General features: G+C 71.3%; 17 protein-coding genes (2 of these 17 cut by a window edge). 10 read left to right on the forward strand and 7 right to left on the reverse strand.

What is annotated here, in order from left to right:
• From ABH941_RS03875 to ABH941_RS03890, 4 genes are all read left to right on the forward strand, one after another.
• Positions 1 to 8,364, forward strand: the 3' portion of a protein-coding gene (locus ABH941_RS03875; RefSeq protein WP_370127121.1) for a type I polyketide synthase. It extends 2,304 nt beyond the left edge of the window; only the last 8,364 of its 10,668 coding nucleotides appear in the window; its start codon lies beyond the left edge, outside the window; its stop codon occupies positions 8,362 to 8,364.
• A gap of 81 nt (positions 8,365 to 8,445) precedes the next feature.
• Positions 8,446 to 9,489: a ketoacyl-ACP synthase III family protein gene (locus tag ABH941_RS03880; RefSeq protein ID WP_370127122.1), complete on the forward strand. Its 1,044-nt coding sequence runs from the start codon at positions 8,446 to 8,448 to the stop codon at positions 9,487 to 9,489.
• A 158-nt stretch (positions 9,490 to 9,647) separates the two neighbouring features.
• Positions 9,648 to 10,607 carry an ABC transporter ATP-binding protein gene (locus ABH941_RS03885; RefSeq protein ID WP_370127123.1) on the forward strand — a complete coding sequence of 320 codons (960 nt, stop codon included), beginning with the start codon at positions 9,648 to 9,650 and terminating at the stop codon, positions 10,605 to 10,607.
• 2 nt (positions 10,608 to 10,609) lie between these two features.
• A complete protein-coding gene (locus ABH941_RS03890) occupies positions 10,610 to 11,377 on the forward strand; it encodes an ABC transporter permease subunit (RefSeq protein ID WP_370127124.1) in 768 nt (255 codons plus the stop codon).
• A gap of 131 nt (positions 11,378 to 11,508) precedes the next feature.
• On the opposite strand, the gene ABH941_RS03895 is transcribed toward ABH941_RS03890, so the two are convergent.
• From ABH941_RS03895 to ABH941_RS03905, 3 genes are all read right to left on the reverse strand, one after another.
• Entirely contained in the window at positions 11,509 to 12,090 is a 582-nt protein-coding gene (locus tag ABH941_RS03895) for a LuxR C-terminal-related transcriptional regulator (RefSeq protein ID WP_370127126.1), read from the reverse strand.
• Positions 12,091 to 12,664: 574 nt separating this feature from the next.
• On the reverse strand, positions 12,665 to 13,630 hold the full coding sequence (locus ABH941_RS03900; RefSeq protein ID WP_370127127.1) for a replication-relaxation family protein: 966 nt from the start codon (positions 13,628 to 13,630) through the stop codon (positions 12,665 to 12,667).
• Positions 13,631 to 13,718: 88 nt separating this feature from the next.
• Positions 13,719 to 16,802 (reverse strand): non-ribosomal peptide synthetase, encoded by a 3,084-nt coding sequence (locus ABH941_RS03905; RefSeq protein WP_370127128.1) that lies wholly within the window; start codon positions 16,800 to 16,802, stop codon positions 13,719 to 13,721.
• A gap of 240 nt (positions 16,803 to 17,042) precedes the next feature.
• Here ABH941_RS03905 and ABH941_RS03910 point away from each other — a divergent pair, with 240 nt between their 5' ends.
• The 5 genes from ABH941_RS03910 to ABH941_RS03930 all read left to right on the forward strand — a co-directional run bounded on the left by ABH941_RS03910 (position 17,043) and on the right by ABH941_RS03930 (position 47,711).
• A complete protein-coding gene (locus ABH941_RS03910) occupies positions 17,043 to 17,474 on the forward strand; it encodes a cold-shock protein (protein WP_370127129.1) in 432 nt (143 codons plus the stop codon).
• A 174-nt stretch (positions 17,475 to 17,648) separates the two neighbouring features.
• Positions 17,649 to 18,941, forward strand: a complete 1,293-nt coding sequence (locus ABH941_RS03915; protein ID WP_370127130.1) for a sulfotransferase — start codon at positions 17,649 to 17,651, stop codon at positions 18,939 to 18,941.
• A 170-nt stretch (positions 18,942 to 19,111) separates the two neighbouring features.
• Entirely contained in the window at positions 19,112 to 31,687 is a 12,576-nt protein-coding gene (locus ABH941_RS03920; protein ID WP_370127131.1) for a type I polyketide synthase, read from the forward strand.
• Positions 31,688 to 31,747: 60 nt separating this feature from the next.
• Complete coding sequence (locus tag ABH941_RS03925) at positions 31,748 to 46,690, forward strand: type I polyketide synthase (RefSeq protein ID WP_370127132.1); 14,943 nt, start codon at positions 31,748 to 31,750, stop codon at positions 46,688 to 46,690.
• 37 nt (positions 46,691 to 46,727) lie between these two features.
• Positions 46,728 to 47,711: a Gfo/Idh/MocA family protein gene (locus ABH941_RS03930; RefSeq protein WP_370127133.1), complete on the forward strand. Its 984-nt coding sequence runs from the start codon at positions 46,728 to 46,730 to the stop codon at positions 47,709 to 47,711.
• Positions 47,712 to 47,774: 63 nt separating this feature from the next.
• Here ABH941_RS03930 and ABH941_RS03935 read toward each other — a convergent pair whose 3' ends face one another.
• The 4 genes from ABH941_RS03935 to ABH941_RS03950 form a co-directional block, all read right to left on the reverse strand.
• Positions 47,775 to 48,914: an ABC transporter permease gene (locus ABH941_RS03935; RefSeq protein WP_370127134.1), complete on the reverse strand. Its 1,140-nt coding sequence runs from the start codon at positions 48,912 to 48,914 to the stop codon at positions 47,775 to 47,777.
• Positions 48,911 to 49,828 (reverse strand): ATP-binding cassette domain-containing protein, encoded by a 918-nt coding sequence (locus ABH941_RS03940; protein WP_370127135.1) that lies wholly within the window; start codon positions 49,826 to 49,828, stop codon positions 48,911 to 48,913. The genes ABH941_RS03935 and ABH941_RS03940 overlap by 4 nt, the downstream gene beginning before the upstream one ends.
• A gap of 127 nt (positions 49,829 to 49,955) precedes the next feature.
• Entirely contained in the window at positions 49,956 to 51,173 is a 1,218-nt protein-coding gene (locus ABH941_RS03945) for a cytochrome P450 (protein ID WP_370127136.1), read from the reverse strand.
• 41 nt (positions 51,174 to 51,214) lie between these two features.
• Entirely contained in the window at positions 51,215 to 52,414 is a 1,200-nt protein-coding gene (locus tag ABH941_RS03950) for a cytochrome P450 (RefSeq protein WP_370127137.1), read from the reverse strand.
• Positions 52,415 to 52,734: 320 nt separating this feature from the next.
• Between ABH941_RS03950 and ABH941_RS03955 the strand changes: the two genes are divergently transcribed.
• Positions 52,735 to 57,671: the 5' end (the start) of an SDR family NAD(P)-dependent oxidoreductase gene (locus tag ABH941_RS03955; protein WP_370127138.1), read on the forward strand. 6,877 nt of this gene lie beyond the right edge of the window; 4,937 of the gene's 11,814 nt are visible here — the first part of the coding sequence; the start codon lies at positions 52,735 to 52,737; its stop codon lies off the right edge, out of view.

Below are 57,671 nucleotides of genomic sequence, written 5' to 3' on the forward strand. Positions count from 1 at the left end.
CCGATGCTGCTCGCGTTCGGCCGGGTGGCGGAGAGTGTGCAGTACCAGGAGCCGAGCCTGCCCGTCGTCTCCACCGTCACCGGCCGGCTGGCCGAGCCCGGCGAGCTGACGTCCCCCCGGTACTGGGTGCAGCACGTCCGCAACGCCGTGCGGTTCGCTGACGGCGTCCGTGGGTTGGCGGAGAACGGTGCCACCCGCTTCCTCGAACTCGGACCCGACGGCACGCTGACCGCGATGGCCCAACTCTGCCTGGACGGCGCCGACGGTGTCGTCGACGTCGTCAACCACGAGGCCGCTGAGGGCGGGGACGGCGCCGAGGTCGTCGAGCACCTGCTGGTTCCGGCACTGCGCAAGGACCGTGCCGACGCCTGGAGTCTGACGTCGGCGGTGGCCGCCCTGCACACCCGCGGTGCGGCGGTGCGGTGGCCGGCGTTCTTCGAGGGGTCCGGCGCCCGCAGGGTCGAGCTGCCCACGTACGCGTTCCAGCGCCGCCGCCACTGGCTGCCCGCTTCGGTCATGTCCGCCGCCGGGGTCACCGCGGCCGGACTGGGCGCGGCCGGGCACCCGTTGCTGGGCGCAGTGGTCGAACTCGCCGATGAGCGGGGGATGCTGCTCACCGGGCGACTCTCGGTACAGGCGCAGCCCTGGCTGACCGACCGCAGGGTGGGCGGCTCACTGCTGCTGCCCGACTCCGCCTTCGTGGAGCTGGTGGTCCGGGCCGGGGACGAGGTGGGGTGCGACCTGCTGGAGACCCTGGCGGTGGAGACCCCGCTGGTCCTGGCCGAGGTGGGCGCCGCACAGCTGCAGATCCTGGTCGAGGCCCCGGACGAGGCGGGGCGGCGCCCGGTCTCGGTCTACTCCAGGCCGGACGGCGAAGAGTGGGAGCACAGCTGGACCCGTCACGCCTCCGGAGTGCTGGCCCACGGCAGCAGGCCCCCCGCCTTCGACCTCGGCGTCTGGCCGCCCGAAGGCGCCGAACCGGTCCCGCTGGACGGTCTCCACGAGCTGCTGGCCGGGGTCGGCTACGACTTCGGCCCCGCGTTCCAGGGGCTGCGGGCTATGTGGCGGCTCGGCACGGAGGTCTTCGCCGAGGTGTCGCTGGACGGGCGGGAGCGGGGGGAGGCGGACTCCTTCGGTCTGCACCCGGCGCTCCTGGACGCGGTTCTGCACACGCTGATGACAGGCGTCATGGACGGCGTCCTCGACGAGGTCCGGCTGCCGTCCGCGTGGAGCGGCGTGTCGCTGTTCGCCTCCGGCTCGGCCGCCGCCCGGGTGCGGCTGTCCGGGGTCGGCACGGACACCGTGTCCCTCGCGGTCGCGGACGCCACGGGCCGTCCGGTGGCTGCGGTGGAGTCGCTGTCGTTGCGTCCGGTACCGGCCGAGGGACCGTCCGGCGCTGGGGCCGCGCACCAGAACACGCTGTTCGTACTGGACTGGCAGCCCGTGGCGGCGGTCGAGGACGCCGCGGTGCGGGAGTCCGGGGCCGGCGGCTGGGCCCTGCTGGGGCCCGGCGGCCCGGAACTGGCCGCAGGGCTGGCCGAGTCCGGGGTTTCGGCCTGGACGTACACCGATCTGGAGGCTCTGCGCGCGGCGGTCGACGCGGGCGACCCGGTGCCGGGTCTGATCCTGCTGCTGTGCGATCCGGCGACCGGGGTTCAGGGCGATGCCGAGTCCGGGGTTCAGGGCTTCGACATCGCCGGGGCCGCGGAGGGCGCGACGGCCTGGGCGCTGACGGTGCTTCAGTCCTGGCTGGCCGACGACCGGTTGGCGTCGACCCGGCTGGCGCTGGTGACCTGCGGAGCGGTGGCCGCCGGGCCGGACGAGGACGTGCCGGATCTGCCGCACGCGCCGTTGTGGGGCCTGGTGCGTTCGGCGCAGTCGGAGCACCCGGGCCGGATCGTGCTGGTCGACCGGGAGTCGCCCGCGCAGCTGCCGCCTGCCGCGCTGGTGTGCGGGGAGACCCAGGTGGCGGTGCGCGGCGGAGTGCTGCTGACGCCTCGGCTGGCCCGCCGGCCCGTGGACGCCCCGCCCGTGGACGCCCCGGACGTGGACATTCCGCCCCTGGACGGCGAACCGGTGGCGTCGGCGTTCGGCTCCGATGTCGCCGCGGGCACCGTGCTGATCACCGGTGGCACCGGCGGGCTGGGCAGCCTGCTGGCCCGTCACCTGGTGGTCACCCGAGGCGTGCGGCGGCTGCTGCTGGTCAGCCGCCGAGGTCCGCAGGCTCCGGGCGCGACGCGGCTGCGGGAGGAACTGACCGAGCTGGGGGCGGAGGTCGCCGTCGAGTCCGTCGACGTGGCCGACCGGGAGGCGCTCGCCGAGCTGCTGGCCGCGATACCGGCCGAGTACCCGCTGACGGCCGTGATCCACACCGCCGGCGTGATCAACGACGGACTGGTCACCTCGCTGAGCCCGGAGGCACTGGAGGACGTGCTCCGGGCGAAGGTGACCGGCACGGTGAACCTGCACGAGCTGACCCGTGAGGCCGGTGAGCGGCTGGCCACGTTCGTGGTCTTCTCCTCGGTCGCCGGTCTCTGGGGCACCCTGGGCCAGGGCAACTACGCGGCGGCGAACTCGTTCATGGACGCGCTCGCGCATCACCGGCGGGTGAACGGACTGCCGATGACCTCGCTCTCCTGGGGCCTCTGGGAGAAGTCCAGCGGGATGACCGAGCAACTGGGCCGGGACGGATTCGCCCGGATGAGCCGGGAGGGCGCCGCCGCGATCCCCTCGGCCCAAGGGCTGGCGCTGTTCGACGTCGCCACAGCCCTGGACGGCCCGCACTTCCTGCCCATGCGCCTGGACGCCGCCTCGCTGCGGGCCAGGGCCGCGTCCGGTGAGGTTCCGGGACTGCTGCGCGGGTTGATCCGGACCTCCGGCCGTCGCAGTGCGCAGTCCGGGTCCGACCAGGCCGGTCCGGAGCTGGCCCGGCGGCTGGCCGAGCTGCCGCAGGCGCAGCGGCACCGCGCGGTCTCGGAGCTGGTGCGTACCCAGGTGGCCACCGTGCTCGGCTACGACTCGATCGAGCTGGTGGAGTCGGAGCGTCCGTTCAAGGATCTGGGCTTCGACTCGCTCACCGCGCTCGACCTGCGCAACCGGCTCAACTCCGAGACCGGTCTTCGGCTGCCGCCCACCCTGGTCTTCGACTACCCCTCGGCCTCGGCACTCGTGCTCCACCTGATGTCCGAACTCGCCGCGCTCGCCTCGGGCGGGGACCGGACCCCCGGCACCGCGGCGTCGGGGACAGCAGCGTCGGGGGCAGGGCTGACGCCGGCCCTGGCGAAGGGGGACGACGACACCATCGTGATCGTCTCCATGGGCTGTCACTTCCCCGGCGGAGTGGACTCCCCCGAGGAGCTGTGGCAGTTGGTCGACTCGGGCCGGGACGCGCTCGGGCCCTTTCCGACCGACCGCGGCTGGGACGTCGAGGCCCTCTACGACCCGGACCCGGACCGCGAGGGCACGACCTATGTGCGCGAGGCGGGTTTCCTCTACGAGGCCGGTCGCTTCGACGCCCAGTTCTTCGGGATCTCGCCGCGCGAAGCGCTGATGATGGACCCTCAGCAGCGGCTGCTGCTGGAGACCAGCTGGGAGGTCTTCGAGCGGGCCGGGCTCACCCAGGCGTCCCTGAAGGGGAGCCGGACCGGCGTGTTCGCGGGTGTGACCTTCCTCGACTACGCGTCGGGCATGCAGATGGGGACCTCCGGAAACGTCACGGCGGGCCGGATCTCCTACGCCTTCGGCCTGGAGGGGCCGTCGGTCGCGGTCGACACCGCCTGCTCCTCGGCGCTGGTGGCGCTGCACCTGGGCGCGCAGGCACTGCGCGCGGGTGAGTGCGACCTCGCCCTGGCCGGTGGGGTCACCGTCATGTCGAAGCCCGACTCGTGGGTGACGTTCAGCCGGGAGCGGTCGCTGGCGGTGGACGGGCGGTGCAAGTCCTTCGGCGACGCCGCCGACGGGACCAACTGGGGCGAGGGCGTCGGTGTGCTGCTGCTGGAGCGGCTCTCGGACGCCCGGCGCAACGGCCATACCGTGCTGGCCGTGGTCGCCGGCAGCGGGATCAACCAGGACGGCGCCTCCAACGGCCTGACCGCGCCCAGCGGACCGGCGCAGCAGCGGCTCATCCGGCAGGTGCTCTCCTCGGCGGGTCTGTCGTCCGCCGACGTCGACGCGGTGGAGGCGCACGGCACCGGTACACCGATGGGTGACCCGATCGAGGCGCAGGCGCTGCTGGCGACGTACGGTCAGGGGCGGGAGCCGGGGCGGCCGTTGTGGCTGGGCTCGCTGAAGTCGAACATCGGACACACCCAGTCGGCCTCCGGCGCCGCGGGCGTGATCAAGATGATCATGGCGATGCGCAACGAGGTACTGCCGCGCACCCTGTATGCGGAGACGCCGTCCAGCTACGTGGACTGGACGCAGGGCAGTGTGGAGCTGCTCAGCGAGCCGGTCGCCTGGCCCCGTGACGGACGGCCGCGCCGAGCGGGCGTGTCGTCCTTCGGCATCAGCGGCACCAATGCGCATGTGATCATCGAACAGCCCGCCGACGAGGACGCGGCCCTCGACGCCGACGTCGAGGAGCTCCCCTCCGCGGACCTTCCGGGCCTTCCGGGCCTTGCCGAACTGCCCGTGACGCCGCTGTTCGTCTCGGCGACCAGTGCCGACGCGCTGCGGGCGCAGGCGGAGCAGCTGGGCACGTTCCTGGCGGCCGATCCGCGGCTGCGCCTGGCGGACCTCGGCCTGTCGCTGGCCACGACGCGCTCGGCGCTCGAGTACCGAGCCGTCGTCGTCGCCCCCGGCCGGGACGACGCCCTGCGGTCGCTGCGGGCACTCGCGCTGGGTGACCCGGACGCGGGAGTGGTCCGGGGTACCGCGAAGCCCGGTGAGCCGGGCCGACCCGTGGTCTTCGTCTTCCCGGGTGATGCCGGCGGTGACGGTGAGCGCTCCGCATGGTGGGAGACCGCGGCCCGTCTGTTGGCGTCCTCGCCGGCCTTCGCCGACTCGATGGCCGCCTGCGACCGGGCCCTGTCGGGCTTCGTTCCCTGGTCGCTGCTGGAGCTGCTGACCGACCGGGCCGAGCGGGGCCGGTTCGAGCGGGACGACGTGGTGCGGGACGACGTGGTGCGGTGCGCGCGGTGGGCGCTGGGGGTGTCGATCGCCGCGGTCTGGCGCTCCCTCGGGATCGAGCCGGCCGTGGTGCTCGGCTGCTCGCAGGGTGAGATCGCCGCGGCGTGCGTGGCCGGGGGACTGTCGCTGGAGGACGGCGCGCTCGTGGTCGCCACCGGAGGGACGCCCGAGGACGAGCGTGTGCCGGCACTGGCGGGCATCCGGCCGGTCTCCGGTGACGTGCCGTTCTGCTCGACCGTCACGGGCGGCTGGTCGGACACCGCCGCTCTGGGCGCCCGGTACTGGGCATCCGCCCCCGACGGGTCCGACCGGGGCGACCAGGCCGGGTTCGAGGCCGCGATGGAGACTCTGCTGGCCGGCGGGCATGGACTCTTCGTCGAGATGGACGCCGAACCGGTCGTCGCGGAACAGCTCCTCAAGGTCGCGCGCGAAGCCGGAAAGGACGTCGTCGCGGTTGTCGCGGCCGGACCGGACCAGGACGGTGCGGACCGGCTGGTCGCTTCGCTCGCCGAGCTCTACGTCCATGGCATCGACACGGACTGGCCTGCGGTGTTCGCGGGATCCGGGGCCCGCCGCGTCGACCTGCCCACCTACGCCTTCCAGCGGCAGCACTACTGGCTTCCGCAACCCGAACCGCGCTCCGACAGCGCGGAGTCGGCCGGTCCGGGCTCGCTCCGGCACCCGATGCTCGGGGCGGCGGTGGAACTGCCGGACTCCGAAGCGCTTCTGTTGACCGGTCAGCTGTCCTTGCGGACGCATCCCTGGCTCGCCGACCACGTCGTCGAGGGCATGGTGCCGCTACCCGCCGCGGTCTTCGTGGAACTCGCGGTCCAGGCCGGCGACCAGGTCGGCTGCGAGCTGCTGACGGAGCTGACCCTGGAGGCCCCGCTGCTGCTGCCCGAACGGAACGGCGTGCGACTCCGGCTGACCGTGGGGGAGCCGCAGGAGTCCGGCCGACGCTCGCTCGCGGTGTTCTCCAAGCCGGACAGCGCGCTCCGCGAGGACCCCTGGATCCGCCACGCCACCGGGGAACTCGCCCCCGGCGGCCCGCCGCCGTCGTTCGATCTGGAGCTGTGGCCGCCCGCCGACGCCGAGGCGGTGGACCTGACCGAGTTCTACGCACACCGGTCGGCCGCCGGGCACAGCCTCGGGCCCGCGTTCCGGGGACTGCGCTCGGCCTGGCGACGCGGTGACGAGCTGTTCGCCGATGTCGAACCGGCCGAGCAGGAGTTGGCCGATGCGGCCCGTTACGGCCTGCACCCCGTGCTCCTGGACGCGGCGCTGCAACCCCTCCTGCTCGGTGCGGAGATCGCGGGCCCGGCCCCGCTGCCCTTCTCCTGGCAGGGCGTGGCGTTGCACGCGTCGGCCGCCGCCGTACTGCGGGTGCGACTGACCCGCACCGGGCCGGACACCGTCGCCGTCGCGCTCGCCGACGACACCGGCGCGCCGGTCGCCTCCGTCGACACCCTGTCGCTGCGGCCGGTGGTCCCCGGACAGCTCCGCACCGCCCGGGCCGGCCAGCGCACCGGACTGTTCCAGGTCGAGTGGCCGGACCTGGCGGCCGAGACGCCGCAGTCCGCGGTCCGCTGGGCCGTGGTCGGCCCGGACGCTCTCGGCGCCAGGCCGTCGCTGATGAAGTCCGGCCAGTACACCGAGGGCTATCCCGACCTCACGGCGCTGGGTGCGGCCGTGGACGCCGGAACGCCGGTGCCGGACGCCGTGCTCGTCTCGCTCACCGCGACACCGTCGGCGTCGGCGTCGGTGCCCGATGGCGCCACCGTCACCCGGCAGGCGCTGACGCTCGCTCAGGAGTGGCTCGCCGACGACCGTTTCGCCGCCTCCCGACTGGTCTTCCTGACCCGCGGCGCGGTGGCCGTCGGAGCAGTGGCCGTCGGAGCGGGCCCGGGTGGGCCGGACCTCGCCGTCGCTCCGGTGTGGGGACTCATCCGATCCGCCCAGGTGGAGAGCCCGGACCGCTTCGTCCTGGTCGACCTGGACAGCCAGCGCGGGTCCTGGCGGAAGCTGACCACCGCGGTGGCCACCGGGGAACCGGCCTTGGCCCTGCGCAAGGGTGTACTCAAGGTGCCCCGGCTGGCCCGCGCGAGCTCCACGGCAGGGTCGGACGACCGTGGTGGACCGGACGGATTGACCGTCTTCTCGCCGGACGGCCAGGGCACCGTCCTGGTCGTCGGCAGCGCCGGCGCGCTCGGCGACGCCGTCGTCCGGCACCTGGTCGAGCGGCACGGTGTCCGACGCCTGCTGCTGGCCGACGCGCCGGATCAGCGGAACGACGGAGCGGCTGTGCTCGCAGCGGAGCTGACGGCTCTCGGCGCGCAGGTCACGGTCGCCGACTGCGACCCCGCCGACCGCACCGCGCTGGCCGGGCTGCTGGCCGGGATCTCCCCGGAGCACCCCCTGACGGCCGTCGTGCACGCCGCCCCCCGGCCGGCCGACGCGACCATCCCCTCGCTGACACCGGAGCAGATCGACACGGTGCTGCGGCCCACGGTCGACGCGGTCCTCAACCTGGACGAGCTGACGGCAGGGCCGGGGCTTTCGGCGTTCGTCCTGTTCTCCTCCCTCGTCGGCGCCCTGGGCGCTGCGGGCCAGGGCGGCCACGCCGCGACGAACGCCTTCCTGGACGCGTACGCGCAGCACCGCCGGGCCCGCGGGCTGCATGCGCTCTCGCTCGGGTGGGGCCCGTGGGGTGACGAGAACACGCGGCCACCGGCGGGTCCGGGACTGGCGGAGCTCTCCCTGGAGGAGGGACTGGATCTGTTCGACGCCGCCTGCCGCCTCGACGCGGCCGCAGTGGCGCCCGTGCGGTTCGACGTCGCGGGCCTGACCGCTGGAGGCAGCCACCGGGAGCGCCCGGCCCTGCTCCGGGACCTGGTGCGGACCCCGCGCAGGCGGACGGTGGGGCAGGCGGACGGGCCGTCAGGAGTGCTCACCCTGCTGAAACGCCGGCTGGCCGGTCTGGACGACACCGAGCGCGACGACCTGTTGGTGGAGATCGTGCGGGTCAGTGTCGCGGCCGTCCTGGAGTACGAGTCGCCGGAGGAGGTCGAGACCGACCGGGCGTTCCGCGAGATCGGGCTCAACTCGTTGACGACCTTCGCCCTGCGCAACCGGCTGAAGGACGCCACCGGCCTGCGCCTGCCGGCGGCGCTGCTGTTCGAGCAGGACACCCCGACGAGGCTGGCGCTGCACCTCAAGGCAGAACTCCTGCGGCACTGACCCCGCCCGCACCGAAGACCCGTGGTCCCAACACCCGTGATCCAAAGACCGCCGACCGCCAAGACCGCTAGGAGAGCACGCATGAAGACTGACGGCATCTACATCGACACCGTCGGGGTCCATCTCCCCGACGAGTGGGTGAGCATCGAGAAGGCCGTTGCCGAGGGTCTCTACGACGAGATGTCGATCGCCTACGGGACGGGTCTGACTGCTGCCTACATCGCCGGTGACGTGCCCGCGGTCGACATGGCGGTCGACGCCGCGCGCCAGGCGATCGAGCGGTCCGAGCAGGACACCGGGTCGATCGACTTCCACGTCCACTGCAGCGCCACCCAGCAGGGCCCGGCCGGGTCCTACCCCGGTGGCTACGTCCTGCGCGAACTCGGCATCAGCGGGATTCCCAGCACGGACGTGCGTCAGCACTCCAACGGTATGCTCGCCGCCTTCGAGGTGGTCGTCGGACAGATGACAGGCGCCGCGGCGGCGGAGTCGGTGCTGGTCACCGCGGGGGAGAACTTCACCACCCCGAAGATCGACCGCTGGCAGGGCTTCGGCACCGGCTTCACCGCCAGCGACGGCGCCGCAGCCGTCCTGTTCAGCGCCGAGAGCGGCTTCGCGCAGCTGCGCTCGCTCAACTCCGGCACGCTGCCCGCGCTGGAGCAGTGGCACCGCGGGGAGCAGAGCCAGCTGGCCTACCGCGACGACGAGTTGGGCCAGGTCACCATGCTGGACCTGCTGACGTTCTTCAACGCGAACGTGATCCCGCTGGACAAGTGCATGCAGATGATCATGGAGTTCGAGCTCGACATCGTGCAGCGGTCCCTGGTCGACGCCGAACTCAACGCCTCCGACATCGCCTGTGTGGTGGTGGCCAACAGCGACGCGACCATGATCGATCAGATGAAGATGCAACCCCTCGGGCTCCCGATGTCGCGCTCCAGCTGGGACTTCGGGAAGGAGTTCGGGCACATCGGCGCCTGCGACATGGCGGTGCTGCTGAACCACATGATCACGACCGGTCGGCTGGCCGTGGGCGACAACATCCTGATGACCACCTCGGGGGCCGGCTGGGTCTCCTCCTCGGCGGTCCTCACCATCCTGGACGTGCCGGCCTGGGCCTGCTGACCCGGGCGAGGTCCGTGCGGATCCCGCTGCCGCCCGGCGGCAGCGGGGTTTCCGGCTGCCGTGCTGCGCCGAAGATCGGAGGGGCGCCCACTGCTGAGATCCCTAGATAAAGTGAAATACCGGGCCGTGTACCTGTCATGCACTCTACGTTGGACAGCATGATTGAGCTTGAAGGCGTTAAGAAGCGCTACGGCGAGAAGACAGTGGTCGACGATCTCACGTTCAAGGTGCACCCCGGTTCCGTCACCGGGTTCCTGGGCCCCAACGGCGCGGGGAAGTCAACGACGATGCGGATGATGCTCGACCTGGACCGTCCCACCGCCGGTCGGGTGCGGATCGACGGGAAGCGCTACGCGGACCTGCAGAACCCGCTCCATTACATAGGCGCCCTGCTCGACGCCAAGGCGATGCACCCGGGACGCACTGCCCGCGACAACCTGATGTGCCTCGCGTTGAGCAACCGCATCACCCCGGCCCGGGTGGACGAGGTGCTGGAGCAGGTGGGCCTGGCCGAAGTCGGCCGGAAGCGCTCCAAGAACTTCTCGTTGGGGATGGGCCAGCGGCTCGGCATCGCAGCCGCGTTGCTGGGCGACCCGGAGATCCTGATGTTCGACGAGCCGGTCAACGGGCTCGACCCCGAGGGCATCCACTGGATCCGCACGCTGATGAAGGGACTCGCCAACGACGGCCGCACGGTCTTCGTGTCGAGCCACTTGATGAGCGAGATGGCACTGACCGCCGACCACCTGGTGGTGATCGGCAAGGGCAAGCTGCTGGCGGACACCTCCATGCCCGAGTTCATCGCCCGCAACTCCCGCTCCTACGTGCGGATCCGCACGCCGCAGCCGGAGCAGCTGCTGGACGCGCTGACCGCCGCCGGGATCGAGGCGGAGACCACGGCCGACGGTGCGTTCGAGGTGGCCGAGGTGCCGGTCGAGCGGATCGGCGATGTGCTCGCCGAGGCGCAGGTGGTACTGCACGAGTTGAGCCCGCAGAGCGCCTCCCTGGAAGAGGCGTTCATCCAGTTGACCGGGGGAGCGACCGAGTACCGCTCCGAACCGGCCGCCGCGCCCGTGAGTGCGCAGCAGGAGCCCCTGACTGCCGGAAAGGAGGCCTGACCATGGCTCAGGCGACGGCGGTCCTCCGCTCGGAATGGTTCAAGATCAAGTCGGTCCGCTCCACGGCCTGGACGTTGGCGCTGGCCTTCCTCGTCACGGTCCTGCTCGGCGCGCTGCTGAGCGCGCTGACCGTCAGCGGGTGGAGCAAGCTGACGCAGGCTCAGCAGCAGAGCTTCGACGCGACCAGCACCAGCTTCTCCGGTGCGCTGCTCGGCCAGCTCGCCGTCATCGCCTTCGGCGTTCTCGTCGTCAGCGGCGAGTACACCTCGGGCATGATCCGAACCTCGCTGGCGGCGGTGCCCCAGCGCGGGACCCTGTACTTCAGCAAGCTGGCGGTCGCGACGGTGGCGGTGTTCATCGTCGCCGAGATCACGGGCTTCGTCAGCTTCTTCATCGGCCAGGCCGCGCTGGGGTCGCACCACACCACGCTCGGCGCGCCCAACGTGCTGCGCGCGACGGTCTGCGCCGGCCTCTACATGACCTTGCTGGCGCTGTTCTCGATGGGCGTCGCCACGATGCTGCGCAGCTCCGTCCTGTCGCTGGCCGTTCTGGTGACGTTCTTCCTGCTGGTGACCAACATCCTGATCGCGGTGCCCGGCGCGAAGACGGTCGCCCGCTACTTCCCGGACCAGGCCGGGCGGGCGATGACCCGTGTCGTCCAGGACGCCGGCACCCCCTTCGGCCCCTGGGGCGGGTTCGGCATCATGCTGCTCTGGGTGGTGGCGGCGGTGCTCGGCGGTTATGCGGTGCTGCGGACCCGTGACGCCTGAGGAGCCGGATCCGGCCAGGTGCGCCGGTGCAGCAGATCACCCGACCCGCGGGCTTCGCGGGTCGGGTGATCTGTGTCGGGCCGAGTGGGAGGGGCTGCAGGGGGCCGGAGGTGAGGGCCGGTCCCCGGGGCCTACTCCTTCACGAACTCCGGCAGCACCCGGGGCGGCCAGTTCCCGATGGTGAGGATGCCGGTCGAGTAGGCGCGGGAGACCAGCGCGGCGCGGTTGGGCGCCTTGAGCCGGCGGAGCATCAGACCGACGTGGTACTCCACGCCCTGACGGCTGAGGTAGAGGCGGGCGGCGAGCTGGACGGTCGAGGCCCCGGTGGCGATCCCCTCCAGGATGCGGGCGTCCAGGGGAGTCAGCAGCGGCTTGTGCGGGGAGGCCGACGGGTGGGCGTCGGACGCCTCGTCGTCCGGGCTGACCAGGATGACGATGCCGGAGAGCTCGTCGCCCTCGCCGCGGACCGCCACGCCGGTGATCTCGGCGGAGAAGACCCGGTCCACCCCTCGCATGGCGACCACCCGTTCGACGAACCGGGCACGGCGCGGGTCGGACAGCCGGGTGAAGTGCTGGGGGAGGTTGTTCCGGGCGCTCGGGTGCAGGAAGTCGTAGATGCTGCGCCCGCAGATGTCCGCGGAGGGGCGGGCGAACTGCCGGAAGAAGTCCGCGTTCGCGGCCGCGATGGTGAGGGAGGTGTCCAGGCTGGCCATACAGGTGACCCGGCCGGACCGCGGTCTGCGCTCGGGGTGAACGCTCTCTCCATGCGGTGGCGCCAGGGTGTCGGCTGCGGAGCGGACCGTAACAGTGGCAGGAAGGGGCATGAGAGGCACTCTCTCTCTGGCTTCAGATTACGACGGAAATTCACGTCATATAGCGCGTGTTGCGGCAGTATCTTTTCCGGGATTCGGCGTCGTGTTGTATTTTCCGACCACGTCTGACTGATTCGGGCTGAGCGTAAGCGTGGTGAAACTTCGTCGTCAACGAGGTCCTGGCCGGGTGGGCAAAACACTGTGGTACCCCACCCCGATGGTTCGGTCGGGGTACGGTCCCCGCTCGGAGGGCGGTGCGGGGGTACGGTGGCACGCCAGGGGTCGGCCCGCACCGTTGCCAGATGGGCCTTTGTTTCCAAGGTGTATCTGCTACGCAGAAGATGTTTCCAAGGAGTGTCGGGGCTTGATCGAGATGTGGCCCGCCTCTCGGGGGCGGCAGTTCCTTTCCGGTTCATTCACCGGATCCTCGGCATTGCTCCAAGTCGTCGGAAGCATCCGCGAAGTTTCGCGCAGATTACCTACCGAGCGGTAGTCCGTCAAATAGGAGACCCAGGGGGCGTAATTTCGGCGCGGGATCCGCTTGGGGACGCAGCGCCGTCCACACCCGTCGTCGGTCGTCCTGCCCCAGTGCCGTCCACACCGTGGCGCCCGCCCCGTGCGCCTCAAGATCGGGCAGCGAGGCGCAGCCGACGGGCACCTGCCCGACCAGAGCGGACAGCCGCTGATCGGATTCGACCATGGCTCGCAGACCCGCCAGCAGCCGGACGCAGGGGCGGTGGGTGACCAGCAGCAGATGCGGGAACCTCGGATACCAGCGCCGCCAGTCCTGCGTGGTCACCCTGGCCGCGCGTCCCCCGGCCGGCGGCCCGCCGTGGAACCGGGCGTAGGCCTCGACGCGTGAGGCAAGCTCGCGCACGGTAGTGGCCGGGGGCACTATCTCGACGAAGGCGTCGACGAAGTGCAGGCCGTGACCTGAACGCACGGCGCGGCGCAATCGGGCATCGGGGACCAGCATTCGCTCCTCTCCGGTTCCCGACTCGCGGTAGCTGTGGGCGACTTGGGGGTCCCAGGCGAGGAGCTGGCCGGGGAAGTCGCTGCGGCGGTGCTCGATGAACGGCAGCCCGGTGCGCAGCACGTCGAGGACGTGCTCCTGCTGCCGCGTGGCGTCCGCGAGTTCGGTGATCGGCTCGCGGGAGTCGCAGGCGGGGAGGTCGGGCAGCGAGCGGGCCAGGTCGAGCCCGTCCCGGGTCAGGAACCAGGCAGGACGGCGCCTGGTGTCGGTGCAGTCGACCAGGTGCTGGGCGCGCATGGTGTCCGCCCGGCGCCGCAACTCCACCACGCTGCCGCCGGGGAGCAGCAGTTGGTGGAGCTGGCCGGTGGTGGCCATCCGGTGCTGCAGCAGGGCGGCCAGGATTCGCTGAGTAAGGGTGGTGCCCCGCAGATGCGCGTAGACGGGGGCGGTCGTACCGGCCTCGGTCATTCGGTGTCGGCCCCTCCGTCCGTCGTCCCTGGTCCTCCCTCCACGGCTTCGCTGCCCCGGCTTCGTCGTGAGATGGCGTCAGCCGGGGTCAGCTCCCGGTCGTGTCGCCTCCGGCGCCGGCCTGGCGGGCCAGTTCGGCCACCCGCTCCAGCGTGGGTTCGCTGATGATCCGCGGAAGGTTCGACATGAACGCTGCCTCCCGATCCGGGTCCAGCAGGTCCCGGCAGACCCCGGCGAGCATGGCGAGCAGTGCCAGTGACTCACCGCCCAGCCGGTGGAAGTCCGCCTGGGCGTCCAGTACACCCCGCTCCACGCCCAGCGTGCGGGCCCAGATCCGGGCGACTGCCTCCTCCACCGGATCCACCGGGGTGTCCGTGGCGGGGCGGACCGGCGCCGAGGCGTCGGCCTCGACGGCGAAGGGGTCGGGCAGTGCCTTCGTATCGACTTTTCCACTGACGGTGTAAGGGAGTTGGGACAACACGACGGTCGCGGCGGGGACCATGTAGTGGGGGAGGCGCTCGGCCAGATACCCCGACAGCTCGTCCGGGGTCACCTCGGAGCCGGCCAGGACATATCCGATCAGGGCCTTGCCGAATCGGCCGGGACGCGCCTTGGCCACCACGATGGCCCGGTCGACGGCCGGATGGGTCTCCAGCGCCTGTGCCACCTCGGCCGGCTCGACCCGATGGCCGCGCACCTTGACCTGGTCGTCGATGCGCCCGATGCAGTCCAACTCGCCCGAGGGCAGCAGTCGGGCCAGGTCACCGGTGCGGTAGACGCGGGTGCCGTCGGCGAGGGTGGGGAAGCGTTCGCGGTCCAGATCCGGACGTCCCCAGTAGCCCCGGGCCAGCTGCACGCCGCCGAGATACATCTCGCCGACCTCCCCGGGGGCGACGAAGCGGCGCTTGTCGTCGAGCAGGAACACCGTGGTGTTGTCGGCGGGGAGCCCGATGGGCACGTTGGCGCTCGCGGCGTCCAGCTCGGCGTCGAAGGTGTGCGCGGTACAGCCGATGGTGGCCTCGGTCGGCCCGTACTCGTTGATGATCCGGCACTTGGGCCCGAACATCTCCTGGGCCCGGGCGGCGACCTCGGTGCGGAGCTGCTCGCCGATCACGATCACGGTGTGGAAACCCGCGGGGGACAGGTCCAGTTGACCGATCAGGTCGAGGTGGGAGGGTGTCAGGTTCAGCATGTTGGCGCCGGAGTCCGTCAGCAGCCCGCGCATCGAGAGGTGGTTGGGGTCCTCGCGGACCAGGATCAACTCGCCGCCGGTCAGCAGCGGGAGGAAGACGGAGGTGCCCGAGACATCGAAGGAGGGCGAGGTGATCAGCGGGAGCCGGGACGTCTCGTCGACGTCGAAGAGCCGGGTCGCCCAGTGGATGTAGTTGAGCAGGCTGTGGTGCTCGATCTGCACACCCTTGGGGCGGCCGGTGGAGCCGGAGGTGTAGATGACGTAGGCCAGGTCGTCGGGACGGACCTGGGCGTCCTGGAAGGGCGCCCCGTCGGCGGTCGGCGCCGCTTCGGCGGTTTCGGGGGCGGCGCCGAGCACCTCCTCCAGGACCAGCCGCTCGCAGCCGTCGGGGAGGCACCCGCGCTCGTCGTAGGGGCGCTGCACCAGGCAGTACCCGGCCTCGGCGTCCGCCAGCAGGCCGTCCAGCCGGGCGTCCGGGTGCCGAGCGTCCAGTGGGAGGTAGCAGGCTCCGGCGCGCAGCACCCCCCACAGCCCGGCGACGCCGGCCACCGAGCGGTCGGCGAGCAGCCCGACCACACTGCCCCGGCCCGCGCCGCGGCGGCGCAGCTCGGCGGCGACCAGGTCGGCCCGGCGGCTCAGCTCGGCGTAGCTGACCTTGCCTTCCGGCCCGCTGAGGGCGGTCCGGTCGGGCGTCCGGGCGACCTGCTGACGGAAGAGCTGGAGCACCGAGAGTTCGGACGGCAGGGCGCGCTCGGTCTCGTTGCCCGCCCAGTGCCGCAGTGCGCGCGGGGACAGGGCCTCCTCGATGTCGGCGAGCAGGGCGTCGGCGCGTTCCGCGACACCCGGTCCGTCCTGCCAGGCCAGGGTGATCTCGGTGCGGCCGCCGCTCTCCAGCATCTCGATCGACGGCGGGCTGCCCGGTCCGGTGCCGCCGAGGGTGAACAGCGTCGTCGCCTCGAAGTCCGGCAGGCTGAAGTCGGCGAGGTCGAAGGCGCCCAGATGCGTCACAAAGCCCAGTGCCGAGTACTGGTCCTTGCTCACGGACTGCGACTCGACGGCCGCGGCAAGCAGCCGGAGCAGGGGCAGCGGAGTGCGGAGGAAGCGCGGTTCGCTGCGCAGCGCCAGCTCGCGCCGTTCGGCCAGGGCCGTCAGCGTGCGGCGCTGCACCTCCTCCCAGCCCTCGGCGGGGTCGACCTCCAGCAGCAGCGCCTGGGACAGCCAGGCGGTCGAGCGGATCTCCGGCTCGTGTCGACGCAGGTCGACCGGGACGAAGAAGCGCCCGCGTCCGTCCGGTCCGTACTTCTCGGCGAGGGCGGCGATCACCTTCGCCGTGGCGGCGGGGTAGCTGCCGTCCACGGTGCGGCGGCGCCACAGCACGCCGCGGCGACCGCGCGGCAGGCGGCCCAGCGGGGAGGGCCATTCCAGCTTGCCCGCGGCCGGGAGCGCGGGCGGCAGGCCGCCCGGAAGATCGAGCTGTTCCAGGAACTCGGTGCTGCTCAGCGGGGAGGGAGCTCCCAGCGGTTGCTCGCCGCGCAGCACCCGGAACACGTCGTCGACCCAGACCATGAGGCCGCGGGCGTCCGTGATCGCGTGGGAGGCGCGGAAGACCAGGCTGGTCGAGGCCGAGCCGGCCTCGCCGGCTCGCGGGAGCAGCAGCACCTCGCAGGTGGGGCCGGCGGCCTTCAACGTCTCGCGCAGTGCGGGCGAGTCCAGTCGCTCCAGGTCGAAGGAGGTGCTGTCCAGCACCCGTACGGCCGGCGCCACGCCGCTGTCCGTCCAGCGCTGTCCGCGTCGCCGCAGCCGCATCCCCGGGCACGCCTCGGCGGCGACCGCCACCGCCCTGGCGAGATCGTCCGGGCGCACGCTTCCCCGGCCCTCGATCACGTGCTGGATGACGTTCTTCCCTCCCATGCCGACGTACAGCCACTCCTCGGCTGAGAAGGATCGGCTGTAGGGCTGGTCTTCGGCGCGGTCGCGCACTCGGGGCCTCCTGGGCGGGCGTATGCCTGCTGGACGGGCATGCTGACAGCATCATTGCGTGCGCCGCACTAGGAATATCTTCAACATTTGCCAGCCGTACGCCGGTTGATCGGCGGGGGTCAAGGTCACCCCCTGTTGCGTCCCGAGTGGACTCGGTTAAGGTGTGCGCGCGGCAGAGCACAGGGCGCTGTCGGCTGATTTGTCCGTTTGACACGTGGGCAATTGGGGTTTCTTGTGGTGATGACCGGAAAGATCCTGCGGTTCGACGAGGTACGTGGTTACGGCTTCATCGCTCCGAGCGGCGGTGGCGAGGACGTGTTCATGCACGCCAACGATCTGCTCGGCGAGAAGTCGATGCTCCGGCCGGGCCTGATGGTGTCCTTCGAGGCCGAGGACGGCAGCCGGGGCCTGAAGGCCTCGCGCGTTCAGCTGATGGACAACGGCGGGGCAGCAGCCCCGGCGCACGCCGCCCCCGCCTCGGTCGCCCCGGTGTGGAGCGCCCGGGAGGACAGCGGCGACGGGCTGTGCGACGTACTGTCGGCCGCCGAGTTCCGTCAGGAGCTGAGCGAAGCGCTCCTGGAGTCGGCCCCCACGCTCACCGCCGCCCAGATCCTTCAGGTGCGGAGCAGGGTGATCGAGCTGGCTCGGACGCACAACTGGATCGAGTCCTGACAGTTGTCTCCCGGATCCCCCTGCGCCTGTGGCGCCGGGGGATCCGTCATGGCCGGGGCACATATGATTGTCCAGCAGTTCTTCTAGTGCTGTTGTGGCGTGCCTTGTTGGGCCCGGAAAGCGTGTGAGAGAGATGGCGGCCAAACCGGTCCCCCAGCCTCGAAGAGGTCACGCATGCTCCGTCAGGTTCCGCTGCCGCAGCGTCAGGAACTCACTCCGCACGGTGCCGAGTTGGCGTATCCGAGACTCGTGTGGCCGATACGGTTGCTGAACGGGTTGACCGGGCCCTTCGCCGAGCGGCTGTGGCCGCTCGAACCGGAGGCCCTCAAGGCCAAGGCGCGCAAGAAGGCAAAACTGTCCGACTTCGGTTCGGGCCTGGACTTCGACAAGCCGCTGCACATCCTCTGCCGGTCACTGACCCAGGAGCTGCAACTCAGCGGCAACGGCAGGCTGGGGCTGCACAGCCAGCTGGTCGGGGATCTGGTGAACCGGCTCCGCCTGCAGGATCTCGCCACCCGTCGTCCGGAGATCTTCGAGGCGCCGGTGCCGGCGCCGCTCTTCGTCACGGGCGCGATGCGCTCGGGCACGACCTTCGTGCAGCGGCTGCTGGCGCGTGACTCGCGGTGGCGCATGCTGCCGATGTGGGAGGTCACCCATCCGCTGCCGAGCGGCGACCTGGAGGCGCCGAGACCGGATCCGGATCCCCGCATCAGGATCAGCCGGATCGAGGCCAACATGGCCAACAAGATCCTCCCGGAGCAGGGCACCATGCACGAGCTCTCGCACGAGGAGCCGGAGGAGGACAACCTGCTCCTGGCCGCCGGCCACGCCTCGTCGATGTTCGAGGCCCTGGGCCTGGTCCCCGAGTACGGCCGCTGGTTCACCGCGGCCGACCACACCGACGGCTACCGGTACTTCAAGCGCTACCTCCAGTTCATGCAGTGGAGTCGACCGGTCGGCGACCGGTGGGCGCTGAAGGCTCCGGGGCATATGGAGATGCTCGGCCCGCTGTTCAGCACCTTCGAGGACGCCACGGTCGTGCAGACCCACCGGGATCCGGTGACCTCGGTGATCTCGTTCAGCAACCTCATCTCGTATGGCGCGCGGGTCTACTTCGACCACCCCAACCCGCACCTGATCGGCCAGTTCTCGGCCGATTTCGTCGAGCGCCTGCTGCGTGCGTCGATCCGCGACCGCGAGCTGGCCGGTGACCGTATTATCGACATAGCGTTTCATCGACTCATCGAGGATCCAGTGCGTGAGCTCGGTCGGGTCTACGAGGTGGCCGGGCGGGAGATGGACGACGCCACGGAGAACGCCATGCGCGCGTACGCGGCCGCCGAGTCCCGCAGCAGTGGGCGGCACCAGTACGCCGCCGCGGACTTCGCCCTGGACGTCCCGGAGCTGCGGGAGCGCTTCGCCTTCTACTACGACCGTTTCGACGTCCCCCTGGACAAGCGCCGCTGACCGACCGCGACGTGCACATCTAGGGGCCGCCCTAGTGTCGACGGGCCTAGCGTCGGAATCCTCATCGTCCCGCATTCCGCAATCCGGCCGAAGGCGTCGGCCGAAGGCAGCGCGATGAGGCAGGGCCTGCCTGCCGTCTGTAGTCCCTCCGGGTATTGGAGTTGGATGCAATGAGCGAGTCTGACAGCGGAACGCCCGAGTCCGGTGCTGCGGAGCAGCGTCCGGTCGCGATCGTCGGCCTCTCCTGCAGGCTGCCTGGCGCACCCGATCCGGACGCGTTCTGGCGGCTGCTCCGAGACGGCGCCAGCGCCATCCGCTCCAGCACGCTCGACGCGGACGCCGGGTCGGAGGCGGAGACTGCACGGGATCGGTGGGGTGGGTACCTCGACCAGGTCGACGGCTTCGACGCCGGCTTCTTCGGTATCAGCCCCCGCGAGGCCGACGGCATCGACCCCCAGCAGCGCCTGGCTCTCGAACTGGCCTGGGAGGCGCTGGAGGACGCCCGTGTGGTTCCGGCCGACCTGGACGGCAGCGCAACCGCTGTGTTCGTCGGCGCGGCGCACGACGACTACGCCACGCTGCTGCACGCGCTCGGCCCCGACGCGGTCACGCATCAGTCGCTGACCGGGACGCACCGCGGCCTCATCGCCAACCGCGTCTCCTACACGCTGGGGCTGCGCGGCCCCAGCCTCACCCTGGACTCCGCCCAGTCCTCCTCGCTGGTCGCGGTCCATCTGGCCTGCGAGAGCCTGCGCAGCGGCGACAGTGATCTCGCCATCGCCGGTGGCGTCAATCTCATCCTCGCGCCCGAGAGTTCGCTCTACATGGAGAGGTTCGGCGCCCTCTCGCCGGACGGCCGCTGCTTCACCTTCGACGAGCGGGCCAACGGCTTCGTGCGCGGCGAGGGCGGTGCGCTGATCGTGCTCAAGCTGCTGGACCATGCTCTGGCCGACGGAGACCGGGTGCACGCCGTCATCCACGGCAGCGCGGTGAACAACGACGGCGGCGGCGACACGCTGACCGCACCCGACGCAGGCGCGCAGGCGGACGTGATCCGGCGCGCCCTCCGGCGTGCCGGGACGACTGCCCGGGACATCCAGTATGTCGAACTGCACGGCACCGGAACGCCTGTCGGCGACCCGATCGAGGCGTCCGCTCTCGGGGCGGCACTGGGCCGGGGCCGTGACGCTGACCAGCCGCTGGTGGTGGGCTCCGCCAAGACCAACGTGGGACACCTCGAAGGCGCGGCCGGAATCGTCGGCCTGCTGAAGACGGCCCTGGCGATCGAGCACCGCGAAGTGCCGGCGAGCCTCAACCACGAGACGCCGAACCCGCGCATCCCCTTCGACGAGCTCCGCTTGCGAGTCCAGACGTCGCTCGGCGCGTGGCCGCGTCCGGATGCCGCGTTGCTGGCGGGTGTGAGTGCGTTCGGGATGGGCGGCACCAACTGTCACGTCGTCCTGGGGGAGGCTCCGGCGGTCGCCGAGCCGTCCGAGGCCGAGCCGCAGCCGTCGTTCGCGGCCCCGGCTCCGCTGCCGTGGTCACTGTCCGGCCGGACGCCGGGGGCGTTGCGGGAGCAGGCGGAGCGGTTGCGGGGGCATGTGGAGTCGCGTCCGGGGTTGGAGGCGGCGCGGGTGGCTTGGTCGTTGGCGGATACCCGGGCGTCGTTTGAGCATCGGGCGGTGGTGCTTGGGTCGGATCGTGAGTCGTTGCTGCGGGGTTTGGGTGCGGTGGCGGCGGGTCGGCCGGGGGCGGGTGTGGTGAGCGGGAGTGTCGCCGAGGGTGCTGGTGACGGTGTGGTGTTCGTCTTCCCGGGTCAGGGTGCGCAGTGGGTGGGGATGGGTCGGGAGTTGCTGGAGTCCTCGGCGGTGTTCCGTGGGCGGATGGAGGAGTGTGCGGCGGCGTTGGCGCCGTTTGTGGACTGGAGCCTGTTGGATGTGCTTGATGATGAGGTGGCGTTGGGGCGTGTTGATGTGGTGCAGCCGGTGTCGTGGGCGGTGATGGTGTCGTTGGCGGCGTTGTGGGGTGCCGCCGGGGTGGCGCCGTCGGTCGTGGTGGGTCATTCGCAGGGTGAGATTGCGGCTGCGGTGGTGGCTGGTGGGTTGTCGTTGGTGGATGGTGCGCGGGTGGTGGCGTTGCGGTCGCGGGCGATTCGGGCGATCGCGGGTCGGGGCGGGATGGTCTGGGTGGCCATGACCTTGGACAAGGTGGAGGAGGTGCTGGGCCGTTGGGAGGGTCGGGTCTCGGTGGCGGCGGTGAACGGTCCGGGTTCGGTGGTGGTGGCGGGTGACGGGGACGCGTTGGACGAGTTCGTGGCCTGGGGTGAGGCGGAGGAGATCCGGGTTCGTCGGGTGCCGGTGGATTACGCGTCGCATACGGTGCATGTGGAGGAGATCGAGGGGGAGTTGGCGCGGGCGCTGGCGGAGGTGGCGCCGGTGTCCGGCTCGGTGCCGTTCTTCTCCACCGTCCAGGCGGAGTTGGTCGACACCGCGTTGTTGGACGGCGGGTACTGGTACCGGAATCTGCGGCAGCGGGTGCGTTTCGAGGAGGCGGTCCGCGCCCTGTTCGAGCGGGGCCATGGGGTGTTCGTGGAGGTCAGTTCGCATCCGGTGCTGACGGTTGCGGTGCAGGAGACGTTGGAGGCTGCCGGTGACGACGTGGTGGTCGGTGGGACGTTGCGGCGGGACGAGGGCGGTGCGGTCCGGTTCCTGACCTCCCTGGCCGAGTTGCATGTGCGCGGGGTGGCCGTGGACTGGGCTGCGCTGCTGGGTGAGGGCGAGTTGGTGGACCTGCCGACCTACGCCTTCCAGCGCGAGCGGCACTGGTTGCGGGGCGTCGGCACACGTAGAGTGCCCTCCCAAGCCGCCATGGTGCTGGACGGGATTGAGCCCGTTGTGGGCTCCGAGCTCCCGGATGTGGCGCGCTACGACGACCTTTTGGCGTTGGTCCGGGCCCAGGCCGCCAGCATTCTGGGGTACCGGACACCGGGCGAGGTCAACCCTCGGCTCGCTTTCAAGGCGTTGGGCTTTGACTCGGTTACCTCGGTCGAACTACGGAACCGGATGGTCGCCGAGACGGGACTTCGGCTCCCCACTGCGGTCCTTTTCAATCACCCCACGCCCGACGCGCTTGCCCGACACCTGTATGAGCAGTTCAACGGCGGGACGGACACCGGTCTGCTGCCCCCGCGCTCGGTTGCGGGCTCGGACGATCCGATCGCTGTCGTCGCCATGGGCTGCCGACTGCCCGGTGGTGTGCAGTCCCCTGAGGATCTTTGGGAGCTGCTCTCGCACGGCGGTGACGCCATCTCCCAGTTCCCCGCCGACCGAGGCTGGGACATCGGGAGCCTCTATGACGCCGACCCGGACCACCACGGCACGAGCTACACCCGGGACGGCGGCTTCCTGTATGACGCCGACCGCTTCGACCCGGCGTTCTTCGGGATCTCGCCGCGCGAGGCGCTGGCGATGGATCCGCAGCAGCGACTGCTGCTGGAGACCTCGTGGGAGGCGCTGGAGCGCGCGGGCATCGACCCCTCGACACTTCGCGACACAGACGCCGGGGTCTTCATCGGGATGATGGCGCCGGACTACGGCCCCGAGCTGCACCAGGCACCCGAGACTGTCGACGGATACCTGCTGACCGGCGTCTCCGGCAGCGTCGCCAGCGGACGGATCGCCTACACGCTCGGCCTGCGTGGACCGGCGCTGACGGTCGACACGGCGTGCTCGTCGTCGCTGGTCGCCATGCACCTCGCGGTGCAGGCTCTGCGCTCGGGGGAGTGCTCGCTCGCACTGGCCGGCGGGGCAACGGTCATGTCCCAGCCAGGCATGTTCGTGGAGTTCAGTCGGCAGCGGGGGTTGGCTGCTGATGGGCGTTGTAAGCCGTTTGCGGCGGGTGCGGATGGTACGGGTTGGGGTGAGGGTGTGGGTGTTCTGCTTCTGGAGCGGTTGTCGGATGCGCGGCGGAATGGGCATCCGGTGTTGGCGGTGGTTCGTGGGACGGCGATCAATCAGGATGGTGCGAGTAATGGGTTGACGGCGCCGAATGGTCCGGCGCAGGAGCGGGTGATTCGGCAGGCGTTGGCGAATGCGCGGTTGACGCCCGAGTTGGTGGATGTGGTGGAGGCGCACGGTACGGGGACGAGGTTGGGTGATCCGATCGAGGCGCAGGCGTTGCTTGCGACGTACGGTCAGGATCGTTCGGTGGGGCGGCCGTTGTGGTTGGGGTCGTTGAAGTCGAATGTGGGTCATACCCAGGCGGCGTCGGGCGTGTCGGGTGTGATCAAGATGGTGTTGGCGATGCAGCACGGGGTGTTGCCTCGTACGTTGCATGTGGATGAGCCCACCCCGCATGTGGACTGGTCGTCGGGTGCGGTGTCGCTGTTGACCGAGTCGGTGGTGTGGCCGGAGACGGGGCGTCCGCGTCGGGCTGGGGTGTCGTCGTTCGGTGTGAGTGGTACGAACGCGCATGTGGTGTTGGAGCAGGCTCCGGATTTGGTTGAGTTGTCCGGTGTTCCTGAGGGTGGCGGCGTGCTGGGGTTGTCGGTGGTTCCGTGGGTGGTGTCGGGGCGTGGTGCGGGGGCGTTGCGGGAGCAGGCGGAGCGGTTGCGGGGGCATGTGGAGACACATGCTGGGTTGGAGCCGGTGGGGGCGGCCCGGTCGTTGGTGGGGTCGCGGGCGTTGTTTGAGCATCGGGCGGTGGTGCTGGGGTCGGATCGTGAGTCGTTGCTGAAGGGGCTGGAGTCGTTGGGGGCCGGTGAGGTGGCTCCGGGTGTGGTGCGTGGTGTGGCGGGGGCTGCGGGTGGTGTGGTGTTTGTCTTCCCTGGTCAGGGTGCGCAGTGGGTGGGGATGGGTCGGGAGTTGCTGGGGTCCTCGGCGGTGTTCCGTGGGCGGATGGAGGAGTGTGCGGCGGCGTTGGCGCCGTTTGTGGACTGGTCGTTGCTGGATGTGCTTGATGATGAGGTGGCGTTGGGGCGTGTTGATGTGGTGCAGCCGGTGTCGTGGGCGGTGATGGTGTCGTTGGCGGCGTTGTGGGGTGCCGCCGGGGTGGTGCCGTCGGTCGTGGTGGGTCATTCGCAGGGTGAGATTGCGGCTGCGGTGGTGGCTGGTGGGTTGTCGTTGGTGGATGGTGCGCGGGTGGTGGCGTTGCGGTCGCGGGCGATTCGGGCGATTGCGGGTCGGGGCGGGATGGTGTGGGTGGCCATGACCTTGGACAAGGTGGAGGAGGTGCTGGGCCGTTGGGAGGGCCGGGTCTCGGTGGCGGCGGTGAACGGTCCGGGTTCGGTGGTGGTGGCGGGTGACGGGGACGCGTTGGACGAGTTCGTGGCCTGGGGTGAGGCGGAGGGGATCCGGGTTCGTCGGGTGCCGGTGGATTACGCGTCGCATACGGTGCATGTGGAGGAGATCGAGGGGGAGTTGGCGCAGGCACTGGCTCAGGTGGTGCCGGTGTCGGGTTCGGTGCCGTTCTTCTCCACCGTCCAGGCGGAGTTGGTGGACACCGCGTTGTTGGACGGCGGGTACTGGTATCGGAATCTGCGGCAGCGGGTGCGATTCGAGGAGGCGGTGCGTGCGCTGCATGCCGAGGGCCACGGGGTGTTCGTGGAGGTCAGCTCGCATCCCGTACTGACGGTTGCGGTGCAGGAGACCCTGGAGGCTGCCGGTGACGACGTGGTGGTCGGTGGCACGCTGCGGCGGGACGAGGGCGGTGCGGCCCGGTTCCTGACCTCCCTGGCCGAGCTGCACGTACGCGGGGTGGCCGTGGACTGGGCTGCCCTGCTGGGGCAGGGCGAGTCGGTGGACCTGCCGACCTACGCCTTCCAGCGCGAGCGCTACTGGCTGGAGGTTGCCAAGACAGAGTCCGCTGCGGCGGCCGAGGACCCCACCGACGCCGCCTTCTGGGACGCCGTCGAGCGCGAGGACCTCGAAGCCCTTACCGCGACCCTCCAGCTCGAAGAGCAGCACTCGCTCTGTGAGGTCCTGCCCGCCCTGTCCGCCTGGCATCGCCGTAAGCTCGTCCGATCCACGGCCGACTCCTGGCGCTACAAGGTCCATTGGGAGCCCACAGCCGTCAGCCGACGTTCCACCCTAACCGGCACCTGGCTGGTACCCGTCCCGGAGGGAGAGGCCCACCGTGACCTCATCGCCTCCGTGCTGGGCGCGCTGACCGGCCATGGCGCCGATGCCGTTCCCATCATCCTGACGCACCGTCAAACAGACCCGCAGGCAATGGCCGACTGCCTTGCCGAAGCAGTGGGCGACGCGGTCTCCCCCGTCGGCGTCCTCTCCCTACTCGCGCTGGACGAGGACCCGCACCCCGCCCACCCCGCGCTCAGCACCGGCACTGCGCTGACGCTCTCCCTGCTGCAGGCACTTGGCGACGCGCGCAGTGTGGCCCCCCTCTGGTGTGCGACTCGTGGCGCCGTCTCGACCGCGGATTCCGAAGTCCCGCTGAACCCTGGCCAAGCGGCAGTGTGGGGCCTGGGCCGCGTCGCCGCACTGGAGTATCCCGCCCGCTGGGGCGGCCTGATCGATCTGCCGGAGGACCCGGACTCCCGGTCTCTGACTGCGCTCTGCGCCGTTCTGGCCGGCCACGGCGCGGAGGACCAGGTGGCGCTCCGCGCCTCCGGCGCGTTTGTCCGACGCCTGGTGGGCTCGCCCAGCCCGTCGTCGCCCGCGCCGCGCTCCTGGCGCCCTCGTGGCACCGTCCTAGTGACCGGTGGCACGGGCGTGCTCGGTGCACGCATTGCTCGCTGGCTCTCCCGCAACGGGGCGGCAGATGTGGTGCTCACCAGCCGCAGCGGTACGGCCGCCGCCGGGATCGCCGAGCTGGAAGCCGAGTTGGTCGAAGCCGGCACCCGGGTGACTGTCGCCGCCTGCGACGCCGCCGACCGTGAGCAACTGGCAGCACTCGTGCGGAGCCTGACCGACGAGGGCCGCACCCCGCGGACCGTCGTCCACGCGGCCGGTATCAGCGGACTGGGGGCTATCGCCGAGGCGACCGTCGCCGACTTCGCGGACGTCGCGGCCGGCAAGGTCGTCGGGGCCTGGCACCTCGCCGAGGTACTCGACCCGGCGGAGCTCGACTCGCTCATCCTCTTCTCGTCCATCTCGGGTGTCTGGGGCGTCGGCGACCATGCCGCCTACGCGGCGGCCAACGCCTCCCTCGACGCCTTCGCCCAGTACCAGCGCGCACGCGGATTGCCCGTCCTGTCGCTGGCCTGGGGTCCCTGGGGCGGTGGCGGCATGATCGGGGACGAGCTGCAGGACCCGCTGCGGCGTCGGGGCATTCCCGTCATCGATCCCGACACGGCCCTGGAGGCCCTGCAGGCCGCGCTCGACCGCGACGAGACGTTCGTGGCGGTGGCCGACGTCGACTGGGACACCTTCGTCCCGGTCTTCACCGCGGCGCGGCCGAGTCCGCTCATCGCGCAGCTGGAGTCCGCCGACGTGGCCCCCGCTGACGACGGACGCGGCTCCGGAACCGGTGACCGGACGGGCGCCGACTCCCTTCTCACCGAGCAGCTCGCGGCCCTGACCGAGGCCGAACAGGAGCGTTTCCTCTGGGACCTGGTCCGCAGGCAGGCGGCGACTGTGCTCGGTCACTCCTCGCCCGAGGCCATGGACCCGACGCGTGCCTTCAAGGACCTCGGTTTTGACTCCGTCAGCGCCGTCGAACTGCGCAACCGACTCGGCACCGCCACCGGCCTGCGGCTGCCCACCACCATCGTGTTCGACCATCCCACCTCGAATGCTCTGGCCAAGCAGCTGCGCGTACTCGCTCTCGGCCGTACAGCCTCCGCTCCGGTCGCCGCCGCAGCCGTGGACGTCGTACGCGGGTATGACGACGACCCGATCGCGATCGTGGCGATGGCCTGCCGCTATCCCGGAGGCATCCGCACCGCCGAAGACCTCTGGCGGACCGTTGAATCCGGAGCGGACGTCATCTCGGGCTTCCCAGTAGACCGGGGCTGGGACGTCACCGGACTGTTCAACCCCGACGCCGACAACCCCGGCACCAGCTATGTCCGCGAGGGCGGGTTCCTGCACGACGCCGGGGACTTCGACCCGGCGTTCTTCGGGATCTCGCCGCGTGAGGCGGCAGCGATGGACCCGCAGCAGCGGCTGCTGCTGTCGACCTCCTGGGAGGCGGTGGAGCGCGGCGGCATCGATCCGTCGACGCTGCGGGGCAGCGGGACCGGGGTCTTCGTCGGCGTGACCGACCAGAACTACGGTGAACTCCTGCGCCGCTCCACCGACGGGACCGAGGGATACCTCGTGACCGGCGGCTCTCCGGCGGTCGCATCGGGACGGGTCTCCTACCTGCTCGGGCTGGAGGGGCCGGCCATGACGGTGGACACCGCGTGCTCGTCCTCGCTGGTCGCCATGCACCTGGCCGTGAACTCGCTGCGGTCGGGCGAATGCTCGCTGGCCCTGGCCGGAGCCGCGATGGTGATGGCTGATCCGGCACCCTTCGTCGGCTTCAGCCGCCAGCGCGGTCTGGCGACCGACGGCCGGTGCAAGCCCTTCGCTGAGGCGGCGGACGGTTTCGCGCTCGCCGAGGGCGTCGGGGTGCTGTTGCTGGAGCGGTTGTCGGATGCGCGGCGGAATGGGCATCCGGTGTTGGCGGTGGTTCGTGGGACGGCGATCAATCAGGATGGTGCGAGTAATGGGTTGACGGCGCCGAATGGTCCGGCGCAGGAGCGGGTGATTCGGCAGGCGTTGGCGAATGCGCGGTTGACGCCCGGGCTGGTGGACGTGGTGGAGGCGCACGGCACCGGTACGAGGCTGGGTGACCCGATCGAGGCGCAGGCGCTGCTGGCGACCTACGGCCAGGACCGCCCTGCGGAGCAGCCGTTGCTGATCGGCTCGCTCAAGTCCAACATCGGCCACACCCAGACCGCCGCCGGTATGGCGGGCGTGATCAAGATGGTGCAGGCCATGCACCACGGTCTGCTGCCTCGTACGCTGCATGTCGATGCGCCGTCCTCGCATGTGGACTGGTCGTCGGGTGCGGTGTCGCTGCTGACCGAGTCGGTGGCCTGGCCGGAGACCGGCCGTCCGCGCCGGGCCGGAGTCTCCGCGTTCGGGATCAGCGGGACGAACGCGCATGTGCTGCTGGAGCAGGCTCCGGAGCCGGACGCGGACGCGGTCGACGAGGTGGCCGCTCCCGAGGGCGATGGTGTGGTGGGACCGTCGGTGGTTCCGTGGGTGGTGTCCGGGCGTAGCGCGGAGGCGTTGCGGGAGCAGGCGGGGCGGCTGCGGGCGCATGTGGAGCTGCACGGCACCTTGGAGCCGGTGGGGGTGGCCCGCTCGCTGGTCGGGACGCGGTCCTCGTTCGAGCATCGGGCGGTGGTGCTGGGCTCGGACCGTGAGTCGTTGCTTAACGGGTTGGAGTCGCTGAGGGCCGGTGAGGTGGCTCCTGGCGTGGTGCGTGGCGTGGCGGGGGCTGCGGGTGGCGTGGTGTTCGTCTTCCCGGGTCAGGGTGCGCAGTGGGCCGGGATGGGCCGGGAGTTGCTGGAGTCCTCGGCGGCCTTCCGGGAGCGGATGGAGGAGTGCGCGGCGGCGTTGCGGCCGTTCGTCGACTGGTCGCTGCTCGATGTGGTGCGCGGTGTGGACGGGGCCCCCGGGTTCGACCGGGTGGATGTGGTGCAGCCGGCGTCCTGGGCGGTGATGGTGTCGTTGGCGGCGCTGTGGGGCGCCGCCGGGGTGGCGCCGTCGGTCGTGGTGGGTCATTCGCAGGGGGAGATCGCGGCTGCGGTGGTCAGTGGTGGGTTGTCGTTGGCGGATGGTGCGCGGGTGGTGGCGTTGCGGTCGCGGGCGATTCGGGCGATCGCGGGTCGCGGCGGGATGGTCTGGGTCGGGTTGGGCCTGGACCGGGTGGAGCAGACGCTCGGCCACTGGGGGGGCCGGATCTCGGTGGCGGCGGTGAACGGTCCCGGTTCGGTGGTGGTCGCGGGCGACGGGGACGCGCTGGAGGAGTTCGTGGCGTGGGCCGGGGCGGCGGAGGTGCGGGTGCGGCGGGTCCCGGTGGACTACGCCTCGCACTCCGCCCATGTGGAGGAGATCCAGGAGGAGTTGGCGCGGGTGCTGGCGGAGGTCGCGCCGGTGTCCGGCTCGGTGCCGTTCTTCTCCACCGTCCAGGCGGAGTTGGTCGACACCGCGACCCTGGACGGCGGCTACTGGTACCGCAACCTGCGGCAGCGGGTGCGGTTCGAGGACGCGATCCGCGCCCTGGCAGGCCAGGGGTACGGGGCCTTCGTGGAGGTCAGCGCGCATCCCGTGCTCACCGTGGCGGTCCAGGACACCGTGGAGGAAGTGACCTCCGGGGACGCCGTGGTGGTCGGTGGCACGTTGCGGCGTGACGAGGGCGGCGCGGAGCGGTTCCTCGCCTCGCTTGCCGAACTGCAGGTGCGCGGGGTGACGGTCGACTGGGAGGCGGTCCTCGGGGCCGGGGACACCCGTCCGGTGGACCTGCCGACCTACGCCTTCCAGGACCGGCGCCACTGGCTCGACCTACCCGCCGCCGAGCTCCAGCATGACCAGGAGCAGCCCGTCGACACGGTCGACGCCCGCTTCTGGGAAGCCGTCGAACACGAGGACCTCGAAGCCCTCACCGACTGCCTCGACGCCGAGGGCGACGCTCAGGCCGCACTCGACGCCGTCCACACCGCACTGCCGGTGCTCTCCGCGTGGCGCCGCCGCCACCAGGAGCGTTCCACGCTCGACGGCTGGCGCTACGGCGTCTCCTGGACGGCGATCCCCGATCCGGAGACGGCCCCCGAGCTTCCGGCGCACTGGATCCTCGTCGTCCCGGACGGCGCAGCCGCCACGGACGACGCCCGAGTGCGCGCCGTCACCGAGGAACTGGAGGCCCGCGCGACCACCGTGGTGACCATCGGCTTCGACGCCACCGTCGAGGACCGCGAGACGCTCGTCGACCGGCTGCGGGTCGCGCTCGATGCCCAGCCGGAGACGAGTGGGGTGCTGTCGCTGCTTCCGCTGGCAAGCGGCCGTCCGCTGCTTCGTCCCGCCCTGTCCTGCGGCCTGACCGGCACGTTGCTGATCATGCAGGCTTTGGACGGCGCGGGTGTGCAGGCGCCGCTGTGGAATCTGACCGGTGGGGCCGTGTCCCTCACCGGGGAGGGAGACGAGACCGTCGATCCGGAGCAGGCCGCCGTGTGGGGCCTCGGCCGGGTGTTCGGACTCGATCACCCCAGGCAGTGGGGCGGTCTGATCGACCTCGCGGAGAACCCGGACCGCACGGCTCTGGACCGGTTCGTCAGCGCCCTCACCGGGCTTGGCGATGAGGACCAGATCGCCGTACGCTCCAGCGGATTGCACGTCCGACGTCTGGTCCGCAAGCCCGTCGAGGACGCGGTGCCGCAGCGGCCGGTCCGGCTCGGCGGGACCGTCCTGATCACCGGCGGCACCGGCGCGCTGGGTGCGCACGTCGCCCGCAGGCTGGCCGGAAACGGCACCGAACGGCTGGTGCTCGTCAGCCGCAAGGGTCAGAACGCGCCCGGCGCCGATGAGTTGGAGGCCGAGCTGACCGCGCTCGGCGCCGCCGTCACCGTCGCCGCGTGCGACATCGCGGACCGCGACGCCCTGGCCGAGCTGCTGGACGAGATCCAGCAGAGCGCACCGCTCACCGCGGTGGTCCACGCGGCCGGGTCCGCCCCGGACGCGTTCAGCCTGACGGAGGGCGATCTGGACGAGGTCGAGGGCATCGTCCGAGCGAAGATCGCCGGGGCACTCAACCTCGACGCGCTTCTCGGGGACCAGCCGCTCGACGCCTTCGTACTCTTCTCCTCCGGCGCCGGTGTCTGGGGCGACGGCGGCCACGCCGCCTACGGCGCGGCCAATGCCTACCTCGACGCCTTCGCCGAGCAGCGCCGCGGCCGTGGCCTGCCCACCACCTCCATCGCCTGGGGCGCCTGGGGCGGCGGCGGCATGGTCGACGAATCCGAGAGCGACCGGCTGCAGCGGTACGGGGTCCCCACGATGGACCCGGAGCTGGCCGTCACCGCCTTCCAGCAGGCCCTGGACCACGACGACACCTGCCTGGTGGTCGCCGACATCGTGTGGGAACGCTTCACCGCCGTCTACACGGCCGCTCGTCCCCGCCATCTCTTCGACGAGATCCCGGAGGTCCGCCGGGCCGCCGATGCCGCCAGCGCACAGCAGCAGCGGCGGGCAGCGGATTCGGAGCAGGAGGACGAGGGCGTGCAGTTCGCCCGCCGGCTCGCCGCACTGGGCCGGGCCGAGCAGGAACGCACGCTGCTGCAACTGGTCCGAACCCAGGCGGCAGCGGTGCTCGGCCATGCGGGGCCGGGCGCGGTCAGCAGCGAGCAGGCATTCCGGGACCTCGGCTTCGACTCCCTCACCGCAGTCGAACTGCGCAACCGGCTGCGCACCTCGACCGGTCTGAGCCTGCCGGCCACCCTGGTCTTCGACTTCCCCACCCCCCTCGCGCTGAGCAGGCGACTGCTCAGCGAGATCGCTCCGGCGCAGGACCTCGGCACCGAGCTGAGCCAGCTGGACGAGTTGGAGGCCATGGTCGCCACCCTGGACTCCGGGGACGAGACCCGCACCCGGATCGCCACGCGGCTGCAGGCACTGCTGTGGCGGCTCAACGACGCCCCGGTGGAGACGGCCGGTGTCGCCGACACGGAGGTCGGCGGCTTCGACTCCGCCTCCGACGACGAGATGTTCGACCTGATCGAAAAAGAGCTCGGCCTTTCCTGACAGCCCGTCCGGCTGCTCTCCCATTGCCTTCGGGCTCGCTCAAGGGACTGATGACGTTTCATGGCTAACGAGGACAAGCTCCGCGATTACCTCAAGCTCGTCACGGCGGATCTCCAGCAGACCCGACGGCGTCTCCAGGACGTGGAGGCCCGGCAGCTTGAGCCGATCGCCATCGTCTCGATGAGCTGCCGCTTCCCCGGCGGCGTCCGTACGCCCGAAGAGCTGTGGACCATGCTCTCGGAGGGCGTCGACACGGTCTCGGGGCTGCCGGTCAACCGCGGTTGGGACATCGAGAAGCTCTACGACGCGGATCCGGAGCACCTCGGCACCACCTACACCCGCGAGGGTGCGTTCATCTACGACGCCGACCAGTTCGACCCGGCGTTCTTCGGGATCTCGCCGCGCGAGGCGGTGGCGATGGATCCGCAGCAGCGGCTGCTGCTGGAGACCTCGTGGGAGGCGCTGGAGCGGGCCGGCATCGACCCGGCGCGGCTGCGTGGCGCACAGGCAGGCGTGTTCGTGGGCAGCAGCAACCAGGGCTACGGAGCTGCGGTGGAGTCGGCGCCGGACGGCGTCGAGGGGCATCTGCTGACCGGTGGTTCGGGCGCGGTCCTGTCCGGGCGCCTCTCCTACACACTGGGGTTCGAGGGACCGGCCGTCACCATCGACACGATGTGCTCGTCGTCGCTGGTCGCCCTGCACCTCGCGGTGCAGTCGCTGCGCCGCGACGAGTGCACGATGGCGCTGGCCGCCGGTGCCACGGTGATGGCCAGCCCGCGCAACTTCGTGGAGTTCAGTCGGCAGCGGGGGTTGGCTGCTGATGGGCGTTGTAAGCCGTTTGCGGCCGGTGCGGACGGCACCGGTTGGGGCGAGGGTGTGGGTGTTCTGCTTCTGGAGCGGTTGTCGGATGCGCGGCGGAACGGGCATCCGGTGTTGGCGGTGGTTCGTGGGACGGCGATCAATCAGGATGGTGCGAGTAATGGGTTGACGGCGCCGAATGGTCCGGCGCAGGAGCGGGTGATTCGGCAGGCGTTGGCGAATGCGCGGTTGACGCCTGAGCTGGTGGATGCGGTGGAGGCGCACGGCACCGGTACGAAGCTGGGTGACCCGATCGAGGCGCAGGCGTTGCTTGCGACGTATGGTCAGGATCGTTCGGTGGGGCGGCCGTTGTGGTTGGGGTCGTTGAAGTCGAATGTGGGTCATACCCAGGCGGCGTCGGGTGTGTCGGGTGTGATCAAGATGGTGTTGGCGATGCAGCACGGGGTGTTGCCTCGTACGTTGCATGTGGATGAGCCCACCCCGCATGTGGACTGGTCGTCGGGTGCGGTGTCGCTGCTGACCGAGGAGCAGGAGTGGCCCGAGACGGGCCGCCCGCGCCGGGCAGCAGTCTCGTCGTTCGGCGGCAGCGGTACCAACGCGCATGCGGTGCTGGAGCAGGCGCCGCAAGTCGAGGACATTGAGCCGGACGACGTCCCGGTCGCCGAGCAGTCGGTGCTGCGGTCCGTGGAGAGCGGGTTGCTGCCGTGGGTGGTGTCGGGGCGTGGTGCGGGGGCGTTGCGGGAGCAGGCGGAGCGGTTGCGGGGGCATGTGGAGTCGCGTCCGGGGTTGGAGCCGGCGCGGGTGGCTTGGTCGTTGGCGGATACCCGGGCGTCGTTCGAGCATCGGGCGGTGGTGCTTGGGTCGGACCGTGAGTCGTTGCTGCGGGGTTTGAGTGCGGTGGCGGCCGGTCGGCCGGGGGCGGGTGTGGTGAGCGGGAGTGTCGCCGAGGGTGCTGGTGACGGTGTGGTGTTCGTCTTCCCGGGTCAGGGTGCGCAGTGGGTGGGGATGGGTCGGGAGTTGCTGGAGTCCTCGCCTGTGTTCCGTGGGCGGATGGAGGAGTGTGCGGCGGCGTTGGCGCCGTTTGTGGACTGGAGCCTGTTGGATGTGCTTGATGATGAGGTGGCGTTGGGGCGTGTGGATGTGGTGCAGCCGGTGTCGTGGGCGGTGATGGTGTCGTTGGCGGCGTTGTGGTGTTCGGTGGGTGTGGTGCCTGCTGCGGTGGTGGGTCATTCGCAGGGTGAGATTGCGGCTGCGGTGGTGGCTGGTGGGTTGTCGTTGGTGGATGGTGCGCGGGTGGTGGCGTTGCGGTCGCGGGCGATTCGGGCGATCGCGGGTCGGGGCGGGATGGTCTGGGTCGGGTTGGGCCTGGACAAGGTGGAGGAGGTGCTGGGCCGTTGGGAGGGTCGGGTCTCGGTGGCGGCGGTGAACGGTCCGGGTTCGGTGGTGGTGGCGGGTGACGGGGACGCGTTGGACGAGTTCGTGGCCTGGGGTGAGGCGGAGGAGATCCGGGTTCGTCGGGTGCCGGTGGATTACGCGTCGCATACGGTGCATGTGGAGGAGATCGAGGGGGAGTTGGCGCAGGCGCTGGCGGAGGTGGTGCCGGTGTCGGGTTCGGTGCCGTTCTTCTCCACCGTCCAGGCGGAGTTGGTGGACACCGCGTTGTTGGACGGCGGGTACTGGTACCGGAATCTGCGGCAGCGGGTGCGGTTCGAGGAGGCGGTGCGTGCGCTGCATGCCGAGGGCCATGGGGTGTTCGTGGAGGTCAGCTCGCACCCCGTGCTGACGGTTGCGGTGCAGGAGACCCTGGAGAGTTCCGGCGACGTGGTGGTCGGTGGCACGTTGCGGCGGGACGAGGGCGGTGCGGCCCGGTTCCTGACCTCCCTGGCGGAGTTGCATGTGCGCGGGGTGGCCGTGGACTGGTCTGCCCTGCTGGGGCAGGGCGAGTCGGTGGATCTGCCGACCTACGCCTTCCAACGCGAGCGCTACTGGCTGGAGGTGCCGAAGACAGAGTCCGCTGCGGCGGCCGAGGACCCCACCGACGTCGCCTTCTGGGACGCCGTCGAACGTGAGGACCTCGAAGCCCTCACCACGACCCTCCACCTCGACGCCGACAGCTCCGAGACCTTCGGCGGCAGTGCACTGCCCGCGCTCTCCGCCTGGCGTCGCGGCCGTCGCGCGACCTCGACCATCGACTCCTGGCGCTACCGCATCACCTGGCGCCCGATGGCGGACCGCTCCGCCACCACCCTGAGCGGCACCTGGCTCGTGGCCCTGCCCGCCGGCCAGGCCGGGTCCGCTCTGGCGACCGCCTGCCTCGATGGACTGGCCGCCCACGGCGCCCATGTCCTGCCGCTGGTGATCGGCGAGGCGGACGCCGATCGCACCCGCCTCGCCGTACTGCTGGACGAGGCCGCCGAGCACGGCGCGGCGCCGTTCAGCGGGATCCTCTCCCTCCTCGCTCTGGACGAGACCCCCTACCCCGCCCGTCCGGATCTCCCCACCGGCGTCGTCGCCGGTCTCGCTCTCGTCCAGGCGCTCGCCGACACCGGGATGCGGGCCCCGCTGTGGCTGGCCACCAGCGGCGCGGTCACCACCGGCAGCTCCGACCCGATGCGGAGCCCGCTGCAGAACGCCACCTGGGGGATGGGCCGCGTCGAGGCGCTGGAGCACCCCGAGCGCTGGGGCGGTCTCGTCGACCTGCCCGAGACGCTGGACGCCCGCGCGCTCTCCCGGCTGTGCGGGGTCCTCGCGGACGCGCAGGAGGAGGACCAGATCGCGGTCCGCTCCGCCGGAGTGATGATGCGTCGACTGGTGCGCGCCCCCTTGGGCAACACGACCGCCGACCGGACCTGGACCTCCCGTGGCATCGCCCTGGTGACCGGCGGAACCGGTGGACTGGGCGCCCACACGGCCCGCTGGCTGGTCCGCAACGGCACGGAACATGTGGTGCTGCTCAGCCGCCGAGGCTCCGACGCCCCGGGCGCGGCGGAGTTGACCGCCGAGCTGACCGGGCTCGGCGCCCGCGTCACGATCGCCTCCTGCGACATCACCGACCGTGCGGCGCTGGAGGAACTGGTCGCCCGGATCGAGTCCGGGGGCGACCGGATCCGCACCGTCGTGCACACCGCCGGCGTGGGCATCCTGATTCCGCTGGCCGACACCGACCTCACCGAGTTCGCGGAGGGGGCGCGCGCCAAGATGGTCGGCGTCGCGAACCTCGACGCCGTCTTCGACGACGACCGGCTGGACGCCTTCGTCATCTTCTCCTCCGTCGCCGGCCTGTGGGGCAGCGGTGACCACGGTGCCTACGCCGCCGCCAACGCCTACGCCGACGCGGTCGCGGAACACCGGCAGGCCCGCGGCCTCGCGGGTACGTCGATCGCCTGGGGCATCTGGAGCGAAGAGGGCGGCGGCATGGCCCTCGCCATCGTCGAGGAGCAACTGCGCTGGCGCGGAATCCCGTTCATGGACCCCAAGCTCGCCGTCGCCGCCATGCAGCAGGTTCTCGACCACGATGAGACTTTCGTCGCGGTCGCCGACATCGACTGGGACCGCTTCATCCCCGTCTTCGCCGCGCTGCGCAAGCGCCCGCTGTTCGGTGAGGTGCCGGAGGTCGCGGAGATCCTGCGGACCGAGGAGCAGGCCAAGCAGAAGGCGCCGGCCACCGAGGCGCTCTCCCTGGTCACCAGGCTCGGCAGCCTGGCCGACGGCGAGCGGGACCAGGCCCTGGTGGACCTGGTCCGGGCCACCGTGGCGGCGACGCTCGGCCACAGCAACCCTGGCACCGTCGAACTGATGCGCGCCTTCCGTGAGTTGGGCTTTGACTCGCTGACCTCGGTGGAGCTGCGCAACCGCCTGAACACCGCGACCGGTCTGCGGTTGCCCGCGACGGTCATCTTCGACCACCCCACCGTCACCTCCCTCGCGCGCCACCTCGGAGACGAACTGCTCGGCGAGCGTGCCGTGGCGACGCGACCGGAAGCGGCGCCGGTTGTGGCGGCGGCCGACGACGATCCGATCGCGATCGTCGCGATGAGCTGCCGCTACCCCGGTGACATCCGCACCCCGGAGGACCTGTGGCGGATCGTCGCCGAGGGCCGCGACGTGATCTCCGGCTTCCCGGACAACCGGGGCTGGCGCCTGGACGAGCTGTTCCACCCCGACACCGACCGTGAGGGCACCGTCAACACCCGCGAGGGCGGATTTGTCCACGACGCGGCCGACTTCGACCCGGCGTTCTTCGGGATCTCGCCGCGTGAGGCCGTCGCCATGGACCCGCAGCAGCGAATCCTGCTTGAGGCGTCCTGGGAGGCGTTCGAGCGGGCCGGCATTCGCGCCGACGCGGTGCGCGGGACCCGTACCGGGGTGTTCATCGGCGGAGCCAACCAGGGCTTCGGCGGCATGGACAACCTCCCCGAGGGTGTCGAGGGGCATATCGTCACCGGAAGCGTGACCAGCGTCCTGTCCGGCCGTATCGCCTACACCCTGGGCCTGGAGGGTCCGGCGATCACCGTGGACACGGCGTGCTCGTCGTCGCTGGTGGCCCTGCACATGGCGATCCAGTCGCTGCGCTCGGGCGAGTGCTCGATGGCGCTGGCCGGCGGTGTCGCGATCATGGTGGAGCCGATCGGTTTTGTCGGCTTCGCCCGCACGGGCGGTATCGCGACGGACGGCCGTTCCAAGGCGTTCGCTGAAGCCGCGGACGGGATGGGGCTCTCCGAGGGCGCCGGCTTGCTGCTGATCGAGCGCCTGTCGGACGCACGGCGGAACGGGCATCCGGTGCTCGCGGTGGTCCGTGGGACGGCGCTCAACCAGGACGGCGCGAGCAACGGCCTGAGCGCCCCGAGCGGACCCGCGCAGCAGCGGGTGATCCGTCAGGCGCTCGTCAACGCCGGGCTGTCGTCGGCGGATGTGGACGTGGTGGAGGCGCACGGCACTGGTACGAAGCTCGGTGACCCGATCGAGGCGCAGGCGCTGCTGGCGACCTACGGTCAGGACCGGCCTGCGGAGCAGCCGTTGTGGCTCGGATCGGTCAAGTCCAACATCGGTCACTCGCAGGCTGCTTCGGGCGTCGCGGGCGTGATGAAGATGGTGCTGGCGATGCAGCACGGTCTGCTGCCGCAGACGCTGCATGTGGATGCGCCGTCCTCCTACGTGGACTGGTCGTCGGGTGCGGTGTCGCTGCTGACCGAGGAGCAGGAGTGGCCGGAGACGGGGCGTCCGCGTCGGGCTGGGGTGTCGTCGTTCGGTGTGAGTGGGACGAACGCGCATGTGGTGTTGGAGCAGGCGCCGGAGTTGGTTGAGTCGTCGGCCGTTCCTGAGGGTGACGGCGTGCTGGGGTTGTCGGTGGTTCCGTGGGTGGTGTCGGGGCGGACGCCGGGGGCGTTGCGGGAGCAGGCGGAGCGGTTGCGGGCGCATGTGGAGGCGCATGGTGGGTTGGGGCCGGTGGGGGTGGGGCGGTCGTTGGTGGGGTCGCGGGCGTTGTTTGAGCATCGGGCGGTGGTGTTGGGGTCGGATCGTGAGTCGTTGCTGAAGGGGTTGGAGTCGCTGGGGGCCGGTGAGGTGGCTCCGGGTGTGGTGCGTGGTGTGGCGGGTGCTGCGGGTGGCGTGGTGTTCGTCTTCCCAGGTCAGGGTGCGCAGTGGGTGGGGATGGGTCGGGAGTTGCTGGAGTCCTCTCCCGTCTTCCGTGCGCGGATGGAGGAGTGTGCGGCGGCGTTGGCGCCGTTCGTGGACTGGAGCCTGCTGGATGTCCTTGACGATGAGGTGGCGTTGGGTCGCGTCGATGTGGTGCAGCCGGTGTCGTGGGCGGTGATGGTGTCGTTGGCGGCACTGTGGCGGTCGGTGGGTGTGGTGCCGGCTGCGGTGGTGGGGCACTCGCAGGGGGAGATCGCGGCCGCCGTGGTCAGTGGTGGGTTGTCGTTGGTGGATGGTGCGCGGGTGGTGGCGTTGCGGTCGCGGGCCATTCGGGCGATCGCGGGTCGCGGCGGGATGGTGTGGGTGGCGCTGAGTCTGGAGCGCGTTGAGGAGGTGCTCGACCGTTGGGAGGGCCGGGTCTCGGTGGCGGCAGTGAACGGCCCCGGTTCGGTCGTGGTGGCGGGCGACGGGGACGCGTTGGACGAGTTCGTGGCCTGGGGCGAGGCGGAGGAGATCCGGGTTCGTCGGGTGCCGGTGGACTACGCGTCGCACACGGTGCATGTGGAGGAGATCGAGGGGGAGTTGGCGCAGGCACTGGCGGAGGTCGCGCCGGTGTCGGGGTCGGTGCCGTTCTTTTCGACGCTGCACGCGGAGCTGGTGGACACCGCGTCCCTGGACGGCGGCTACTGGTACCGCAATCTGCGGCAGCGGGTGCGGTTCGAGGAGGCGGTCCGCGCCCTGCATGCCGAGGGCCACGGCGTGTTCGTGGAGGTCAGCTCGCATCCGGTGCTGACGGTCGCGGTGCAGGAGACCCTGGAGGCTGCCGGTGACGACGTGGTGGTCGGTGGCACGCTGCGCCGGGACGAGGGCGGCGCGGCCCGGTTCCTGACCTCCCTGGCCGAGTTGAACGTACGCGGGGTGGCCGTGGACTGGGCTGCGCTGCTGGGTGCGGGCGAGTCGGTGGATCTGCCGACCTACGCCTTCCAACGCGAGCGCTACTGGCTGGAGCGGACCGGCGACGGATCCGTCTCCCACCACGCCCTGAACCCGCAGAACGAGTTCGACGCCCGCTTCTGGGACGCCGTCGAACGCGAGGACCTCGAAGCCCTCACCGAGACGCTCCAGCTCGACCGGCAGGAGTCGCTCGGCGAGCTCATCCCCACGCTGGCGAACTGGCGCCGGGGACAGCTGGCCCGCTCCGCCGTCGACGACTGGCGCTACACCGTCTCCTGGAAGCCGGTCACCGGCTCCACCTCGCCCACGTCCCTCGCGGGCACCTGGCTGCTTGCCGTGCCCCACGGCCACGCCGACTCCGCCACGGTTGCCGAGACCGCCCAGGCCCTCTCCGCACACGGTGCCGACGTGGTGACCGTCGAACTCGGCGGGGCCGGCAGCGATCGCGGCGCGGTCGCCGGACTCCTGACCGCTGCCCTGATCGCCGCCGCCACGGCGCCGGATTCCGTCAGCGGCGTGCTGTCCCTGCTCGCCCTCGACGAGACCCCGCACGCACGCGACACCGCACTGTGCACCGGTCTGGCTCTGAACGTCGCCCTGCTCCAGGGCCTGGGCGACGCCGCCGTCGGCGCCCCGCTGTGGATCGGCACCCGAGGGGCTGTCTCCACCGGCCGCTCGGACCGCCTTGCCGGGCCGGTCCAGGCGCTCGCCTGGGGCTTCGGCCGGATCGCCGCGCTGGAGTACCCGCAGCGTTGGGGCGGCCTGCTCGACCTTCCGGAGACCCTCGACACCCGTGCCGCGTCCCGGCTGGCCGCCGCGCTCTCCGGCAGCACCGGCGAGGACCAGATCGCCCTTCGCGGGTCGGGTCTCTTCGCCCGCAGGCTGGTCCGGGCCACTCCCGCCACGACGTCCGCGCAGCCGTGGACGCCACAGGGCACCGTGCTGATCACCGGCGGCACCGGAGGCGTCGGCGCGCAGGTCGCACGCTGGCTCGCCCGCAACGGCGCCGACCACCTGCTGCTGGCCGGCCGTCGAGGCCCCGACACACCGGGCGTGGCCGAGCTCGAAACCGAACTCACCGCCCTCGGCGCCCGGGTGACCGTCGCGGCCTGCGACGTCGCCGACCGCGACGCGCTGGCGCGACTGCTGTCCGAGGTCCCCGAGACCGAGCCGCTGTCCGCCGTCTTCCATGCCGCCGCCGTCCTCGATGACGGTGTGCTCGACTCGCTGACGCCCGAGCGCGGCGAGACGGTGCTGCGGCCGAAGGTGGCTGCCGCGCAGCATCTGCACGATCTCACCCGCGACCTCGATCTCTCCGCGTTCGTCCTGTTCTCCTCGCTCGCCGGTACTCTCGGCGGCCCGGGCCAGGGCAGTTACGCCGCCGCCAACGCCTTCCTGGACGCCCTGGCCCAGCAGCGCCGCGGAGACGGTCTGCCCGCCACCTCGGTGGCCTGGGGCGCCTGGGGCGGCGGCGGTCTCGCCAGTGGTGACACCGGTGAGCGTCTGGCCCGGGGCGGGATGCCGCCGATGGACCCGGAACTGGCGCTGACCGCCCTTCAGCAGGCCATCGACGCCCGGGACGCGTTCCTCGCCGTGGCCGACGTCCGCTGGACCGAGCACGCCCGCGGCTACACCGCGGGCGGGATCGACCGCGCGCTCGTCGACCTGCCCGAGGTCCGCGCGGCGCAGGCCGTCACGGCGGGCGATGCCGTCAGCGCGCCGGTGGCGGGCGGCTTCGCGGAAGGGCTGGCCGGACTGTCCGCGGAGGAGCAGGACCACACCATCCTCGATCTGGTGCGCTCCCGGGCCGCTGCCGTCCTCGGCTACGCCGGCGCCGACGCGGTCGACGAGAACCGGGCCTTCCGCGACCTGGGCTTCGACTCCCTGACCTCGGTCGAACTGCGCAACCGCCTCTCCGAGGCCACCGGCCTGCGGCTGCCGGTGACGCTGGTCTTCGACCACCCCACCGCCACCGCCATGGCCCGGATGCTGCGGGCCGAACTGCTCGGCACCCAGGCCGCTGCCCCGGCCCCGGCCGCACCCGTCGGCGACCCGTTCGCGGCGCAGCACGACCCGGTCGCGATCGTGGCGATGAGCTGCCGTCTTCCCGGCGGAGTCACTACCCCGGAGGAGCTGTGGCAGCTGCTCAGCGAGGGCGGGGACGCGGTCGCGGCACTCCCGAGCGATCGCGGCTGGGACATCGAGGGCCGGTACGACCCGGACCCGGACAAGCCGGGCACCTTCTACGCCCGCGGCGGCGGCTTCCTCTACGAGGCCGACCGGTTCGACCCCGAGTTCTTCGGGATGAGCCCGCGCGAGGCGCTGGCGGTCGACCCGCAGCAGCGGCTGCTGCTGGAGGCGTCCTGGGAGGCGTTCGAGCGGGCCGGTATCGACCCCGGCACGGTGCGCGGCACCCAGGCCGGTGTGTTCATCGGCTCGAACTACCACGACTACGGTTCGCGGTTGCAGCAGGCGCCCGAGGGTTTCGAGGGCTTCCTGGCGACCGGTAGCGCGGGCAGCGTGGCCTCCGGCCGCATCGCCTACACCTTCGGCCTCGAAGGCCCGGCGGTGACCATGGACACCGCGTGCTCCTCCTCCCTGGTGGCGCTGCACATGGCCGCCCAGGCGCTGCGGTCCGGTGAGTGCTCGATGGCGCTGGCGGGCGGCGTGACGGTCATCTCCTCGCTCGACACCTTCATCGAGTTCAGCCGGCAGCGGGCGCTCTCCGCCGACGGACGCTGCAAGGCGTTCTCGGCGGACGCCGACGGCGCCGGCTGGGCCGAGGGTGTCGGCATGCTGCTGCTGGAGCGGCTGTCCGACGCCCGCCGCAACGGTCACCCGGTGCTCGCCGTCCTGGCCGGCTCGGCGGTGAACCAGGACGGTGCGAGCAACGGCCTGACCGCGCCGAGCGGCCCGGCGCAGCAGCGGGTCATCCGCCAGGCGCTGGCGAGCGCGGGCCTGTCCCCGTCGGACGTGGACGCGGTCGAGGCGCACGGCACCGGCACCCGACTGGGTGACCCGATCGAGGCGCAGGCGCTGCTCGCGACCTACGGTCAGAACCGGCCGCAGGAGCGGCCGTTGCTGCTGGGTGCGCTCAAGTCCAACATCGGCCACACCCAGGCGGCCTCCGGTGTGGCCGGGGTGATCAAGATGGTGCTGGCCCTGGGCCACGGCGAACTGCCGCGCACCCTGCACGCCGAGCAGCCCTCGACGGAGATCGACTGGTCCGACGGCTCGGTCACCCTGCTCGGCGAGTCGACGCCTTGGCCGGAGACCGGGCGTCCGCGCCGGGGCGCCGTGTCCGCCTTCGGTATCAGCGGGACCAACGCGCATGTGATCCTCGAACAGGTCCCCGCCCAGGTGCCCGCAATGGAGGACGGGCAGTCGGCACCGCAGCCCGTGGGCACGGACCTGGTGCCGTGGGTGCTGTCCGGCCGGACCGACGAGGCGCTGCGGCAGCAGGCCGCGCGCCTGGCCGGGCATCTCGCCCGGCGTCCGGACGACACCCCCGCCGACATCGCCTACTCGCTCGCCACCGGCCGCGCCGCCTTTGAGCACCGTGCCGCCGTGGTCGGCGCCGACCGCGCCGGGCTGATCGCCGCGCTGACCGCGCTGGCGGAGGACCGCGACGCGCCGGGCCTGCTCCGGGGCAACGGCCGCCGCCGGAGCCGGACGGCCTTCCTGTTCAGCGGCCAGGGGAGCCAGCGCCCGGAGATGGGCCGGGAACTGTACGAGGCCTTCCCGGTCTTCGCGGACGCGCTGGACGCGGTCTGCGCGCAGCTGGACGCGGAACTCGAACGACCGCTGCGCGACGTGATGTTCGCCCCGGCGGGCACCCCGGAGGCAGAGCTGCTGAACCGGACCGCCTGCGCCCAGGCCGGGTTGTTCGCCATCGAGGTGGCGCTGTTCCGGCTGCTGGAGAGCTGGGGTCTGCGTCCGGACGCGCTGCTGGGCCACTCGATCGGCGAACTGGCCGCCGCCCATGTGGCCGGCGTGCTGAGCCTGCCGGACGCCTGCCGCCTGGTCGGCGCGCGCGGCCGGCTGATGCAGGCGCTGCCGAACGGCGGGGCCATGCTCTCGATCGAGGCCTCCGAGCAGGAGGTCGCCGAATCGCTGCTGCCCCACGGCGACGCGGTGGTGGCGCTGGCCGCCGTCAACGGCCCGACCTCGGTGGTCGTGTCCGGTGACGAGTCGGTGGTGGAGCAGCTCGCGGAGCTCTGGCGGGCAGCGGGCCGCAGGACCAAGCGGCTGCGGGTCTCGCACGCCTTCCACTCCCCGTACATGGACGCGATGCTCGACGACTTCGAGCAGGTCGCCCGCGGCCTCACCTTCGCTCCGCCGCGCATTCCGGTGGTCTCCGACGTCACCGGCCGCCCGGCCGTGCCCGGCGAGCTCGAAGCGCCGGAGTACTGGGTGCGCCACGTCCGTGAGGCGGTCCGCTTCGCCGACGGCGTGCGGGCCCTGGAGGCCGACGGCATCACCGCCTTCGTCGAGCTCGGCCCGGACGGCGTGCTGACCGCCATGGCCCAGGACTGCCTGGAGCAGCCCGAGGGCGTGGTGCTGACCCCGTTGCTGCGCCGCGACCGGGCCGAGGCGGACGCGCTGACCACGGCGGTGGCCGCGCTGCATGTGCACGGCACCGGACCTGACTGGCAGGCCTTCCTGGCCGGCCGCTCCGCCCGCCGGGTCGATCTGCCCACCTACGCCTTCCAGCGCCGCCGCTACTGGCTCGACGCGACCTCGGGCGCCGTCGACCTCGCCTCGGCCGGTCTCGCCGCCTCGGACCACCCGCTGCTGAGCGCGGCCACCCCGCTGGCCGGCCAGGACGGTTTCCTGCTCACCGGGCGGCTGTCACTGAAGGGCCTGCCCTGGCTCGGCGACCATGTCGTGTCGGGTGTGGCGCTGTTCCCCGGGACGTCCTTCCTGGAACTGGCCCTGCTGGCGGCGGACCGCGTCGACTGCGGAGCGGTGGAGGAGCTCACCCTGGAGGCGCCGCTGCTGCTCCCGGAGCACGGTGCGGTGCAGCTGCAGGTCACCGTCGAGGCGCCGGACGCAGCGGGCGCACGCGCCCTGGCCGTCCACTCCCGTCCCGAGGGCGCCGATGCCGAGGCTGGCGTCTGGACCCGGCACGCCGTCGGTGTGCTGGTGCCCGAAGCGGCCCCGGCAGGCTTCCAGTTGACGCAGTGGCCGCCGGCCGGCGCCGAGTCCGTACCGGTCGACGACCTGTATCAGCGCTTCGCGGCCAACGGCTTCGCCTACGGCCCCACCTTCCAGGGGCTCACCGCCGCGTGGCGGCTGGGCGAGGACGTCTACGCCGAGGTGGACCTGCCCGAGGAGGCCCAGGCCGACGCCGTCCGGTACGGGCTGCACCCGGCACTGCTGGACGCCGCCCTGCACACGGTCGGCCTCGCCGACGGCAGCGCGTCCGGCGCGGGACTGCTCCCCTTCAGCTGGTCCGGCGCGCGGCTGCACGCGCCGGGCGCCGGAGCGCTGCGGGTGCGGCTCGCCCCGGCCGGGGAGCACGCGTTCACCGTCCAGGTCGCCGACCCGGCCGGCCAACCAGTGGCCACCGTCGACACTCTGACGCTGCGTCCAGTGCCGGTCGACCACCTCAAGGAGGCGCAGGCCGCACCTTCGGCGACCCCCGGATCGCTGTACCGGGTGGACTGGACGGCCGCGCCGGCGGCGGACGGGCAGCACCCGGTCGCCTCCTGGGCGGTGCTGGACCCGGATCAGGCGCCGGCTGCCACCCTGCGGGCGACCGGTGCCCGGGTCGAGCAGCACGCGGACCTCGCCGCCCTGGCCGCGGCCGTCGCCGCCGGAGCGCCGCTCCCGGACGCCGTCCTGGCCCATGTCCCCAGCGGCGATCGCGCGTTGCCGGTCGGCGCGGATACCGCGGCCGACCTGCGGACCGCCACCCACCATGCGCTGGACCTGGTCCGCGGCTGGCTGGCCGGCCCGGAATTCCAGTCCTCCCGACTGATTCTGACGACCCGTCATGCGATGGTCGCCGCCGACGGCGACACCTCGCCGGACCTGGCCGCCGCGGCGGTCTGGGGCCTGGTGCGCGCCGCGCAGTCGGAGAACCCCGACCGGTTCGTCCTGATCGACCTGGACGATCAGCCGGACTCCTACCGCGCGCTGCCCGCCGCAGCGGCCCACGGCGAACCGCAACTGGCGGTGCGCGCAGGCGAACTGCGGGTGCCACGGCTGGCGCGGGCGAGTGCCGCGGTGGACGCCGACAGCGGTGCGCTGCTCGACCCGGACGGCACCGTGCTGATCACCGGGGCCACCGGCGCGCTGGGCAGCCTGCTCGCCCGGCACCTGGTCACCCGGCACGGCGCCAAGCACCTCCTGCTCACCAGCCGCAGCGGCGACGCCGCACCCGGCGCGGCGGAGCTCCGCGCGGAGCTCACCGGTCTCGGCGCGGCTGTCACCATCGCCTCCTGCGACACCGCCGACCGCGAGGCGCTGGTGCGCCTGCTGGCCGACATCCCCGCCGGGTATCCGCTCACCGCCGTCATGCACACCGCCGGCATCCTGGACGACGGCGTCGTCGACGCGCTGACCCCGGAACGCCTGGACCGGGTGCTGCGCCCCAAGGTGGACACCGCGCTGCATCTGCACGAGCTGACCCAGGGCCTGGACCTGGCCGCGTTCGTCCTGTTCTCGTCGCTGGCCGGTACCTTCGGCGGCGTCGGGCAGGCCAACTACGCCGCGGCCAACGCCGGTCTCGACGCGCTCGCGCAGCACCGCAGGGCCCAGGGCCTCGCCGCACACTCCCTGGTCTGGGGACTGTGGGAGCAGCGCAGCACCATGACCGGCAAGCTCGACGAGGCCGACCTGCTGCGGATGGCTCGCGGCGGCGTCACCCCGATGCCCTCGGCCGACGCGCTGGCGCTCTTCGACGCGGCCGTCGCGGACGGCGGGGCCGTGCTCGTCCCGGCCCACCTGGCGCTGGGGGCCTTGCGCTCGCCGACCGGAGAGGTGCCGGCGCTGCTGCGCGGGCTGGTTCGGGCGCCTGCGGCCCGCAGGCGCGCGGCTGCGGTCCTGTCGGCCACGGCAGCTGCTTCCTCGGACCGGCTGAACCTGACCGGCCTCAGCCGCGAGGAGCAGGACGCCGTCCTGCTGGAAGCGGTCAGGGAGCAGGCGGCGGCCGTCCTCGGACACGCCGACGCGTACGCCGTCGACCCCGAGCGCGGCTTCCTGGAGATGGGCTTCGACTCGCTCACCGCGGTCGAGCTGCGCAACCGGCTCAACGCGGCCACCGGGCTGCGGCTGCCGGCCACGCTGCTCTTCGACTACCCGACGCCGCTGGCGATGGCCCGCCACCTGCGGGCCGAGGCCGCGCCGGGGGCGGCGGCGACCCTCGCCCCGGCCCTGGCCGAACTGGACCGCCTCGAAGCCGCCTTCACCGAGGTGGTCGCGGACGAGAGCTCCCGCTCGACGCTGGCGACACGGCTCCAGCGCCTGCTGGCCCTGCTCGAACCCGAGCAGGCGGTGGCGGAGGGCGAGGTCGCTGTCGAGGACCGGCTGGACTCGGCGAGCGACGACGACCTCTTCGACTTCATCGACAGTGAGTTCGGCTCCGCCTGACCTGACCCGACGTCACCAGTCGACCAAAGGACCCGATATGCCCGTACTGAACGTCGGAGTACTCGGCTGCGCCGCCATCGCGCAGCGCAACACGATTCCCGCGCTGGTCGCCGATCCCTCGGTGCGGCTGGTCGCCGTGGCCAGCCGCTCGCGGGAGAAGGCCGAGGCCGTCGCCCAGCGGTTCGGCGCGGAGCCGGTCACCGGCTACGCCGAACTGCTGGACCGGGTGGACATCGACGCGGTCTACATTCCGCTGCCTCCGGCCCTGCACCCCGAATGGGTGGCCAAGGCCTTGGCGGCGGGCAAGCACGTACTGGCGGAGAAGCCGCTGGCCACCAGCCACGCGGAGGCGGCGGAGCTGGTGGCCGCCGCCGAGGCGGGAAACCGGCTGCTGCTGGAGAACTTCGCCTTTCTGCACCACGGCCAGCACGCGACCGTGCAGCGGCTGATCGACGAGGGGGCGGTGGGTGAACCGCGCTCGCTGACCGCCGAGTTCGGCTTCCCGCCGCTGCCTTCGGGCGATATCCGCTACCAGCCCTCGCTCGGCGGCGGGGCACTGCTCGACGCCGGCGTCTACACGCTGCGCGCCGCCAGCCTGTTCCTGGGCCCGGACGTGCGGGTCGAGGGCGCGGCGCTGCGGATGGACCCGACGACCGGCGTCGACATCGGCGGCGCCGCCCTGGTGTCGACGCCGGACGGCCGCACCGGACAGCTGTCCTTCGGCTTCGACCGCTCCTACCGCTGCGCCTACACCATCTGGGGCAGCGAGGGCACGATCACCCTGGAGCGCGCCTTCAGCACCCCCGCCACCCACCGCCCCGTCCTCCGCCTCCAGCGCCAGGACCACGTGGAGGAGCGCACCCTCCCCGCCGAGCACCAGTTCGCCGCCCAGGTGGCCCACTTCGCCCGCAGCATCCTCGAACACCAGGACCCGACACCGGCCGGCCAGGACATCCTCCGCCAGGCAGCCCTGGTCGACGCCGTCCGCTCCCGGGGCGCCCGCGCGCGGTCGGGGGAATAGCACGGCGACCGGCCGGGCCCTGTACGGGGCCCGGCCGGTCGCCGTTGTCGCCGGCCTGGCCGACTACACGTCGTCCCAGCTGAAGAGGCGGAGGCTGACCCCGGTCAGTACCGCTGCGAAGAGCAGCAGTCCGCCCATGGTGGGCAGGGCGTCGCCGATGCCGCCGCCACGGGAGAGGATGTTCTCGCAGGCGGAGACGAAGTAGCGCAGGGGCATCACGTCCGATACTGCCTTCACCCAACCCGGCGCGCCGTCGAGGGAGAAGAAGGAACCGGAGAGGAAGGACATCGGCAGCACGATGAGCTGGGCGACGCCGTTGACCGCCTCCTCGGACTTCGCGACCGAGCCGATCAGCAGACCGATCGACATGAACGAGATGGTGGCGCAGATCACCAGCGGGATCACCAGCCACCAGTTGCCGGTGAGTCGGAGTCCCAGGAACGGGAGGGTGGCCACCGAGAGGAAGATCGCCGTCTGGGTGAGCGACATCACCACGCTGATGCCGATGCGCGAGGTGACCACCGAAGTCACACTCATCGGGGCCAGCCGGATCCGCCGCAGCACTCCCTTGCGCCGCAGCAGCACCATGGTCAGCGCGGTGCTGAAGACCCCGGAGCTGGCAACCGCCCAGCCCAGCAGCCCTGGTGTGAGGTACTGGATGCTCTTGACCGAGTTGTCCTCGACCTGCGTGGCGGCCAGAGTGTAGGTCGGCGGCTTGCCGGTGGCCTCCACGTTGGCGGTCTGGATGACCGACTTGAGGATGCCGTTGACGGTGGCGGCCTTGGTCGGGTCGATGGAGCTGTAGCGGAGCACGAGCGTGTTGCCCGGGCCCTGCTCGATCAGCCCGTCCAGCTTGCCGTCCTTGACCTGCCGCAGCGCGGCGGCCTCGTCGGTCATCCTGGTGATGGTCAGTGCCTTGTCCAGCTGCGTGCGATCGGCGCCGGTCACGCTGTCGAGCATCTGGATGGAGCCGATCTGGGCGATGTTGGAATGCGCGGTCGTCGAGCCCTTGAAGAGGGTGCCGAACAGCAGCAGGAACATCAGCGGGAAGATCAGGAAGAAGAAGACCGCTGCCTTGTCACGAACGAAGAGCAGCCACATCACCCTGGAGAGCTGGGCGTAGGCGCTGGCCTTGTCGTCCTGGCCGTCGTCCTTCTTCCCGGCCGGCTTCTTCCCGGCCACCTCGGTCGATACAGCGCTCACGATCGGTACTCCCGTCCGGTGAGCTGGAGGAAGACATCCTCCAGCGTGGCACCGCGTACTTCCAGGCCGCGGAGCGCACCCTGTTCGGCCAGGATGGACAGGACCGGGGCCGGCAGCTCCGTGGTCACGGACAGCGAGACGCCGTCGTCCTCCACCTTGGCGACGTCGGCACTGGCCGCTGCCAGAAGTTCACGCATCCGCTCCTCGGTGACCAGCCCGGACTCCACGCTCACCCGGACCTTGTCGTCCAGCTCGCGGATCAGCGCCGCCGGCGCGCCGGTCTTGAGGATCTTCCCTCGGTCCATGACCGACACCCGGTCGCAGAGGATCTCCGCCTCGTCGAGGTAGTGCGTGGTCAGGACGATGGTGGTGCCCTCCGAGTTGATGTCGCGCAGCAGGTCCCAGAGGTTGCGGCGGGCCTGGGGATCGAGGCCGGTGGTGGGCTCGTCCAGGAACAGCAGCTCCGGCTGGTGCACGATCGCGCAGGCGATGGACAGGCGGTGCGCCTGGCCGCCGGAGAGCCGCTCGGCCGGCACGGAGCCGAACTCGGTGAGCGCCACCCGCTCCAGCATCGCGTCCGCACGGCGCGGGCCGATGCCGTAGAAGGACGCGAACAGGCGGATGGTCTCGCGGGTGTTGAGGCGCTCGAAGAAGGCCGAGGCCTGGAACTGCACGCCGATCCTCGGCAGCAGCTTCGGGTTGCGCGGCCACGGGTTGAGGCCGAGCAGCTCGATCTGGCCCTCGTCGGGTTCCCGGATGCCTTCGAGGATCTCCAGCGTGGTGGTCTTCCCGGCGCCGTTGGGACCCAGGATGCCGAAGAACTCCCCGGTCTCGACGCTCAGCGACACCCCGTCCACGGCCTGGATGTCCGCGTACCGCTTGCGCACCCCGTCCGCGATGATCGCTGGTGTCATGACGCGCCCGCCCGAGCGAGCGCGGGATGCTCAGAAGCCGCGCGGTGTGGTTGTTGAAGGTGTGTCACTGGGCAATCGCTCTTTCCGTGGTCGGGACGTTCATCCGGCATCCGGTGGGGACGGAGGCTCAGCCCCAGGTCACCGGAAGCTCATACACGCCGTAGTGCATGGCCTTGTCGCGCAGCGGGACCTGGTCGGCGGGGACCGCGAGGCGGAGGTCGGGGAAGCGGTCGAACAGCTTCTGGTAACCGAGGCGAAGGGTGGCCCGCGCCAGATGCTGGCCGAGGCACTGGTGGATGCCGAAGCCGAAGGCCATGTGCCGGCGCGCGGGCCGGGTCACGTCGAACGTCTCCGGGTCCTCGAACTGATCGGGGTCGCGGTTGCCCGAGGGCAGCGAGAGCACGACGCTCTGGCCCTTCTTGATGGTGCGGCCGCCGATCTCGACGTCCTCCAGGGCGACCCGGGTGGCACCGAGGTGGGAGATGGTGAGGTAGCGCAGCATCTCCTCGACCGCGCGCTCCATCAGCTCGGGGTCGGCCTTGACCTTCGCGAGCTGGTCCGGGTGCTCCAGGAAGGCGAAGGTGCCGAGGGTCAGCATGTTGGGAGTGGTGTCCAGAGCACCGCCGATGGTGATCCAGGCGATGTTCGTCACCTCCTCCTCGGTCAGCTCACCGGTGGCGATGAGCTTGCCGAGCAGCTTGTCGTTCGGGTTCTCGAAGAGGTTCTTGACCACACGGGCCAGGGTCTCGTTCAGCAGGGTGTTGTGGTGGATGAACTCTTCGAGGGTGTAGTCGATCCGCATGATGACCGAGAAGTGCTCGTCCAGCTCGGCGACGTCCTCGGCCGGGACGCCCATCACGGAGTTGACGGAGCGGTAGACAACCTTCTGCACAAAGGCCTTGAGCAGGTCCACCGGCGGTTCCAGCTCGGCCAGCTCGTCGAGGCACTGGTCGATGATCCCGGCCAGGGTCGGCTCGTACTCCTGGATCCGGCGGACCGTGAAGAAGCCGGTCAGCAGGCGCCGGTAGTGGGTGTGCTCCGGCGCGTCCATGCGGACGAAGGAGCCCGGGCCGGAGGGCTCCGGGTCGTAGCTCGGGACGTCGAACGGCGGCGTGGTCGCCAGCGCCAGCAGTTCGGCGCGGTGGCTGAAGCGGCTGTCCGTCATGATGGCGCGGATGTCCGCGTGCTTGGTGACCAGCCAGCCCTCCTTGGGGCCGGGCGAGATGTCGAAGGTGATCGGGCTGATCGGATCCTCTTCGCGCAGCCGCTTGTACTCGGCGTCCGGGTCGAAGGGACAGGTGCGTGTCGTCGGGATGACCGGTATTGATTTCGGCTGGGTTTCCATGACTCCTGCTTCTGATTCGAGAGCCTGATGCGGCACGACGGTCACACCGGCCGGACCGAGAGGGGAAGGTGCTGCAGGCCGAAGACATTGACCCGGTTGTAGAAGTACGAGAGCTCCTTGCTGTGATCCACCTGGATGTCGGAGAACCGGTCGAGCATCAGGTCAAGCGCGATCCGCCCCTCCATCCGGGCCAGCGGCGCGCCCAGGCAGTAGTGGATACCGTGGCCGAAGGCCATCTGCTTGGCGTTCGGACGGTCCGTCAGAAAGCGGTCGGGCTCGGGGAAGACCCGCTCGTCACGGTTGGCGGACAGCAGCCACAGGAACATCTTGGTGTTCTCGGGGATGATCTCGCCGGCCAGCTTCACATCGGCGGTGGGCACACGCTCGATCTTGAGGAACGGCGGTCGGCAGCGCAGCACCTCTTCGGTGAACGGGGTGATCCGCTCCCGGTTCGCCCGCAACTCGGCCAGCAGGTGCGGCTCCGAGTCCAGGCCCATGAACATGTTGCCGAGCAGGACGGCGGTGGTGACATGGCCGGCCAGCAGCAGCAGCGCGGCGAAGCTCACCACGTCGTGGTCGTTCAGCCGCTCGCCGTCCACCTCGGCCCGGACCAGGGTCGTGATCAGGTCGTCGTAGTCGCCGTTGCGGCGCGCCGTGACGTGCTCCTGCAGGTAGCCGCCCAGCTCCACGACGGTGCGGCCGAGCACCTCCTTGCCCTGCTCGGTCTCCCAGTCCTCGGTGAGCAGGTTGTTCGCCCAGACCTGGAACAGCCCGCGGTCGGACTCCGGCACGCCGAGCATCGCCGAGATGATCATCACCGGGAGCGGGTTGGCGAAGGCGTCGACCAGGTCGAAGTGGTCCGAGTCCAGACCGTCCAGCAACTGCGTGGCGACCTCGGTGATCCGCGGCGCCATACCGGCGATCATCCTGTGCGTGAAGACCTGGCTCACCAGCCGCCGCATCTTGGCGTGCCGGGGCGGGTCGAGCAGCAGCAGCGTGCCGCCGGGGGGCGACTCCTTGCCGCCGGAGAGCCGGGTGACCGTGTCGGAGGAGAAGGCCGCCGGATCGGCCACGATCCGCTGGATGTCCTCGTGCCGGAACACATGGACGTCGCCCTTGGGGTCACGCCACACCGGCTGCTCGTCGCGCATCCGCCGCAGCCACGCCAGCAGGGTGGCGCCGCCGTCGAGGTTCACCTCCGGAGGCGCGGAGACCGCCGGGCCGGGAACGGGGGTTGGCACATCGGGACCTTCGCGTGGCTCCTGCGACTCATCCGGCGACGCCGACATGATTCCCCTCTCGTACGGCCGGGCAGAGCGCCCTTTTGCAGGTGGAGCGGGGCCAGCCCAGCACGCTTCGGGGAAGCCAGTCCATGCGTGCGTGGAAACACTAGGGAATTGCCGGTGGGAAGCGATGCGCCGGTGTGAATGCGGCCGCGCGGCTCAATTGGTCTCCGACTCTTAGGGATTCTTTCAGAGTCGGTGGTCATCAGCCCTGTAGGGCTGCCGGCGCACACACAATTGGCCCGGTCCGAGGGCTGGCGAACGGGGTCCGTGAGGCTATGAGCGAAACGAAGGGAGCCACCCCGGTGAGTGAGGACCGGCTCCGGGACTACCTGAAGCGCGTGACGGCGGATCTGCACCGCACGACCAGGCGGTTGCGCGACATCGAGGCCAAGGAGCGCGAGCCCATCGCGATCGTTGCCATGAGTTGCCGCTACCCGGGCGGCGTCCGGTCGCCCGAGGACCTGTGGACGTTGGTGGCGACGGGAACCGATGGCATCTCGCCCTTCCCGGAGGACCGCGGCTGGGACGTGGACTCGCTCTACCACCCGGACCCTGCCCACCCCAACACCTGCTACACCCGGCACGGTGGCTTCCTGCACGACGCGGCCGACTTTGACCCCGAGTTCTTCGGCATGTCGCCCCGGGAGGCACTCGGCACCGACCCGCAGCAGCGCCTGCTGCTGGAGGTCTCCTGGGAGGCCTTCGAACGGGCGGGTCTCGACCCGGCCGCGATGAAGGGCAGCTCGACAGGCGTCTTCGTCGGTGTGATGTACAACGACTACGGGTCGCGTTTCACCGAGCCGCCGGCCGGTCTGGAAGGCTTCATCGGCAACGGCAGCGCGGGCAGCATCGCCTCGGGTCGCGTCTCCTACACGCTGGGCCTGGAGGGTCCGGCGGTGACGGTGGACACGGCGTGCTCGTCGTCGCTGGTGGCGCTGCATCTGGCGGTGCAGGCGCTGCGGGCGGGCGAGTGCTCGATGGCGCTGGCCGGTGGTGTGGCTGTGATGTCCACCCCGGTCACCTTCACCGAGTTCAGCCGGCAGCGGGGTCTGTCCGCGGACGGACGCTGCAAGTCCTTCGCCGAGGCCGCGGACGGCACCGGCTGGGGCGAGGGCGTGGGGATGCTGCTGCTGGAGCGCCTCTCCGACGCCCAGCGCAACGGCCATCAGGTGCTGGCGGTGGTGCGCGGCACCGCGGTCAACCAGGACGGCGCGAGCAGCGGTCTGACGGCGCCGAACGGCCCTTCGCAGCAGCGGGTGATCCGCGCGGCGCTGGCGGGCGCGGGGCTGACGCCGCGTGACGTGGACGTGGTGGAGGCGCACGGGACGGGGACGTCGCTGGGTGATCCGATCGAGGCGCAGGCACTTCTGGCGACCTACGGTCAGGACCGGTCGGCGGACCGGCCGTTGTGGCTGGGCTCGCTCAAGTCGAACATCGGCCACACGCAGGCGGCTGCGGGCGTGGCCGGAGTGATCAAGATGGTGCAGGCGATGCGGCACGGGGTGCTGCCGCAGACCCTGCACGTGGACGCTCCGTCGTCGCAGGTCGACTGGACGACGGGTGAGGTGCGACTGCTGACCGAGGCGCAGGAGTGGTCGGCGACCGCCGAACGCCCGCGCCGGGCCGGGGTGTCGGCCTTTGGTGTCAGTGGGACGAATGCGCATGCGGTGTTGGAGGAGGCTCCGGCGGAGGCTCTGGTGGAGGAGCCTGAATCGGTTGTGGTGCCTGGGGTGGTGCCGTGGGTGGTGTCGGGGCGTGGTGTGGGGGCGTTGCGGGAGCAGGCGGGTCGGTTGGTGGGGTTGGTGGATGCGGGGGGTGTGTCTTTGGTTGATGTGGGTGGGTCGTTGGTGTCGTCGCGGTCGGTGTTTGAGGATCGTGCGGTGGTGTTGGGTTCGGGGTTGGCTGAGTTGCGGGCTGGGTTGGTGGAGTTGGCGCAGGGTGGTGTTTCTGGGTCGGTGGTGCGGGGTTCGGTGGTGCGGGGGCGGACGGTGTTCTTGTTCGCGGGTCAGGGTTCGCAGCGGTTGGGGATGGGCCGGGGGTTGTATGAGGCGTTCCCGGTGTTCGCGGCGGCGTTCGATGCGGTGTGTGAGCTGGTGGACGCTCCGCTGCGGGAGGTTGTCTTCGGCGATGACGCCGAGCTGCTGAACACGACGGAGTACGCGCAGCCCGCTCTGTTCGCGGTCGAGGTGGCGCTGTTTCGGTTGGTGGAGTCGTGGGGGGTGCGTCCTGACTTCCTGGTGGGCCATTCGGTGGGTGAGTTGGCTGCCGCGCATGTGGCGGGGGTGTTCTCGCTGGAGGATGCGTGTCGGTTGGTGGTGGCGCGGGGTCGGTTGATGCAGGCGTTGCCTGCTGGTGGGGCGATGGTGGCGCTGCAGGCGTCGGAGGCGGAGGTGCTGCCGCTGTTGGGCGACAAGGTCGGCGTTGCGGCGGTCAACGGCCCGAGCGCGGTCGTGATCTCCGGTGACGAGGCTGCCACGTTGGCGGTGGCGGCGCGGATCGAGGCTTTGGGGCGTAAGGCGACGCGGTTGCGGGTGAGTCATGCGTTCCATTCGCCGTTGATGGAGCCGATGCTGCAGGAGTTCCGGAGGGTCGCGGAGAGCGTCAGCTACGGGCGGCCGCGCATCGCGGTGGTCTCGAATGTCACGGGTCGGTTGGCGGCGGCGGAGGAACTGACCTCGCCCGAGTACTGGGTGTCGCATGTGCGCCAGCCGGTGCGGTTCGCCGACGGTGTCGGGGCGTTGGAGGAGGTAGGGGTCACCCGGTTCCTGGAACTTGGTCCCGACGGCACACTGACCGCTCTGGCGCAGGCCTGCGTGGCCAACACGGACAGTGTCCTGGTCCCGGCTCTGCGCAAGGACCGCCCCGAGCCGACCGCGCTGCTATCGGCCGTCGCCGGGCTCTTCACCCACGGCACCGACGTCGACTGGACCGCCCTGCTCCCCGGCGCCGGCCGTGTCGACCTACCCACCTACGCCTTCCAACGAACCCGCTACTGGCTCGACCCCGTCATCGGTGCCCCGGCGCGGAGCGCCGCTGGACAGCACCCCCTGTTCCCGGCGGTGTTCACCGTGGCGGACTCCTCCACCGTGGTGGCTACCGGGCTGCTCGCAACCCGTACCCACCGGTGGCTCGCGGACCACGCCGTCCACGACAGCATTGTTCTGCCGACCTCCGTCTACGTCGACGCCGTGCTCCACCTCGGTGGCTCCACCGGGTGCGACCGCATTCACGAGTTGAGCCAGGAAGCGCCGCTCGTCCTCTCCGAGCGGTCCGTCGTCGAGATCCAGCTCGTCCTCGACGGTCCGTTGGACGACGGTGCTCGCGCCTTCGCCTTCTTCTCCCGCCCCGCTCCCGAGGACGGCGACGACACCCCCTGGACCCGACACGCCCACGGTCGCCTCTCGCCCGGCACACACCCCGAGCCGGACCGAGCGGACGCTGTCTGGCCGCCGGTCGGTGCTCGGCCCCTGGACGTGGCCGCCCGCTACGCCGAGCTGACCGCTCAAGGCCTCATCCACGGCCCCGCCTTCCAGGGGCTTCAGGTCGCCTGGCAGTCGCCGTCCGGTGACGAGGTGTTCGCCGAGGTCGCCCTACCCGAGGAGTGCCGCGCCGACGCCGCGCGATTCGCCATCCACCCCGCCCTGCTCGACGCGGCCCTGCACGCCCTGCCAACTGCTGCTGCCCTCGCCGTCTCCTACGACGGCTGTGTTCTCCACGCTGTCGGCGCGGAGTCCCTGCGCGTACGCCTCACCCCGGCCTCCGACGGCACGGTGCGCCTTCGGCTCACCGATGACCTCGGCGACCCGGTGGCCGAGATCCGTGCGGTGTCGACGACCCCGGTCGGTGAACTCGACCTCCCGGCCGTTCCCGCCGACGCGCAGCAGGACCTGTTCGCCGTCGAGTGGACGCCGCTGCCGACCCGACCGGCCACGACGAGCGTGCCTCGCACGGCGGCCGTCCTGGGCGACGGTACTGCCCCGGACGGCATCCGCTACCCGGACCTGACGGCTCTCGGCGCGGCCCTGGACGGCGGTGCCACCGCGCCTGACGTGGTGTTCGTGCCCTGGGCGACTGCGGATGGCGTGGATCTGGCGGCGGCGGTGCACGCCTCGACCGGCGAAGCCCTGACCCTGCTGCGCGACTGGCTGTCCGATGAGCGGTTCACCGCCTCGCAGTTGGTGTTCCTGACCCAGGGCGCCGTCGCCGTCGCCCGCGACGAGGCCGTTCGGACTATGGCCGCTGCGGCGGTCTGGGGCCTGGTGCGCTCCGCCCAGTCGGAGAACCCTTCCCGGTTCACGCTGGTCGACATCGACAGCTCCGACATCGACAGGCATGCCTCGCTCGACGCGATCGCCACCGCGCTGGCGACGGAGGAGCCGCGGATCGCGATCCGGAGCGGACTGCCGAGCGTCCCCCGAGTCGTTCCCTGCGCACCGCAGAGCGACAGCTCGGCTTCCGACTTCGACCCGAACCGGACCGTCCTGATCACCGGCGCGGGCGGCACGATCGCCACCGCCGTGGCCCGGCATCTGGTCACCGCACGGGGCGTGCGACACCTGCTGCTCGTCAGCAGGCGCGGTCCGGACGCCCCGGGCGCCGCCGAGCTGGCCGCCGAACTCACCGCAGCGGGTGCCACGGTGAGCCTGGCGGCCTGCGACACCGCCGACCGCGCCGCGCTGGCCGCCCTGCTGGCCGCTGTCCCGGACGAGCACCCGCTCGGCGCCGTCCTGCACGCGGCCGGCGTGCTGGACGACGGCGTCGTCTCCTCGCTCAGCACGGAGCGCCTGGACGCCGTGCTGCGTCCGAAGGTCGACGCGGCCGTCCACCTGGACGAGCTCACCAGCGGGCTCGAACTGTCGGCGTTCGTGCTGTTCTCGTCCGCGTCGGCCACCTTCGGCGGACCGGGCCAGGGCAACTACGCGGCGGCCAACGCGTTCCTCGACGCCCTGGCACAGACCCGTCGCGTCGAAGGGCGCAACGCCTTCGCGCTCGGCTGGGGCATGTGGGCCGAGAGCGGCACGATGACCGGCGGCCTGCAGGACTCCGACCGCAACCGGATGGCACGCGGCGGCGCGGGCCTACTGCCCACCCCGGACGCTCTCGCGCTGTTCGACCGCTGCCTCGCGCAGGACCGTGCCGCACTCCTCCCCATGCGCTTCGACCTGGCCTCGGCCCGAGCCGCCGGAGCCGCCGGAACCGGGGTCCCGCACCT

Source organism: Streptacidiphilus sp. EB103A (genome assembly GCF_041261405.1).
Lineage (GTDB): Bacteria > Actinomycetota > Actinomycetes > Streptomycetales > Streptomycetaceae > Streptacidiphilus.

Bases quoted from the DNA above. Each gene is read 5' to 3' on its own strand.
- ABH941_RS03940 (WP_370127135.1), bottom strand. From the start codon at position 49,828: ATGACACCAGCGATCATCGCGGACGGGGTGCGCAAGCGGTACGCGGAC.
- ABH941_RS03890 (WP_370127124.1), top strand. From the start codon at position 10,610: ATGGCTCAGGCGACGGCGGTCCTCCGCTCGGAATGGTTCAAGATCAAG.
- ABH941_RS03945 (WP_370127136.1), bottom strand. From the start codon at position 51,173: ATGGAAACCCAGCCGAAATCAATACCGGTCATCCCGACGACACGCACC.
- ABH941_RS03920 (WP_370127131.1), top strand. From the start codon at position 19,112: ATGAGCGAGTCTGACAGCGGAACGCCCGAGTCCGGTGCTGCGGAGCAG.
- ABH941_RS03915 (WP_370127130.1), top strand. From the start codon at position 17,649: ATGCTCCGTCAGGTTCCGCTGCCGCAGCGTCAGGAACTCACTCCGCAC.
- ABH941_RS03880 (WP_370127122.1), top strand. From the start codon at position 8,446: ATGAAGACTGACGGCATCTACATCGACACCGTCGGGGTCCATCTCCCC.
- ABH941_RS03910 (WP_370127129.1), top strand. From the start codon at position 17,043: ATGACCGGAAAGATCCTGCGGTTCGACGAGGTACGTGGTTACGGCTTC.
- ABH941_RS03925 (WP_370127132.1), top strand. From the start codon at position 31,748: ATGGCTAACGAGGACAAGCTCCGCGATTACCTCAAGCTCGTCACGGCG.
- ABH941_RS03930 (WP_370127133.1), top strand. From the start codon at position 46,728: ATGCCCGTACTGAACGTCGGAGTACTCGGCTGCGCCGCCATCGCGCAG.
- ABH941_RS03900 (WP_370127127.1), bottom strand. From the start codon at position 13,630: ATGACCGAGGCCGGTACGACCGCCCCCGTCTACGCGCATCTGCGGGGC.
- ABH941_RS03895 (WP_370127126.1), bottom strand. From the start codon at position 12,090: ATGGCCAGCCTGGACACCTCCCTCACCATCGCGGCCGCGAACGCGGAC.
- ABH941_RS03885 (WP_370127123.1), top strand. From the start codon at position 9,648: ATGATTGAGCTTGAAGGCGTTAAGAAGCGCTACGGCGAGAAGACAGTG.